Annotated in this window: 50 protein-coding genes and 2 pseudogenes (1 of these 52 running past the window's edge); 23 read left to right on the top strand and 29 right to left on the bottom strand. The window is 65.5% G+C overall.

Annotated elements, in window-relative coordinates; translation table 11 throughout:
• Both R4P95_RS27025 and typA read right to left on the bottom strand, forming a co-directional pair.
• Window positions 1-1,032, bottom strand: partial view of an ABC transporter family substrate-binding protein gene (locus R4P95_RS27025; protein ID WP_317747032.1) — the 5' portion only. 789 nt of this gene lie to the left of the window's left edge; 1,032 of the gene's 1,821 nt are visible here — the first part of the coding sequence; its start codon is at window positions 1,030-1,032; the stop codon falls past the left edge of the window.
• Window positions 1,033-1,154: 122 nt separating this feature from the next.
• Window positions 1,155-3,062: a translational GTPase TypA gene (typA, locus tag R4P95_RS27020; RefSeq protein ID WP_109331922.1), complete on the bottom strand. Its 1,908-nt coding sequence runs from the start codon at window positions 3,060-3,062 to the stop codon at window positions 1,155-1,157.
• A 334-nt stretch (window positions 3,063-3,396) separates the two neighbouring features.
• Here typA and R4P95_RS27015 point away from each other — a divergent pair, with 334 nt between their 5' ends.
• Window positions 3,397-3,573 carry a hypothetical protein gene (locus tag R4P95_RS27015; protein WP_201453443.1) on the top strand — a complete coding sequence of 59 codons (177 nt, stop codon included), beginning with the start codon at window positions 3,397-3,399 and terminating at the stop codon, window positions 3,571-3,573.
• A gap of 26 nt (window positions 3,574-3,599) precedes the next feature.
• On the opposite strand, the gene R4P95_RS27010 is transcribed toward R4P95_RS27015, so the two are convergent.
• On the bottom strand, window positions 3,600-3,980 hold the full coding sequence (locus tag R4P95_RS27010; RefSeq protein ID WP_213577799.1) for a (deoxy)nucleoside triphosphate pyrophosphohydrolase: 381 nt from the start codon (window positions 3,978-3,980) through the stop codon (window positions 3,600-3,602).
• Window positions 3,981-4,038: 58 nt separating this feature from the next.
• Between R4P95_RS27010 and R4P95_RS27005 the strand changes: the two genes are divergently transcribed.
• Entirely contained in the window at window positions 4,039-4,323 is a 285-nt protein-coding gene (locus tag R4P95_RS27005) for a 4a-hydroxytetrahydrobiopterin dehydratase (RefSeq protein ID WP_213577027.1), read from the top strand.
• Here R4P95_RS27005 and R4P95_RS27000 read toward each other — a convergent pair.
• Window positions 4,271-5,590 (bottom strand): mannosyltransferase, encoded by a 1,320-nt coding sequence (locus R4P95_RS27000; RefSeq protein ID WP_317747033.1) that lies wholly within the window; start codon window positions 5,588-5,590, stop codon window positions 4,271-4,273. The two genes, R4P95_RS27005 and R4P95_RS27000, sit on opposite strands and share 53 nt — an antisense overlap.
• 356 nt (window positions 5,591-5,946) lie before the next feature.
• Between R4P95_RS27000 and R4P95_RS26995 the strand changes: the two genes are divergently transcribed.
• Together R4P95_RS26995 and R4P95_RS26990 are read left to right on the top strand one after the other, a co-directional pair.
• The gene (locus tag R4P95_RS26995; protein WP_109331925.1) at window positions 5,947-6,690 is read left to right on the top strand and encodes a hypothetical protein; all 744 of its coding nucleotides are present in this window, start codon (window positions 5,947-5,949) and stop codon (window positions 6,688-6,690) included.
• Between the two features lie 101 nt (window positions 6,691-6,791).
• The gene (locus R4P95_RS26990; protein WP_109331939.1) at window positions 6,792-7,130 is read left to right on the top strand and encodes a hypothetical protein; all 339 of its coding nucleotides are present in this window, start codon (window positions 6,792-6,794) and stop codon (window positions 7,128-7,130) included.
• Window positions 7,131-7,133: 3 nt separating this feature from the next.
• Here R4P95_RS26990 and R4P95_RS26985 read toward each other — a convergent pair whose 3' ends face one another.
• Entirely contained in the window at window positions 7,134-7,616 is a 483-nt protein-coding gene (locus R4P95_RS26985) for a MarR family winged helix-turn-helix transcriptional regulator (protein ID WP_317747034.1), read from the bottom strand.
• A 123-nt stretch (window positions 7,617-7,739) separates the two neighbouring features.
• On the opposite strand from R4P95_RS26985, the gene R4P95_RS26980 reads away from it, so the two are divergent.
• Window positions 7,740-9,341 (top strand): MFS transporter, encoded by a 1,602-nt coding sequence (locus R4P95_RS26980; protein ID WP_317747035.1) that lies wholly within the window; start codon window positions 7,740-7,742, stop codon window positions 9,339-9,341.
• A gap of 59 nt (window positions 9,342-9,400) precedes the next feature.
• A complete protein-coding gene (locus R4P95_RS26975; RefSeq protein ID WP_317747036.1) occupies window positions 9,401-9,904 on the top strand; it encodes a nuclear transport factor 2 family protein in 504 nt (167 codons plus the stop codon).
• A gap of 40 nt (window positions 9,905-9,944) precedes the next feature.
• Here R4P95_RS26975 and R4P95_RS26970 read toward each other — a convergent pair whose 3' ends face one another.
• Entirely contained in the window at window positions 9,945-10,679 is a 735-nt protein-coding gene (locus R4P95_RS26970; RefSeq protein ID WP_317747037.1) for a DUF1906 domain-containing protein, read from the bottom strand.
• Window positions 10,680-10,992: 313 nt separating this feature from the next.
• Here R4P95_RS26970 and R4P95_RS26965 point away from each other — a divergent pair, with 313 nt between their 5' ends.
• Window positions 10,993-11,115, top strand: a complete 123-nt coding sequence (locus R4P95_RS26965) for a hypothetical protein (protein WP_257792430.1) — start codon at window positions 10,993-10,995, stop codon at window positions 11,113-11,115.
• A 9-nt stretch (window positions 11,116-11,124) separates the two neighbouring features.
• Here R4P95_RS26965 and R4P95_RS26960 read toward each other — a convergent pair whose 3' ends face one another.
• From R4P95_RS26960 to R4P95_RS26940, 5 genes are all read right to left on the bottom strand, one after another.
• Complete coding sequence (locus tag R4P95_RS26960) at window positions 11,125-12,333, bottom strand: serine hydrolase domain-containing protein (RefSeq protein WP_213577020.1); 1,209 nt, start codon at window positions 12,331-12,333, stop codon at window positions 11,125-11,127.
• Between the two features lie 160 nt (window positions 12,334-12,493).
• Complete coding sequence (locus R4P95_RS26955) at window positions 12,494-13,393, bottom strand: restriction endonuclease (RefSeq protein ID WP_109331952.1); 900 nt, start codon at window positions 13,391-13,393, stop codon at window positions 12,494-12,496.
• 43 nt (window positions 13,394-13,436) lie between these two features.
• Entirely contained in the window at window positions 13,437-14,849 is a 1,413-nt protein-coding gene (locus R4P95_RS26950; RefSeq protein ID WP_317747038.1) for a chloride channel protein, read from the bottom strand.
• Window positions 14,846-16,477: an amidohydrolase gene (locus tag R4P95_RS26945; RefSeq protein WP_317747039.1), complete on the bottom strand. Its 1,632-nt coding sequence runs from the start codon at window positions 16,475-16,477 to the stop codon at window positions 14,846-14,848. Before R4P95_RS26945 ends, R4P95_RS26950 begins: the two co-directional genes overlap by 4 nt.
• A 280-nt stretch (window positions 16,478-16,757) precedes the next feature.
• Window positions 16,758-17,285, bottom strand: a complete 528-nt coding sequence (locus R4P95_RS26940) for an OmpA family protein (protein WP_249354494.1) — start codon at window positions 17,283-17,285, stop codon at window positions 16,758-16,760.
• 721 nt (window positions 17,286-18,006) lie between these two features.
• Between R4P95_RS26940 and R4P95_RS26935 the strand changes: the two genes are divergently transcribed.
• On the top strand, window positions 18,007-19,308 hold the full coding sequence (locus R4P95_RS26935) for a lipase family alpha/beta hydrolase (RefSeq protein ID WP_317747040.1): 1,302 nt from the start codon (window positions 18,007-18,009) through the stop codon (window positions 19,306-19,308).
• 110 nt (window positions 19,309-19,418) lie between these two features.
• Here the strand turns inward: R4P95_RS26935 and R4P95_RS26930 are convergent, their stop codons facing one another.
• A complete protein-coding gene (locus R4P95_RS26930; RefSeq protein ID WP_397517757.1) occupies window positions 19,419-20,213 on the bottom strand; it encodes a lysostaphin resistance A-like protein in 795 nt (264 codons plus the stop codon).
• A gap of 156 nt (window positions 20,214-20,369) precedes the next feature.
• Here R4P95_RS26930 and R4P95_RS26925 point away from each other — a divergent pair, with 156 nt between their 5' ends.
• Window positions 20,370-22,067, top strand: a complete 1,698-nt coding sequence (locus R4P95_RS26925) for a fumarate hydratase (RefSeq protein ID WP_317747043.1) — start codon at window positions 20,370-20,372, stop codon at window positions 22,065-22,067.
• Between the two features lie 36 nt (window positions 22,068-22,103).
• Here R4P95_RS26925 and R4P95_RS26920 read toward each other — a convergent pair whose 3' ends face one another.
• The gene (locus R4P95_RS26920; RefSeq protein ID WP_317747044.1) at window positions 22,104-23,108 is read right to left on the bottom strand and encodes an NAD-dependent epimerase/dehydratase family protein; all 1,005 of its coding nucleotides are present in this window, start codon (window positions 23,106-23,108) and stop codon (window positions 22,104-22,106) included.
• Window positions 23,109-23,216: 108 nt separating this feature from the next.
• On the opposite strand from R4P95_RS26920, the gene R4P95_RS26915 reads away from it, so the two are divergent.
• A complete protein-coding gene (locus tag R4P95_RS26915; RefSeq protein WP_213577015.1) occupies window positions 23,217-24,611 on the top strand; it encodes an acyl-CoA dehydrogenase family protein in 1,395 nt (464 codons plus the stop codon).
• On the opposite strand, the gene R4P95_RS26910 is transcribed toward R4P95_RS26915, so the two are convergent.
• The 5 genes from R4P95_RS26910 to R4P95_RS26890 form a co-directional block, all read right to left on the bottom strand.
• Window positions 24,612-24,962: a hypothetical protein gene (locus R4P95_RS26910; RefSeq protein ID WP_109331972.1), complete on the bottom strand. Its 351-nt coding sequence runs from the start codon at window positions 24,960-24,962 to the stop codon at window positions 24,612-24,614. It lies immediately after the preceding gene.
• 22 nt (window positions 24,963-24,984) lie between these two features.
• Complete coding sequence (locus R4P95_RS26905; protein ID WP_213577013.1) at window positions 24,985-25,554, bottom strand: mismatch-specific DNA-glycosylase; 570 nt, start codon at window positions 25,552-25,554, stop codon at window positions 24,985-24,987.
• Complete coding sequence (locus R4P95_RS26900; RefSeq protein ID WP_213577012.1) at window positions 25,551-26,540, bottom strand: SDR family NAD(P)-dependent oxidoreductase; 990 nt, start codon at window positions 26,538-26,540, stop codon at window positions 25,551-25,553. Before R4P95_RS26900 ends, R4P95_RS26905 begins: the two co-directional genes overlap by 4 nt.
• A 6-nt stretch (window positions 26,541-26,546) precedes the next feature.
• Window positions 26,547-28,487, bottom strand: a complete 1,941-nt coding sequence (htpG, locus tag R4P95_RS26895; RefSeq protein ID WP_283254092.1) for a molecular chaperone HtpG — start codon at window positions 28,485-28,487, stop codon at window positions 26,547-26,549.
• A 112-nt stretch (window positions 28,488-28,599) separates the two neighbouring features.
• Window positions 28,600-29,511 (bottom strand): SDR family oxidoreductase, encoded by a 912-nt coding sequence (locus R4P95_RS26890; protein WP_317747045.1) that lies wholly within the window; start codon window positions 29,509-29,511, stop codon window positions 28,600-28,602.
• Window positions 29,512-29,658: 147 nt separating this feature from the next.
• Between R4P95_RS26890 and R4P95_RS26885 the strand changes: the two genes are divergently transcribed.
• On the top strand, window positions 29,659-31,338 hold the full coding sequence (locus R4P95_RS26885) for an alkaline phosphatase D family protein (RefSeq protein ID WP_317747046.1): 1,680 nt from the start codon (window positions 29,659-29,661) through the stop codon (window positions 31,336-31,338).
• Here R4P95_RS26885 and R4P95_RS26880 read toward each other — a convergent pair.
• Entirely contained in the window at window positions 31,313-31,789 is a 477-nt protein-coding gene (locus R4P95_RS26880) for an SRPBCC family protein (RefSeq protein WP_249354626.1), read from the bottom strand. The genes R4P95_RS26885 and R4P95_RS26880 overlap by 26 nt on opposite strands.
• Before the next feature lie 163 nt (window positions 31,790-31,952).
• Here R4P95_RS26880 and R4P95_RS26875 point away from each other — a divergent pair, with 163 nt between their 5' ends.
• Window positions 31,953-33,944: an elongation factor G gene (locus R4P95_RS26875; protein ID WP_397517758.1), complete on the top strand. Its 1,992-nt coding sequence runs from the start codon at window positions 31,953-31,955 to the stop codon at window positions 33,942-33,944.
• Between the two features lie 132 nt (window positions 33,945-34,076).
• Here R4P95_RS26875 and R4P95_RS33690 read toward each other — a convergent pair.
• Both R4P95_RS33690 and R4P95_RS26870 read right to left on the bottom strand, forming a co-directional pair.
• Window positions 34,077-34,235: pseudogene (locus R4P95_RS33690) on the bottom strand (cytochrome d ubiquinol oxidase subunit II); the annotation flags it as partial.
• 267 nt (window positions 34,236-34,502) lie between these two features.
• A complete protein-coding gene (locus R4P95_RS26870; protein ID WP_317747047.1) occupies window positions 34,503-35,228 on the bottom strand; it encodes a type 1 glutamine amidotransferase domain-containing protein in 726 nt (241 codons plus the stop codon).
• Window positions 35,229-35,494: 266 nt separating this feature from the next.
• On the opposite strand from R4P95_RS26870, the gene R4P95_RS26865 reads away from it, so the two are divergent.
• The 4 genes from R4P95_RS26865 to R4P95_RS26850 all read left to right on the top strand — a co-directional run bounded on the left by R4P95_RS26865 (window position 35,495) and on the right by R4P95_RS26850 (window position 40,217).
• Window positions 35,495-36,409 (top strand): acetoacetate decarboxylase family protein, encoded by a 915-nt coding sequence (locus R4P95_RS26865; RefSeq protein ID WP_317747048.1) that lies wholly within the window; start codon window positions 35,495-35,497, stop codon window positions 36,407-36,409.
• A 45-nt stretch (window positions 36,410-36,454) separates the two neighbouring features.
• Window positions 36,455-38,047 carry a succinic semialdehyde dehydrogenase gene (locus R4P95_RS26860; protein WP_317747049.1) on the top strand — a complete coding sequence of 531 codons (1,593 nt, stop codon included), beginning with the start codon at window positions 36,455-36,457 and terminating at the stop codon, window positions 38,045-38,047.
• Between the two features lie 76 nt (window positions 38,048-38,123).
• Window positions 38,124-39,095 carry an NAD(P)H-quinone oxidoreductase gene (locus R4P95_RS26855; protein WP_317747069.1) on the top strand — a complete coding sequence of 324 codons (972 nt, stop codon included), beginning with the start codon at window positions 38,124-38,126 and terminating at the stop codon, window positions 39,093-39,095.
• Between the two features lie 168 nt (window positions 39,096-39,263).
• Window positions 39,264-40,217: an alpha/beta hydrolase gene (locus tag R4P95_RS26850; RefSeq protein ID WP_213577004.1), complete on the top strand. Its 954-nt coding sequence runs from the start codon at window positions 39,264-39,266 to the stop codon at window positions 40,215-40,217.
• 62 nt (window positions 40,218-40,279) lie between these two features.
• Here R4P95_RS26850 and R4P95_RS26845 read toward each other — a convergent pair whose 3' ends face one another.
• From R4P95_RS26845 to R4P95_RS26830, 4 genes are all read right to left on the bottom strand, one after another.
• Window positions 40,280-41,488 carry a saccharopine dehydrogenase family protein gene (locus tag R4P95_RS26845; RefSeq protein ID WP_317747050.1) on the bottom strand — a complete coding sequence of 403 codons (1,209 nt, stop codon included), beginning with the start codon at window positions 41,486-41,488 and terminating at the stop codon, window positions 40,280-40,282.
• 178 nt (window positions 41,489-41,666) lie between these two features.
• On the bottom strand, window positions 41,667-42,497 hold the full coding sequence (locus R4P95_RS26840; RefSeq protein WP_317747051.1) for an alpha/beta hydrolase: 831 nt from the start codon (window positions 42,495-42,497) through the stop codon (window positions 41,667-41,669).
• Complete coding sequence (locus R4P95_RS26835; protein WP_317747052.1) at window positions 42,494-44,029, bottom strand: NAD(P)/FAD-dependent oxidoreductase; 1,536 nt, start codon at window positions 44,027-44,029, stop codon at window positions 42,494-42,496. The genes R4P95_RS26840 and R4P95_RS26835 overlap by 4 nt, the downstream gene beginning before the upstream one ends.
• 152 nt (window positions 44,030-44,181) lie before the next feature.
• Window positions 44,182-45,474 carry an NADH:flavin oxidoreductase/NADH oxidase family protein gene (locus tag R4P95_RS26830; protein WP_317747053.1) on the bottom strand — a complete coding sequence of 431 codons (1,293 nt, stop codon included), beginning with the start codon at window positions 45,472-45,474 and terminating at the stop codon, window positions 44,182-44,184.
• Between the two features lie 107 nt (window positions 45,475-45,581).
• Between R4P95_RS26830 and R4P95_RS26825 the strand changes: the two genes are divergently transcribed.
• A complete protein-coding gene (locus R4P95_RS26825; RefSeq protein WP_213576999.1) occupies window positions 45,582-46,190 on the top strand; it encodes a TetR/AcrR family transcriptional regulator in 609 nt (202 codons plus the stop codon).
• A 240-nt stretch (window positions 46,191-46,430) separates the two neighbouring features.
• Here R4P95_RS26825 and R4P95_RS26820 read toward each other — a convergent pair whose 3' ends face one another.
• Window positions 46,431-47,075 carry a maleylpyruvate isomerase family mycothiol-dependent enzyme gene (locus R4P95_RS26820; RefSeq protein ID WP_317747054.1) on the bottom strand — a complete coding sequence of 215 codons (645 nt, stop codon included), beginning with the start codon at window positions 47,073-47,075 and terminating at the stop codon, window positions 46,431-46,433.
• 266 nt (window positions 47,076-47,341) lie between these two features.
• Here R4P95_RS26820 and R4P95_RS26815 point away from each other — a divergent pair, with 266 nt between their 5' ends.
• Window positions 47,342-48,451 (top strand): hypothetical protein, encoded by a 1,110-nt coding sequence (locus R4P95_RS26815; RefSeq protein ID WP_317747055.1) that lies wholly within the window; start codon window positions 47,342-47,344, stop codon window positions 48,449-48,451.
• A gap of 372 nt (window positions 48,452-48,823) precedes the next feature.
• Window positions 48,824-49,114: a hypothetical protein gene (locus R4P95_RS26810; protein ID WP_317747056.1), complete on the top strand. Its 291-nt coding sequence runs from the start codon at window positions 48,824-48,826 to the stop codon at window positions 49,112-49,114.
• A 133-nt stretch (window positions 49,115-49,247) separates the two neighbouring features.
• Here R4P95_RS26810 and R4P95_RS26805 read toward each other — a convergent pair whose 3' ends face one another.
• Complete coding sequence (locus tag R4P95_RS26805) at window positions 49,248-49,943, bottom strand: class F sortase (RefSeq protein ID WP_317747057.1); 696 nt, start codon at window positions 49,941-49,943, stop codon at window positions 49,248-49,250.
• Window positions 49,940-51,478: an ice-binding family protein gene (locus R4P95_RS26800; protein WP_317747058.1), complete on the bottom strand. Its 1,539-nt coding sequence runs from the start codon at window positions 51,476-51,478 to the stop codon at window positions 49,940-49,942. Before R4P95_RS26800 ends, R4P95_RS26805 begins: the two co-directional genes overlap by 4 nt.
• A gap of 674 nt (window positions 51,479-52,152) precedes the next feature.
• On the opposite strand from R4P95_RS26800, the gene R4P95_RS26795 reads away from it, so the two are divergent.
• On the top strand, window positions 52,153-52,404 hold the full coding sequence (locus R4P95_RS26795) for a hypothetical protein (RefSeq protein ID WP_317747059.1): 252 nt from the start codon (window positions 52,153-52,155) through the stop codon (window positions 52,402-52,404).
• Between the two features lie 253 nt (window positions 52,405-52,657).
• A pseudogene (locus tag R4P95_RS26790) lies at window positions 52,658-53,275 on the top strand (transposase); the annotation flags it as partial.
• Window positions 53,276-53,559: 284 nt separating this feature from the next.
• Here R4P95_RS26790 and R4P95_RS26785 read toward each other — a convergent pair.
• Window positions 53,560-54,180, bottom strand: a complete 621-nt coding sequence (locus tag R4P95_RS26785) for a TetR/AcrR family transcriptional regulator (RefSeq protein ID WP_317747070.1) — start codon at window positions 54,178-54,180, stop codon at window positions 53,560-53,562.
• A gap of 122 nt (window positions 54,181-54,302) precedes the next feature.
• Here R4P95_RS26785 and R4P95_RS26780 point away from each other — a divergent pair, with 122 nt between their 5' ends.
• The gene (locus R4P95_RS26780; RefSeq protein WP_317747060.1) at window positions 54,303-55,313 is read left to right on the top strand and encodes a Rieske 2Fe-2S domain-containing protein; all 1,011 of its coding nucleotides are present in this window, start codon (window positions 54,303-54,305) and stop codon (window positions 55,311-55,313) included.
• Window positions 55,314-55,370: 57 nt separating this feature from the next.
• Window positions 55,371-56,462, top strand: a complete 1,092-nt coding sequence (locus R4P95_RS26775) for a dihydrodipicolinate reductase (RefSeq protein WP_317747061.1) — start codon at window positions 55,371-55,373, stop codon at window positions 56,460-56,462.
• Window positions 56,463-57,671: the final 1,209 nt, after the last annotated feature.

The raw sequence follows: 57,671 nt of genomic DNA, 5'->3' as shown, positions 1-57,671 counted from the left end.
GTCGGTATCGAGCAAGTCCAGCAGACTCCGGCGTACCCGGACGTCCGCGAGTTCGGGCACCCGTCCGTTGAGGGTCAGCGACAGCCCTCGCGGCTGGAACGACGCACCCGTGCGCACAGTCGGGATCGCCGCGAGTTGCGCGGAAGTGGCTGTGCCGCCGTGGATCTGCACGATCTGCGTGTCGTTGTTGCGCATCGAGTCGGCGAGCTGCGCGGGGGTTCCGTCACGCCGCATGAGTATCTGGTCCGGGGTCGCCGGCTTGTCCCAGAATCGATCGTTACGTTCGAGCAGAATTTCGTCGCGACCGCGGTCGATGTTTTTGATGTGGAAGTGTGCGCCCGACACCGGAATGTTCTCGGACAGCCCGGTGGCGAATCCCCCCGGCGAATCCTTGATCAGGTGCGACGGCAGGAGGTCGGTGAACAGCTCTCGCCACGCCGGGTACGCGGACTTCATCACCACGTTCACGGTCTTGCCGCCACCCGACGACCGCACGTCCTCGATGAGTTGATAGCCGGCCGGGTCGACGGCTCCCGGGGCGCTGATCATCTGCTGCCACAGGTAGCGGAAATCCTCCGCGGCGATGGGCGCACCGTCGGACCATTGCGCTTCGTTGCGCAACTGATAGGTGATGGTGAACGGTTCCTGCGACGAGACCTCGGCGGACATCACGAGCGAGGTATCGGGGATCCAGTTACTGCCGCCCACACGCTGCGGGTCGGGAACCGGGCGGAACGGACTCGGGAGGACGAGTGCACTGACGGCGGAGTTCGCCGGCGACTGATCCGACAGGAGATGCGGGTTGAATCCACTGCCGACGTCGTCGATGGCCACCACGACGGGCTGCTTCTCCGTGGGTGAGACGGTGGGTTTGGGGCTGTCGGTGCTCTCGACGGGAGGCGGCGGGTCGGCCGTACACGAGCTGAGGACCGTCGTGGACACTGCGAGAAACACCGCGGTGGTCACGAGCCCGTTGCCACGCCTTCGACGCCGAACTCCCCACGCCCTGTCGATCGAACCCCCAGAAACCACCGCGCCGCCTTTCCTCAGAGATACCGGAAGGCTCCGGAAACCCTCGGGCGAATGTACCTTCGGTCGGCGATCGACCGAAGGTACATTCGCCCGGTTGTGTCTTACGTGGTCGGACGCGGGACCTACAGGGCCGCCTTGTCGCGGGCCTTGGAACGCGAACGCTCACGGGCGCGGTCGGTGGCAGACAGGTGCACCTTGCGCACCCGCACGACCTCCGGGGTGACCTCGACGCACTCGTCGCCGGCGCAGAACTCCATCGCGCCCTCGAGTTCGAGCTTGATGGGCTTGGCGAGGGTCTCCATCACGTCGGCGGAGGACTGACGCATGTTGGTCAGCTTCTTCTCGCGGGTGACGTTGATGTCGAGGTCCTCCTGGCGCGGGTTGATACCCACGACCATGCCCTCGTAGGTATCGGCGCCGGGCTCGACGAAGAAGGTGCCGCGATCGGCCAGCTGGATCATCGCGAACGGGGTGACGGTGCCGGTGCGGTCCGAGACGAGCGAACCGGTGTGGCGTGCCCGGATCTCGCCGGCCCACGGTGCATAACCGTGGAACACCGCATTGGCGATGCCGGTGCCGCGGGTCTCGGTGAGGAAGTCGGTGCGGAAACCGATGAGCCCACGCGACGGGACGATGAACTCCATCCGAACCCAGCCTGCGCCGTGGTTCGCCATCTGGACCATCTTGCCCTTGCGGTTGGCCAGCAGCTGGGTGATGGCACCGAGGTACTCCTCGGGGCTGTCGATGGTGAGCTCCTCGAAGGGCTCGTGCACCTTGCCGTCGACCTGACGGGTGACCACCTGCGGCTTGCCGACGGTCAGCTCGAAGCCTTCGCGGCGCATCTGCTCGACGAGAATGGCGAGCGCGAGTTCACCACGGCCCTGCACCTCCCAGGCGTCGGGGCGACCGATGTCGAGGACCTTGAGCGAGACGTTGCCGACGAGCTCCTGGTCGAGGCGGGACTTCACCATGCGGGCGGTGAGCTTGTGCCCACTGACCCGGCCGACGAGCGGCGACGTGTTGGTGCCGATGGTGACCGAGATGGCGGGCTGGTCGACGGTGATCCGAGGCAGCGGGACAGGGTTCTCCAGATCGGCGAGCGTGTCACCGATCATGATGTCGGGGAAACCGGCGACGGCGACGATGTCGCCGGCAACCGCCCTCTCGGCAGGCTGACGCTCGACACCCTTGGTCGCGAGCAATTCGGTGATCTTGGCCTTGGTGACGACGGGCTCGCCGTCCACCTCACGGCACCAGGAGACGGTCTGACCCTTGGTCAGCTCGCCGTTGTGGATGCGCACCAGCGCGAGGCGGCCCAGGAATGCGGACGCGTCGAGGTTGGTGACGTGAGCCTGCAGCGGCGCGTCGACGTTGCCCTTGGGTGCGGGAACGTAGTTCAGAAGCACGTCGAACAGGGCGTCGAGGTTCTCGGCGTCCGGTGCGTGACCGTTCTCGGGTTGACTCTTGGACGCCTTACCCTCACGGCCGGAGGCGTAGAGGACCGGGAGGTCGAGAGCGAGTTCGGCGGCTTCCGCGGCCTCGTCGTCGAGGTCCGAAGCGAGGTCGAGAAGCAGGTCGTGACTCTCGGAGACGACCTCTTCGATGCGGGCATCGGGGCGGTCGGTCTTGTTGACCACGAGGATCACGGGCAGCGAGGCGGCGAGGGCCTTGCGGAGCACGAACCGAGTCTGCGGCAGCGGGCCCTCTGAGGCGTCGACGAGCAGGACGACACCGTCGACCATGGACAGGCCGCGCTCGACCTCACCACCGAAGTCGGCGTGGCCCGGGGTGTCGATCACGTTGATCACGGTGACGCTGCCGTCGGCATGGTGCTTGTGGACGGCAGTGTTCTTCGCGAGGATGGTGATGCCCTTCTCGCGCTCGAGGTCGCCGGAGTCCATGACGCGATCGACCAGCTCGGCGCGCTCCTCGAAAGCCCCCGATTGGCGCAGCATGGCGTCGACGAGAGTGGTCTTGCCGTGGTCGACGTGTGCGACGATGGCAACGTTACGGAAGCTGGTGATGGTCACGCGATGGCTCTCCTGGCTGAGTTGATTCGGCCACGCGAAAGTTCACTCGCACGACCTTCTGGCGGCCGCATTGTCATCCTGATTCAGAAATCCCTCGTCGAGGCGATGGCAAAATCGCTCATACAGGCATCGCGGCCACGTAAATACTACCCGCCCGCGGCCCGGTTCCGCGCATCGCGGACGTCGAGGGGCATCAGGCACCAGCGTAAAGTGATCTGCGCCACGCAGTGCGCGAGCCGGTCCCAGGTCGGCAGCCGACGAAGTCGCGGCCACGCTAGCCTGGGTCGAGCGTCGCATCCGGTGTTCCGTCAGAGCTAGGGAGGCCGAGCCGAGCATGGGCAAGATCAAGGCCACCGAGGTCTCGGGCCTCAAGCCGAAGAAGAAGTGCTGCCGCAGCAAGAAGCGTTGCCTCAAGTGCCCGGTGGTCATCATGCGGATGAAGAAGCTCGAGAACGAAGGCGCCTCCAAGAAGGAACTGAAGAAGGGCCTCGTGAAGGCCCGTAAAACCTGAGCCGGCGGCCCGATCGATCGTTGTTCTCAGTTTCCACTGTCGAGGTACGGACGCAGGTCCGGCACCCATCCCTGATCGTTGCCGACCAGGTCGATCTCCCCGAGCTCGCGGCCGTTCACCCATCGCACCTCGGCATGGTCGAGCGCGGACGGTGTTCCCGACACCAGGTCCACCCGGTAGGCGCGGAGCACGCGCCCGTCGGGAAGGGGCACGTCGTCCCCTACCCTCGTGCCCCCTGCCACCTCGACGCCGAGTTCTTCTCGCAGTTCCCGCCGGAGGGCGTCCTCGGCCGTCTCCCCTGCTTCGGCCTTGCCGCCCGGCAGTTCCCACAGGCCCGCCAGCTCGGGCGGTCGCGTCCGCTGGGCGAGTAGGAGGCGTCCGTCGACGATGATCGCCGCAGCCACCACTTCGCCGTTGTTCGTGGCGGGTCTTGCAGGTTCCGTCGACACCGCACCATCATGGGGTATGGCCGAGTTGCTGTCAGATGGAAGTATCGATGCCGGACTCGCCGGACTGCCCGAGTGGCGGCGCACCGGCGACTCCCTGGTCCGCACCATCGAGTCGCCGAGCTTCATCGACGCGATCGAACTGGTCCGCAAGGTCGCCGCGGCCGCCGAGGCCGCCAACCACCATCCCGACATCGACATCCGGTGGCGCAAGGTCACCTACACCTTGTCGACCCACTCGGCCGGGGGGATCACACAGCTCGATCTGGATCTCGCTGCACAGATCGACGTGCTGGCAGGGTAGGCGTCAGCTTCGCCCGCCTGCCCGCCCACGCAATCCAGGCATACACGGCGAATGCGCCCACAACGTCGACGGTGCCGAGCCACGCGAGCACCGCAGGCCGTGAGATGAGCCAGATCGAGTCCTGAAAGAAGCTCAGGACCCACGGCACCCCGATCAGCGTCGTGACGAGCCAGTACCCCGCGACGACCCGGGTACCGAGCATCGACCCGTAGGGGCCGTGAAGAAGCCAGATCAGCATCGGGATCACCCATACCCAGTGGTGTGACCACGAGATCGGGGACACGAGCAGTCCCAGCAGCTCCACGACGACGAGTGTGCCCAACCTGTCGTCGCGGGCGAGGGCGCGCCACGCGAGCACTGCGAGGACCACGGTGAGCGCGACGCCCACCACCCAGACCGCACCCGTTCCGACGTCGTACCCGAGCAGCCTCGACAATGCCCCGCGCAGAGATTGGTTCCATACCGAACCGACCGGACCGATGCGATCTGCGTCCCCGAGGAGGTGGGTGAAGTACTCGCGGGCCTCGGAACCGACCAAGAGATAACTGAGGCCGACGGTCGCCCCGAAGGCGACGCCCGAGAAGACCGCCGCTTTCCACCTGCGCTGGAGCAGGAAGTACAGCCCCGTGATGGCCGGGGTCAGTTTGATGCCCGCCGCGAAGCCGACGAGCGCACCCGACAGCCACCACCGTGAACTACGTACCGCAGTCATCACGAGCAAGGCGAGGAAGACATTGATCTGCCCGTAGTCGAGTGTGGTGCGCACCGGCTCCAGCCAGACGCCCACCGTCGTCCACAGAAGTGCCACCGTCCGCCAGTAAGGTCGACGGGCCGCCGCGCCGAGCACGAGACTCAAACTCATGCGGGCCAACGCATACAGCGCGAGGATGGTGAGCAACTGCCAACAGACGCCGACCAGGGTGAACGGCAGGAAGTGCAGGGGAAAGAAGACGAGCGCCGCGAAGGGTGGGTATGTGAACGGCAGTGGAAAGTCCGGTGTCACTTCCGAATAGGTGAAGTCGTACAGGTTGCCACCGCCGAGAGCCTCGGAACCGTCGACGTAGACGTGTAAGTCGACGAGGTTCATCCCGTTGGGGCTCAGCAGTGTCCACGCCATCCGTCCGAGCACCGACAACGCGAGAAGCACAGGCGCCCAGCGCAACAGCACCCGACTCCCGGAAACACGTTGTGACGAGGGAGAAGACGGGTCCTCGGAGTCCGCTCCGCCGTCGGACGCTCCTTCGTGGGACGCTGCTTGGTCGGACACAGTGTGGCGCTCTCCCGTGAGGTGTGTAGACGTCTCAGCCGATCCCGAAACGGTCCCGCACAGCGTAGACGCACGGCCACACACGCTCCGCTCTGTCCGTAGCAGCGCGTAACAGTTGCATCACCATCAACACTGATCACACCAGCCACAGGCTATGGTTCCGGGAAGGATCACCGCCGGGGTCACCATGCCATACACTCCCACCGGGGCGCCGCAGCTACCACGGGATGCACTCGTCAGCTGTACAACCCGGGGGCGCTGTACATAGAGTGGCCCCCCGAGCCGTAAGACGTGGATTGGATTGTCGTTCACGCTGTTATGACAAGGATGGGGAGACTGTGCTTCGAACCCGAGGTATGCGCAGGGCATTTACTGCTTTCGCAATTGCCGCAGCAGCAGCGATGGCAGTGCCGGTACAGGTATCCGCGCAGCCGACGCCGCCGCCCGTGCCCGAGGGCATGCCTGTGGAGATGCTCGCATCGTTCGCTCCCGCGATCATCGGCGCAGCCGCTGGTACCGAAGACATCGCTGCAGGCCCGCAGGCCGAGCTTCTCGCGCAGGCACGCAACCTTCTCGAGTCTCCCGGCATTCCTCCCGAGATCAAGTCCACCCTCGAGCGCGTCATCACGTTCCTCGACGGCAGCGGTGGCGGCGGCCCCGAAATTCCGCAGGACAACGCACCCGTCATCGCCCAGTTCCTGTACCCGACGCTCGGTAAGGGCTGCATCGGAGAGGGCGCCGATTCCGTCGGCACCGCACTCGCCGTGCCCGGACCCGCGCAGCTCCCGCCGCCCGGACCTGCGGCCGGACAAGCCGGCTTCGTGTTCACCGCGCTCGGAACCAGTGCGGTCGCTGCCGAGCAGCCCAATCCGCTGACCGTCACGTGGATCAACCTGGACAACCAGCGCCGCGAGACGCAGAACCTCACCAACGAGGCGCGCATCAATCCTGACGGCCCTGCCACCCTGTCCGCGATTGCCGACACCGGCCCCGGTCGCGTCATCGCCGTCATCTCCGGCGGACTCACCACTCAGAAGGAAGGGGCGGCACCCATCACGTGCAGCTTCCTCCCGACCGTGGGTATGTTCCGCGTCGCATAGCAGTTCGACTTCGCGAAAGGCCCCCGGACTTCCGGGGGCCTTTTTCGTCGGTCCGGGCCCGATCACCGTGTGCCGACGACACCAGCGTGGTAGACCGAGGAATGCCCTCCAAGCACTCGTTCCGCCGTTCTCGGCACGCCCACCGATCGATACTGTCGATTCGCTCGGAAGGGTCCATCCTCTCGATCGGGTCGGCCTACTCGGTTCTGTCGATCGGCAGCGTCGGCTCGGTCCTGTCGATCGGGTCGGCTGGCTCGATCGGGTCGGTGCTGAGCACGGGCTCGTTCGCCAGCCTGGGCTCTGCCCTGTCCGGACTCTCGGGCTGGTCCCTGATGTCCTGGCGGGGATGGCACGAGTCACCTCAGGAGCATCCCCAACTCACGGTCATCGCCGAAGAACCGGACCTTGCCCGGGACGCGACCGCGCACGTGCAGTCCTGAGCGCTACGACCCCAGCCGCCCTTCCTTCGACCGGCGGGGCCAGCTCCGGCCTTCCAAATTCTCTACCTCCGCGTTGAACTTCGACAGCAGTCGACGCAACTCTTCACGATCGCCGTCGCTCCATCCGCCGATCACCCGTTCCACGCCGCTACGACTCAGCTGTCGATCACTGCGCAGGTGCTCGAGCCCGAGATCGGTGGCCTGCACCTTCCGCGCCAGTCCCCCGTCGGGATCGGGAACGCGCTCGACCAGTCCTCGCCGCAGCAGTGCCCCGATCTGCCTGTTGATCGTCGAGATGTCGAGGCGGAACGCCTCCGAAAGCTCTTTGAGAGTGACCGGATGCTCCAGTTCGAGGCGGCTGAGCAACAGGTAGGCCGAGCGATCGATCTGCAATCCCGCCCGCTGGGAATGCACGTAGTGCCTCGACAACAAGGTCAGCTCGTTCTCGATGTCGGCCGTCACCGCCTCGCGATCGGACACCGTCACCTCCAGAAGTTTTCTTCATCCTGCCCGATCGACGGCGTTGTGCACCATACACACGATGTGTAGGGTACACATCTCTGGTGTCGTGAACGCGTCGCGCCGAACCTGTACACCCGGGAGGTGTCGATGTCCGTTCCACCGCCGAACGCCGAAATCCGAAGCCGGCGGCACGCACCGCCCCTCATCCTCGCCGTCCTCGGCTCGTGCGGGATCGTGGTGGCGCTCATGCAGACGCTCGTCATACCGATCATTCCCGAGTTGCCCCACCTCCTGGGATCCAGTGCCGCGAATACGTCCTGGGCGGTCACGGCGACCCTGCTCGTCGCCGCCGTCGTCACGCCGATCAGCGGTCGACTGGGTGATATGTTCGGCAAACGCCGCGCCCTGATCGGGAGCCTCACATTGCTGGTGCTCGGATCGGCGGTGTGCGCGATGGCCTCCTCACTGATTCCGATGGTGACGGGTCGTGCGCTCCAAGGGGCGGCCATCGGCGCGATCCCACTCGGAATCGCCATCCTTCGCGACGTGCTCCCGCCGAAAAGGGTCGGCGGCGCGATGGCGGTGATGAGCGCGACCCTGGGAGTCGGGGGCGCCGTGGGATTGCCCATCGCCGCGACCATCGCGTACTACACCGATTGGCACATGCTGTTCGTCGTGTCCGCCGTTCTCGGCTGCGCCTGTATCGCCCTGACCTTGCTCGTCATTCCCGAATCGCCCGTACGGCGGCCCGGCCGCTTCGACTTCCTCGGAGCTGTCGGCCTGAGCGTCGTTCTCGTCACGTTCCTGCTGCCCATCACGAAGGGCGACGACTGGGGATGGGCGAGCGGGCAGACCCTCGGACTCTTCGCGGTGTCATTCGCGAGCCTGCTTCTGTGGGGGTTTTTCGAGCTACGGACCGCCGCACCGTTGATCGATCTCCGCGTGAGCGCGCGACCTCCCGTCCTATTCACCAACCTTGCCTCGGTTGCCGTCGGCTTCGCGATGTACGGCACCTCCCTCTCGTTCCCCCAGTTGCTGATGGCTCCGGAGTCGACCGGTTACGGGTTCGGCCTGTCGATGATCACCGCGGGCCTGGTTCTCGCTCCCGGCGGCCTGGTCATGATGGCGCTGTCCCCGGTGTCGGCGCGCCTCTCCGCCTGGCGGGGACCGAGGGTGACCCTGATGACCGGCGCCGTGGTGATCGGGCTCGGTTACGCGGTGGCGTACGTCGCGGTGTCGGCGGTCTGGCAGGTCCTGCTCGCCGGAATGGTGATCGGCGCGGGCATCGGCCTGTCGTACTCCGCCATGCCTGCCCTGATCATGAGTGCGGTTCCCATCACGGAATCGGCGGCGGCCAACGGATTGAATTCGCTGATGCGGTCGATCGGCACATCCACCTCGGCAGCCGTCGTCAGCGTGATCCTCGCGGGAATGACGGTCACCGTCGGCACGGCGGTCATCCCGTCGCTCGACGCTTTCCGCGCCGGGTTCATCGCCTCGATCATCGCCTCGATGGTCACCCTGGTTCTCGCCTGGCTGATCCCGTCGCCGAGGAAGGACCTACGACCCGTTGACGAAGAACGCGGTGTAGAGGACGGAGGCGATCGTGTAACCGAAATCGATGAGCAGATCCATGGTGGAACTCCCGGTGTCGAAGTGAATGAAGTGACACCTGATGCATCGGCGCCGGCTCGCCGAGCGTTTCACCCAGCATCTCGCCCAGCGGAAACTTTCCCACAAAGCGACTGAAACGTGTTCTTATTTCCGTAGGCGCACCCCTACGGGCGCCACGAGGGAAGGACACGGGCATGTCGTGGAGTCGGGCCGAACTGAACGACGCATTTGCGCACTACCAGCGAACGGTCAGCCGGTGCGTCGAACTCGGGAATTGGAACGGCTTCGCCGATCTGTTCACAGAGGACGCCACCTATGCGGAACACGCGTTCGGGAATTTCGAGGGTCGCGATGCCATCCGCGCATGGGTCACGCGGACCATGTCGACGTTTCCCGGCAGCCGGATGACACAGTTTCCCGCGAACTGGCACGTGCTCGACGAAGAACGCGGGTGGGTGATCTGTGAGATCGACAATCCTATGGAAGATCCCGGAGACGGTTCAGTGCACGCGGCCGCCAATATCACGATCCTCCACTACGCGGGCCACAACCTGTGGTCACGGGAAGAAGACGCGTACAACCCGCTGAATTTTCTCGCCACAGCCAGGAACTGGTGCCGCGCAGCGGAAACGGCGGGAAAACTTCCCGACGACGCTCGCGAGTGGCTCGTTCGGATGGGCGAGAAAATCTCCGGCTAGCCGCCTCGGCACAGGCAAGCGGCGGAGCGAGCCCGAACGCTCACCACTGGCCGTAATCAGGCGCGAGAATGTCATTGAGGTCGATGCCGACGCCGTCGACAGTTCTGGCATCGATTTCGTACTGGTGCAGATGAGCTTTCGGGTGAACGTACCCCTCCGGAGTGCCCCAGTCGTGCTGCCAGTACCACGACCCGAGTCCGGCGAGGATAGCCAGATCCAACGTCGGCGAATTTGCGTAGATACCCGTATTTGCCTTGCCTACCACCGATTCCCAGCCCGCGAGATACGGCGCGATCATGGTGAGGAAGTCTGCCGGCGTCGGATTGTCGTCGATCGATGCATAGATCGGCCGATTCTCGGGACCTCCGGCGGCGAGGTGGAGTTCGAGCCCACGCTCCGCGTGACGCTTTCCGGCTTCGAGCCCACCACGCCAATCCGCCGTCGACCCCTTGCCGAACTGGTAGCACGACACGACAGACAACCCCGCCTCTTGCAGAGCGCTCGCCTCGTCGGCGCGGAGCGGCTTCCCCACCATCCACTCGGCTCCCGGTCGCCGGTCCGACACGTAGCGGATGGCCCCGGCGTATCCGGCTGCGCTGATCGCCTCTGCAGACGGAACGCCACCCGAGTAGTCGATGAGTGTGCCGAGGCTGTCGGCGTGCGCCACTGCGCCCGACGCCAGGGTGGAAGTGAGCGCGGCCACTCCGGCCACGGCCGACCCCGCGGCCGCGTACCGGAACAAGTCCCGTCGAGAAATATGCACTGTGCCCCTCATATCCAATCGGTCGCGCCCCGGCGTGTCGTCGACAAGTGTTTCTGCTCAGTCGCTATGTTGTTCGGTTTGCATTCCACCACACTCACTGGTGCCCCGCCAGCCACTTGGACGACATCAGTCACACTGGACACTCACACGGGCGGGACGCGACATCGCCCTCGTCACTGCGCCACGTCGTTGTGGCGCGCGGCCGCCTGCCGGTCGCCGTGAGGGACCCCACGTTGCACGTTACTTCAACTAACACTTACCTTGGGGCTGTGGGGCATAGATGCCTCGCACGACAGTTCGTTCCATCGCGAAAGGGCGGTGTGTCATGAGCATTGCGGTTGTCTCGATTCTGATCGCCATCGGGCTCACTCCACTCTTCGTGAGCGGCGGCGGAGGTCTCGACTTCCGGGCCCGCCAACTCGGGTACCGGATGCGGGCTCGCCACTGAGGCAGAGAGTTACGCCTTCGCCGCGAGGGCGAGTGCGGTCGATCCAAGTTTAGGCAGACGAAGGTCGGCAATAGGCGTGAGCATGTTGCCCAGCCGATTCGTGACGAAGGCAATCGACAGGCCCGTCTCCGCGTCGGCGAACGCACCCGACCCGCCCAAGCCGTAGTGCCCGAACGTCTTCGACGGCTGGGTGCGTCTCGCCACCATGCCGGCGTGGTAGCCGAGACGCCAATTCATGGGCAGACCCAGCACGTAGTCGCGCCCCGTGGTCTGAACCTCACCGAGTTGCGTCACGACATCGGGTGCGAGGAACTCGACGCCGCCCACCGATCCGCCGTTTGCCAACGCCCCGTACATCTTTGCGAGCGCGCGGGCGCTGAACACTCCGTTCCACCCGGGCATCACGCTGTCGTGAACAGCCGGGTTGCGGACGAGTAGATCGAAACCTGCCGGCATTCCGGCATCAGCGACGTTGCGCAGTCCCGGAAGTCGAGACATCGCAAAGGACGTCGCGGCCCAGGGGACACCGAACGGGTTGATGTGCGGAAAGGTCCGGGCGATCCGCCCGCGTTCGTCGAGCGGAACCGCGTACCAGAAGTCCTTCACCCCGAGCGGTTCGGCGATCTCGGTTTTCACCAGCTCGGTGAAGGGCTGTCCCGACGCCCGCGACGTCACTTCGGCGATCAGCGAGCCGAACGTGACCGCGTGATACCCGGGAGCGCGCAGTCGGCGCCGATCGGGGGTCGCGGCAGCCAGCGCGGCGCTGACGAGGGAATGGTCCATCAGGCTCAGCGGTTCGGGTACCAGGCCGCGAACCCGATGGAGTCCGGCACGGTGCGACAGCAGTTCGCGTACCGTGATCGCCTCCTTGCCCGCCGCTGCGAACTCGGGCCAGTACTGCGCGATAGGGACGTCGTAATCGATGAGGCCGCGACCCGCCAGTCGGTGTAGCACCGTGGATGCGACGCCCTTACCGGTGGAGAAGGTGAGCGTGACAGTGTCGCCGTTCCACTGTGTCTTCCGGCTGGCCCAGCCCGCCCATACGTCGACGACGGGCTCTCCGTGGAGATAGACCGACAGGGCGCCGCCGCCCTGCCTCGTGTCGCGGAACAGCTGAAAGAACTGGTCCACGAGCCTTCCGAAGCGCCGGTCCACCAGCATCCCTGCCGGCGGCCGCGCCGTTCGGCCGATCAACGGCCACGGCGTTGTGGTCGTCATGTCTGTTGTCCTAACAGTCTTTTCCCGTGAGCACTGTGCACACCTACTTCCTCTGTACACATCCCGGAGGCTGCGGGTGGCGGTTGGCGGCCTACGTGACCGGTTCGTGCCCATACCGCAACGGAAAATGCGCCTGAACAGCGCACGAGCACCGGTTTTGCTATTTGGGTTCGAGTGAGCGGAAGTAGTCCGAGCGGACCTCTACGTCCTCGACGAGACGGGTGGTGGTCTGCACTCCCAGCGCGTGCTCCTTGAGCAGGTCACACAGCCGGTCCCCGTCGATGAGATCGATTGGCGGTGCTCCGTCACGCTTCGACTCGGTGCGGGCGTCACCGGTGAAGGTGCCGGTGGTGATGAGTAGCCCCTTCTCGCCGCGACCAGCCATTGCGCCTCGGAAGTCGCGCACGGCGCCGGCGCCGACACTGCCGTTGTGCCGCTTGCACTGGAAGAAGACCGGAAAGCTGAGCAGCGACAACTGGTAGACGCCGAGACCCTCGATGTCGCCCTCTCCCCCACGCCACGTGACGGATGCGCTCGAGAACCCCGCTTCGCGCAGCAATCGCTGTGTGAGGCGTTCGAACGCGGCCGGCGACATCTTCAGAACGGTCTCGAGGAGCACGTCTTTCCAACCGGCATCGGTGTCGACTTCGGTGATGTTCGTTTCCGGTTCGTCGGTCCTGCGAGACGCGGCCTTGGCCGATTTTCGGGCAGCGTTCCTCTTGCGGTTCTCCGCCGAGGACTCGGCATGCAGAGGCCGGATCTGACTTTCGGTGACCTCGCGGCCCTTCTCCGTGACACTCCACACCCCGCGGCGGCTGTTCGTGAGCAGACCCATCCCCTTGAGGTGGGTGCGGGCCCACGCCAGCCGGTATTCGATCTCGGTGCTCGGCCCGTCTCCGTGCAGCACACCCTGAACGTCGGACGACAGTCCTTCACGCTCGATGACCGCGTTGTCGAGTTCTTCGTTGGACGCCGAACCACCGAGCGCAATCACGGCCTGAAGTGCTGGCCACAGGAGGTCGACGTACCGAGGAACCTGAACAGTCATGGCGACAAGCATGCCGGAATCGACCGGGCCCCCCACACACCGGACCCCGATCCGTTCACCCGGGCGAATTCTGCAACTGCCGAGCCTCCTCGCGGTTCTCGAGCTGTGCCCGGTAGATCGTCTTTCCGGATCGCCGCACGATGAGATATGCGAGGGCGACGGCAACCATTCCCGGGGCCAGCACACCGATGCTGCCTGTCATCTCGGCCACCATCAACATCACCGCGAGCGGGGCCCGGGCGATGCTGCCGAAGCAGGCCATCATGCCGACGATGACGAACGGCGCCGGACTGTCGGGGACGCCGGGAACGATCGGTTCGAGCAGGCGCCACACCGCGGCACCGGTGAATGCCCCGATCACCATGCCGGGGCCGAAGATACCGCCGGAACCACCGGACCCGATGGACAACGAGGTGGCGAGAATCTTCGCGAACGGCAGCAACAGCACCACCCACAGAGGAATGGCCGCGAGGTCGACGCGGGTCATCGATTGCTGGATCCAGCCGTATCCGCTGCCGAGCACCTCGGGAAGTGCCAGCGCCATCAGCCCGACGAGAAGCCCCCCGACCGCCGGCTTGACCATGCGACTGCCCGGCAGCCGGTGACTCAGGTCGACGAACGCATAGAACGTCCCGCTGTACAGCAGTCCGATCAGTCCGGCCAGGATTCCGATGATCGCGAACCACACCAGCTGTATGGGGGATTCGAACGTGTACTCCGACGCGGCCGCACCGAACAACGGCCCGAAACCGAGGATGCTGCCGAACACCGAGTAGCTGACGATCGAGGCGACCATGCCCGGCACGAGTACGTCGTATGCGAAGTCGTCCTTGTAGGGAATCGCGCAACACAGCACCGCCCCTCCGAGCGGCGCACCGAAGATGGCGCCGATGCCGGACCCGATGCCCACCGCGACAGCGATTCTGCCGTCGCGGTCGGACAGGTCGAGCTTGCGGGCGAGCAGCGAGCCGAAACCTGCCGAGATTTGCGCCGTCGGGCCCTCCCGGCCGCCCGACCCGCCCGACCCGATGGTGATCGCGGAGGCGACCAGCTTGACCAGGACGACGCGGATCCGGATCGTCCGCGGATTGCGGTGAAACGCCTCGATCGCCGCATCGGTGCCGTGCCCTTCAGCCTCCGGCGCCAGGGTGAACACGATCACTCCCGAGACAAGCCCGCCCAGTGCCACCACGAGTGGGACCGCCCAGGGGCGGGTGAATTCTCCGCTCCCGGCTGCACCGCCGTCTCCTGCCGCAGTCGGCGGCTGATACCCGGCGAGTTCACCGAGGAGCAGATGCGTAGCCCCCGCGAGGGCGACGGAGAACACCACCGCCCCCAGCCCTGCGATTGCGCCGATGACAATTCCCAGCACGAGCCACTTCGGTAGGTAGCTCGCATTCCGGACCCACGTTGCCACCGACGTCGGGATCGACCGCACGGCCTTCGCCAGGTGCGCCACGCGGGTCACTCCAGCTTTCCGAAGACCGTCCGGCCCTCCAGAATCGTGGCGAGCACCTCGAGACCCGCAATGTCGTCGGGGTCCACGCGCATCGGATTGGCCGACAGCACCACGAGGTCGGCGTGCTTGCCGGGTGTGATCGATCCGATGGCATCCTCACTTCGCAGGTGCCATGCCGAGTTGATCGTTTCCGCTCGCAGCGCCTCCAGGATGGGAATTCGTTCCTCGGGTGCGAGGACGCGGCCCGACCGCGTGCGGCGTGTGACCGCGTCGGTGATGTTGCGTAACGGGTTCGTGGGAGTGACCGGACCATCGTTGTGGAACGAAATACGCTGACCGGCCGCGATGGCCGAAGCGGCTGCCGCCCAACGAGACCCGCGCTCTGCTCCGAACAGGTCGTCGACGAGGACGTCGCCCCAGTAGTAGAGATGGTCGACGAACATGCTGCAGGTGACACCCAGTTCCGTGGCTCTGCGGAATTGCTCCGGTCGCATGGCGCCTACGTGCTCGAGGCGCAGACGGTGGTCTTCGCGCGGTACCTCGGTGAGCATTCTCTCCCACGCGTCGAGGACCAAGGTGACCGCGTCGTCGCCGTTGGCGTGACACGAAATCTGCCAGCCCTTCTCGAAATACGGCCGGCTGATGTCGTGAACCTCCTCGGCCGTGTAGTTCGCCTTGCCACGTGTTCCGGCGAGCCCCAGCGCCCGGGTGACCTCCGAGTCGATGTACGGAAAACTGGTGGCGGCGTTGCCGACCCACGGAGACCCGTCCGACCAGATCTTGATACCCACCTGCCGGAGAAGGTCGTTCCCGACACCCGGCGACACCGCAGTGGCTCGTTGAGGATTCGACATCTCGTAGAGACGCAGCCGAGTGGTGAGCGCACCGGACCGTGCGATCGCCGTCAACGTCGCGCTGAATCGAGGGTCGAACGCCATCTCACTCACAGTGGTGATTCCCACAGCGTTCATTCGCGCGCATTCAGCCGCGAGAAGGTCTGGCAGACGGGCGGTAGCGCCGGCAAGCACATTGGCAGCCACCGCCATGACGGCGGGCGCTTCGAACGCCGACCCGTCGAGTTCGCCCGACGGGTCCCTGCCGTAACTCCCCCCTTCGGGGTCGGGAGTCTCGCGGGTGAGCCCGGCGTCGCGCGCTGCGACATCATTGAAGTAGGCGACGTGCCCGGTGTTGTGCAGGATCACCATCGACGTCTCGGGCGCAACCGAATTGAGCCATTCCCGCGTCGGAACGGGCAACCCCTTCTGCAGCAGCGGATCCCATCCGTTGAAGACGACACCCTCCGGGTGCTCGCCGACGGCCCGGCGGACGATGTCGACCACCGTGTCGGCATCGGCGATGGTGACGGGGCGGATGTCCACCACAGGCTCGCCGAGCAGGACGGCCGAGTTCAGCGGATGCCCGTGGGCCTCGACGAACCCCGGCATGATGCACGCGCGGTGCACGTCCACCGTTGCGGTGGTGGGTCCGATCAACGGGAACACCGCCGCGTCATTCCCGACAGCGGCTATCCGCCCGTCGCGCACAGCAACGGCCTGCGCTCGCGGCCGCGTGTCGTCCATGGTGACCACGTCACCGAACAGCACCAGATCCGCTGCCTTCTCGTCGTTCGTGCCCATCAGTGCACCCTCCCGTCAGACCGGGCGCGGGCGAGTGCCCGCACGCCGGCAGCGAGCGTCGACTGGAACTTCAGATTACAACCCGGGATGCAGGCCATAGGGAGAAATAGGCAGCAAGAAGTTCCCGTCTCGGACAGCGATGATCCGAGCACTACCCGATGGGGTTGGCGCCGACGACGCAGCGGGGTGCTAGACGGCGCAGCGGGGTACTACCGGAGTCGGGGCACCGTCGGAGTGGGGCTCGGCCACACCGTCATGCACTGAGCTCCGGTAACGCCGGTTAGTTGCCCTCGACGGTGATGTCGGCCTGGTCGACGTTCACTCCCTCGCCGGGGTTCGCCGTACCGTTCACGGAGATCCGGCCTTTGTCGACGCCCTGCGCGGCGAGCGCGTCGGCGACCGCATTGGCGCGTTGCTCGGCGAGTGCCTCCGCCGCAGCCTCATCGGAGTTGGCGGCGTACGCCGTGATTTCGACCTTGTTGTCACTGGCTTTCAGCGCGGCGGCCACCGCGTTGATGGTCACACCGGAGACGGCATTGAGTTCGGCGGACCCCGACTCGAATCCAATGGGGACCGCCGAGATCGCCGAATTGATGGCGTTCTGCGTGGCCTCGCGGGCCGTGTTCACCGCTGAGGACGCGGTGGCCTGCACGCTGCTCATCGCCCCTTCCATACGGTCCGACATGGACGCCGACGTCGTCGTCGTTGCTATCGGGGCCTGATCGGAGCTGTCGTCGGTGCAGCCGGCAGCGCCTACGACGGCGAGGGCCGCCACTGCGATGCCGCTGACGAGGGTCTTGCGCATCATGGATCCCCTATACGTGTGTATTGCCGGAAGCCTTCTCGTGAGGATAGCCGCGGTGCGAGCCCTCGACGGTGGTATTCGCACGAGTCCGTGTAGATCCGCCAGATACGTGTAGAGCTGCCATCGACGCCGCCACCGTTTATTTACTTTGCGTTCCCCGCAATTCAATCTCTCGAATTGCGATCCCCATTCGATCACGGTAAGAAGGTGGACGGCGCCCGCTCAGCGCCACAAATTCCCACGACCGAGCAAGGAGTTATCAGCATGGATCTGTCCTTCCTTTCCGAGTTCTTCACCGCAGTCTCCGACCTCGTCGGTGCCCTCGATTTCTTCTCGGGCTCCGCTGAGGCACTGAGCGGTACGGAAGAAGCCGCATAGGCATCCGCTCTGCTTGGCTGGCCATTTGCGCTGGTAGCTAGCTCGACAGCACGCGACGGTGCTCGCCCGTTCCTTGGGAGAGCACCGTCGCTTTGTCATTTCCTTGGCAATTATCGGTGCACGTAAAAGCAAATCACAAGCATGTAACGAAACCGCACGCGCGCATCAACACTCGTGATCGTCGAGACTTTAATTGCCATTTTGGTCGAACGACCAGTTGCATAATTCCCAAGATCAACTTTCTTCGCCGAGGATTAATTCACTCAATCCCCCGCCTTTACGCATGTCGCATGCCGACCGGCAGTTCACCCGGCAGATTGAGTGCACATCTGTACACTCAACCCTCATGATTCAATCCGAGCTGCGGCGTCGAGCCGAAATACAGGCACTCGCCCGGCTGGCCTTCGACGAGATCGGAGGTGCAGCGGAAGGCATCGGGTCGATGCACCGCGCCATCGCGACCCGCATCTTCGTCGGCATCCGCGCAGGCCTCGGGCCTTCGGTGCAACCAGTGCGATTGCTCCACGACGCTCTCTCCGACGCGATCTACACCGCTGTCGCGAGCAGCGCCCGCCTCGGCAGCGCTCTGGCCGGACATCTGCTCGACTTTCCGACTTCCGACAACATCCCGCCGTCGCAGACCAAAACCGGCGCTCAGGTGATCGCGATCATCTCGGGCCTGATCGGCGACGTGCTGGAAACGGAGGGCTCCCCCCTCGCGGAACCGATGGCGGTGCGTGTCGACGGGGCAGCTGTCCCCTTGGACAGCGGCGCGCTGGCAGCGGCATTTCCCGAGGCGAGCCCACGTATCGCCGTCTTCCTCCATGGCCTCGTGGAAACCGAGAGTGCGTGGACGCTCGGCGGAAGACCGACCTACGGCGAACGCCTCGAAACCGATGCAGGGGTCACAGCACTCCAGATCCGGTACAACTCAGGACGCCACATCTCCGACAACGGCAAGTCCCTGTCCGAACTTCTCGACACACTGACCGCGCGGTGGCCGGTCGAGATCGAGTCGATTGCCCTGGTCGGGCATTCGATGGGCGGACTGATCGCCCGTAGCGCCTGCTATGTGGCCGCCCAGGACGATCGACCGTGGGTACAGCAGGTACGGCAGGTCGTGAGCCTCGGATCCCCACACCTCGGGGCGCCGCTCGAGCAGGCGGTGCACTACGTGAGCGCAGCGTTGGCGGCACTGCCCGAGACGCGTGCGGTATCGGGATTGCTCCGTCGGCGGAGCGCGGGTATCCGCGACCTCAATCAGGGGTCGCTGGTCGACGAGGAGTGGCGCGACCGCGACCCGGACGCGCTACGTGCGGCTGCCTGCAACGAGGTGCCCCTGCTCGATGGCGTAATGTACTTCTTCGTCTCCGCCACCATCACGCGAAGTCCCAGGCATCCCCTGGGCCGTCTGCTCGGTGACGGCATGGTTCTCGTGCCGAGCGCATCGGGCCGCAATAGAACTCGGATGATCGGGTTCCGCGAAGAGGACGGGATGCACCTGGCCCCCGCGAACCATTTCACGATGCTCAACCACGAGTCGGTGTACGAGAAACTTCTCGGCTGGCTGACGTCCGCGACACCGGAGTCGGCCGGGAAGCCCCCGAACCCCCCGGCCGACCCTGGTCGTCACGAACTGGAGTCGTGATCGCATCAGGTTAACGCGACTCGGGCCGGCCGTCGGCTGTCTGTTTTCCCAGACTCCGCGGAGCGCCGGTTGTGTTGCCTCACAGGCTTCGGAAGCCAATCGAATGATATTCAGGCCATCGTCGTCTGCCACACGATGGCGGCCGCAAGCGCGCCTGCGCCGTTCAACGACCAGTGCAGCGCAATCGGCGCGATGAGGCTACCGCTTCGGCGGCGCAACCACGTGAAGACGACGCCCGCCGCGGCGGTGGCCACCACCGCGGCGAGAACGCCGAGTATCTGACCGAGCAACCCACCTCCGAGGAACCCCGACAGCCCCTTGTTCCCCGAAGTCAACCCGAGCGAAGACGCGATGTGCCAGAGGCCGAACAGAAGCGACCCCGCCGCGAAGACTCCGCGCGCGCCGTAGACGCGCTCCAACGTTCCGTGCAGGACACCGCGGAACGCGAGTTCTTCCGGGATGACGGTTTGCAACGGGATCACGATCATCGAGGCGATGAGTGCCCCGGAGAGCGTGGCATACCGGTCGGCCATGAAGAACGGGCGAGTGATAGGTAACGCTGCGCCGATCGCCACGACACCGATGACGATGGCCATCGCGGCCAGGGCGTACACCGAGCCACGCCGCAAGTGGCGCGGTGAGAGTCCTAGTTCGGCCCAGCCGAGCCCCCGGCGACGCGTGAGAACGAGGAGGACAACGGCGGAGATGGGGACGGTCGCGATACTCGCCCACACGGTGGTGAAGTGCGCGATCAGGTTGGTGGCCGCGAGGACGATCACCACGATCGCGATGTCGAGGTAGGCGTGCAGCACAGGTTTGCCCGCGCGCTCGTCGCCGATTCCGGGTTCGATGGCAGTCACGCAGCCAGCTGGTGAGGTCAGCCGCAGTCGTTCGTGTCGTCGCATCAATTCAAGTGTACGGATTTGTCTGCGAGAACCGTGTGACAGCTTTGTGAGAACCCTGTGACAGGGGCCACAACGTCGGCCCCGGCCTCTGCCGCCTCACGCAGCCGCGTCTAGCCTGAGTACGAACTTCACACCCCTCGCTGTCCAGGAGATAGAATGGCCGACTTCCTCTACGAGGACTTGCTGCCGATCGGTGACGACCCCACCGAATATCGGTTGCTGACCACCGAGGGGGTGTCGACCGTCGAAGGACCGGACGGCCGCACCTTCCTGTCCGTCGAGCCCGAGGCCCTTCGCCTCCTGACCGAGACCGCTCTCCACGACATCTCGCATTACCTGCGCAGCGACCACCTGACACAGCTGGCGAGCATCCTGAACGACCCGGAAGCCTCCGGCAACGACAAGTTCGTCGCCTTGGACCTGCTCAAGAACGCGAACATCTCCGCAGCGGGCGTCCTCCCGATGTGCCAGGACACCGGCACGGCGATCGTCATGGGCAAGCGCGGTCAGCACGTCCTCACCCCGGGTGACGACGAGAAGGCCATCGCGCGGGGTGTGTACGACGCGTACACCCGGCTGAATCTGCGCTACTCACAGAACGCTCCGATCACCATGTGGGAGGAGAAGAACACGGGCAGTAACCTTCCCGCGCAGATCGAGTTGTACGCCGACACCGCGGCAGGTCACGAGAACTCCTACAAGTTCCTGTACATGGCCAAGGGCGGCGGCAGCGCCAACAAGTCGTATCTGTTCCAGGAGACCAAGGCGATCCTGAACCCGGACGGCATGATGCGGTTCCTCGAGGAGAAGATCCGAGCGCTCGGCACCGCCGCCTGCCCGCCGTATCACCTCGCGATCGTCGTCGGCGGCACCTCGGCCGAGTTCGCACTGAAGACCGCGAAGTACGCGTCCGCGCACTACCTCGACGAGCTTCCGAACGAGGGGGCGATCACCGGTCGCGGCTTCCGGGACCTCGACCTCGAGGAGAAGGTGCTCGAGCTGACCCGCCAGATCGGTATCGGTGCGCAGTTCGGCGGGAAGTACTTCTGCCACGACGTCCGCGTCATCCGTCTTCCGCGGCACGGTGCGTCGCTGCCTGTCGCACTCGCCGTGTCCTGCTCCGCGGACCGCCAGGCCAAGGCGAAGATCACCCCCGAGGGCGTCTTCCTCGAGCAGCTCGAATTCAATCCCGGCCGGTTCCTCCCCGAGGTCACCGACGCCCAGCTCGACGCCGAGACCGACGGGGTGTCCGGCACCGGCAAGGGTGCCGCGGTCAAAATCGACCTCACCAGGCCGATGCCGGAGATCCTGGCCGAGCTGTCGAAGCACCCGGTGAAGACCCGCTTGTCGCTCACCGGCCCGCTCGTCGTCGCCCGCGACATCGCGCACGCCAAGATCAAGGAGCGACTCGACGCCGGCGAGGACATGCCGCAGTACCTCAAGGACCACCCGGTGTACTACGCCGGCCCTGCCAAGACCCCCGACGGCATGGCGTCCGGTTCCTTCGGACCCACCACCGCCGGTCGCATGGACTCCTACGTCGAGCAGTTTCAGGCGGCGGGCGGCTCGATGGTCATGCTCGCGAAGGGCAACCGCTCCAAGCAGGTCACCGATGCGTGCAAGAGCTACGGCGGCTTCTACCTCGGGTCGATCGGCGGTCCCGCGGCGCGTCTGGCCCTCGACTGCATCAAGAAGGTCGAGATAGTCGAGTACGAAGAGCTCGGCATGGAAGCGGTGTGGAAGATCGAGGTGGAGGACTTCCCCGCGTTCATCGTCGTCGACGACAAGGGCGAGGATTTCTTCGCCGGTGTCTCGACTCCCACCCTCACCATCGGCAAGCGCCCGGGGCTATAGGCGCTCCGCGCTCGTGCGCCCTTCTGGTAGCTGGGACTACCGATAAGGCGCACGGGCGGAAGCCAGGGCAGTCAGCGTTTCGGCGCTGTTATAGCGGGGCTGCCAGCCGAGGTTCTTCTTCGCCTTCGAGGTGTCCATCACCACCGACGTACGTCCGGTGTGCAGCCATTCCACCATGGCCGGCACAGCCGGGAGCCATTCGAGGGCTGCCGAGGTGGCCTGCGCAAGGGCCAAGGGGATTCGGACGGGCCTCGCACCCAGCGCTGTCGCCACCTCGGACAGCGACACGGTTCCGTCTCCGGCGATGTTGTAGGCGCCGGGCGGTGCGTCCGTCGTGACCGCCGCGTCGATCGCCGCGGCCACGTCGTCGTGGTGGACCAGTTGCAGCGGGATGCCGGGGTCGGGAAAGAGCGGGCGCGGAAGGGGCAGCGCACCGACGACCTTCGTCACGACTCCGGGGAGGCGATCGGCGACCTGACGCCACGGCATGGCGTCGGCCAGCGCGGTGGCCTTCGGCCCGGCGACGATGCACGGCCGGAGCACGAACACCTCGAGCCCGTTGCCGTCGGTGATTTCTGCCAGCACCGTCTCGAGTTCAGCCTTCTGTTCCGAGTAGTAGTGCTGCCGGGATCCTCGGGTGGGCACGTCCTCGGTGAGCGGGGTCGGATTGTCGGGATGATACCCGTAGGCCGCCACCGAGGAGGTGTACACCAACCGGGTGGGGCGGGCGGCCGCGACAGTTGCTTCGAAGACGTTTCGCGTTCCGGTGAGGTTGATCCGATTGCTGTCGGCTCGCGATCCCATGATGAGGAAGGCGAGGTGAACAACCACATCGGCTTCACCGACGAATTGCTCGACCGCGGCGCGGTCGAGGATGTCACCTTGCCGATATTCCGTCTTGGTCCATCCGCGCTCGCCTGGGTCGAACGGCCGTCGCGCCATGCCGAGAATCCGGTCGACGGTGGGGTCGTTCTCGAGCGCGGCAACTGCGGCGAGGCCGATCTCGCCCGTGGGGCCGGTGACAGCAACGGTGATGCCCATGAGTTCCACATTTCCCCGCGGAGGCCGTATCGAAACTTCCGCCTCGCTGCGGCCGAGCACGCTGTTAGCGTGGTCTGCAGACTCTGCACGGCAACCGAGGGGACAGCCATGACGTTCAGTCTTGCTCTCACGCCAGCTCAGAAGGATCTCGTCCAGCGGACGCACAGTTTCGCCGAAGACGTGATCCGGCCGGTCGCCGCCGAGTACGACCGCAAGCAGGAGTTCCCGTGGGATGTCCTCGAGAAGGCGGCAGCAGAGGGCTTCTACAGTCCACTTTTCTACCGCGACCTGATCGGTGATCCGACGGGATTGTCGTTGCCGTTGTTCATGGAGGAACTGTTCTGGGGTTGTGCGGGAATAGGACTCGCGGTCGTGATGCCGGCGCTCGCCTTGTCGTCGATCGGCCAGGCCGCGACTCCGGAGCAGATGCTCCGGTGGGCGCCCGAGTGCTTCGGGCAGCCGGGAAACCTGAAACTCGCGGCCCTGTGCATCTCGGAACCGGAGGGCGGAAGCGACGTGCGGAACTTGCGGACCACCGCGACGCGGGACGGTGACGAATGGGTCATCGAAGGTCACAAGATGTGGATCGGGAACGGCGGCATCGCGGATGTGCACGTCGTCAATGCGACGGTCGATCCCGACCTCGGTCATCGCGGACAGGCACTGTTCGTCGTGCCCGGCGGCACGCCGGGTATCGAGCTGGTGCGCAAACTCGACAAGCTGGGGTGCCGCGCGTCCCACACCGCCGAGCTGAAATTCCATCAGGTGCGGGTGCCGGCTGATCATCTCCTCGGCGGTGACGACAAGCTGCAGAGCCGCATGAAGAAGGCTCGCGCAGTGCAGGAGGAGGTCGCGACAGGTGCACCGCGCCGGAAGTCGGCGACACTCGGCACGTTCGAGCAGACGCGCCCCATGGTTGCCGCGCAGGCGCTGGGAATCGCCAGGGCAGCACTCGAATACGCAACCGAGTACGCGAACCGTCGCGAGGCCTTCGGTGGTCCGATCATCGACAACCAAGGCATTTCGTTCCCTCTTGCCGAACTCGCCACCGAGATCGATGCGGCGCGGCTGCTGACGTGGCGGGCGTCATGGATGGCTGCGGCGGGCGTCGAATTCCGGCACGGCGAGGGCTCGATGGCCAAGCTCGCGGCCTCGGAGGTCGCGGTGAAGACGACGGAACGCGCGCTGCAGACGATGGGCGGCTGGGGTTACATCAGCGACCACCCGGTGGAGAAGTGGTACCGGGATGCCAAGCTGTACACCATCTTCGAGGGCACCAGCGAGGTTCAGCGAATGGTGATCGGGCGGGCACTGGGAGCGGCAGACGGCGCCCCTCCCCTGCATTTCGATCAGGCGACCGAGGGAACCGCTTTCAATCGGCGCTTCGGCCGGGGCACGTCGGTGCGCACCAAGGCAGGCGAATTCGCGATGTCCATGAAGGATCGGATGCCCGAGTCGGCGCAGCGACTGGCGATGCGCGTGCTGGCGCCGCCGAAGAAGTGATCAGGTCCAGAGTGCGGCCACCAGAACGGTGACGACGGCCAGCCCACCGACCACGTGCACCAGTCCCGGCTTCTCCTGCCCGCGTTTCTGCCTGCCGCGCAGAATTTCGGCGAGCGCCACCACCACGAGGGACAGCAGAAGTTTCACACCGATCTTGACGTGGTTGTACTCCTTGTCGAGTGCCCCTTCACCGAGTCCGACGAGGATCAGTCCGGTGACGAACTGGAGCCGGGCACCCCACACGATCACCTCGGAGATCCGCGGAGCCGACAACACAGCGAAGTAGCCACCCACGAGTGCAGCCATGCCGAGTAGGTGGCCTACGAAGACGATGTTGTACACGACAGACATATGCGGAAGCCTAGCGGCCGAATCAGACCTTCACGATGCCCGCCTCGATCGCGGCCTCCCGGTACGACGCGGCGAGAGTAGTGACGGTTTCGTGCGCATTGAGCCCACTGGGATTGGGCACCAGCCACAGGGCAGCCCCCTCCAAATCACCGGGCTGCCTTCCCTTCTTCGCCGCACGCTCGCGGAACGCCGTCCGGTACGCCGTGATTCCGGCAACCGCTACGACGTGCGGGCGGGTGCCGCGCACCACCGTGCGAAGTCGCTCGGCGCCGACCGCCAACTCGTCGGCGGTCAGCTCGTCGGCCTTGGCGGTGGCGCGCACCGCGAGATTGGTGATGCCGACTCCCCGCTCGATCAGGTGGTCCCGGTCGGCGTCCGACATCCCGGCGGTGGGGTCGATAGACCGGTCGATGATTCCGGCAGCCAGCAGAGCCGGGTAGAACCGGTTACCCGGTCTCGCGAAGTGCGCCCCGGTGGCAGCGGTCCACAGTCCCGGGTTGATCCCGACGAAAAGCAACCGGCAGCCGGGTCCGATCAGGTCTGGGACTTCTGCGTCGCGGTACGACTCCAGCTCGGCACGGGTGAATCTCACAGTCGCCCGGCACCCCGGAGACCAGCAACGGTGTCGGCGAGCGTCTCCGCCGAATCGCGGTACTCGACACCGAGTTCCATCTCACTGGGCCGGTCGTCCGTGTCCGGCATCCGCGTGTAGTACTCCATCGCCGCTTCGGACACCGGCGTGTCGAAGGGAACGAATCGGTCGACCACATCGACGACGCGTCCGGCGAGCCGCAGCGCGCTGTCGGGAACCGGCAGGACACCCATCCGCCGTCCGGTGACGGAGGCGAGCATGTCTGCCACTGCGCTGATCGGGACCCTGGGACCGCCGAGCATGAACCGTCGGGGGCCGTGCCCCGGCTCGAGCAGGGCGGCGTGTGCTGCCGCCACGTCCCGCACGTCGACCATCGTCCACGCCGCACTCCGCCCGGGCAGAAACCGCAGTCGGACGGCGGCCTCGACTCCTTGCGCCGCCTCACCGAACTGGTCGCCCGCGGGCGGGCCGATCACCATCCCCGGGTAGGTGATGGCGATCGGCGCACCGCCTGCCTGCAGGTCACGGGCATACTCCTCCACTCGGGCCTTGCTCTGCCCATAGGCGTCCGAGGGACCGCACACGGGCAGGTCCGGGGTGAGCAGGTCGACGCCGGGCTGGAACAGCGCGGCGATACTCGAGACGTAGACGACGGGATCGCAGCCCACGTCGATCGCCGTTCCGAGCACGTTCCGAGCACCGGCGAGGTTGGTCTGCTTCATCTCCTCGGCCCGGCGAGGGTCGACCGCGACGACGGCGGCGGCATGGACCACCGCGTCGCAGCCCTCCAACGCACGCCGCACCGAATCCGCGTCGGTGATGTCTCCGACCACGTGATCCGAGGTGTCGAGACCGAGCTTCGCCGCGCTGCTCTCGAGTCGAGCAGGATTCCGGACGAGGAAACGCACGTGGTGACCGGCGTCCACCACCGCCTTCGCGCTCCATGCCCCGATGAATCCTGTTCCCCCCGTGACCAGAACTCGCAAGGTGTGTTACACCGTCCCGGCGAGGCGATTGGCGAGGAGACTCGTGAAGTGCGCGGGATCGTCGAGTTCGCCACCCTCCGCCAACAACGCCATCCCGTAGAGAATTTCGGCCGTCTCCTTCAGGCCCGGATCCTCGCTACGCTCGGCGTGCGCCGTCCGCAGAGCCGTCACCAGCGGGTGCTCCGGATTCAGCTCGAGAATGCGCTTGCTGGTCGGCACCGGCTGCCCGGAGGCGCGATACATGCGTTCGAGCGCCGGTGACATGCTGAAGGCATCGCCGACCATGCAGGCCGGGGAGGTGGTCAGTCGCGTCGACAACCGCACCTGCTTGACATGCTCGTCGAGGGCTTCGGTCATCCAGGTGAGCAGGTCGGCGAAGTCCTTTTCCTTCTCCTCCCGCTCGGACTCGTGAGCCTTCTTGTCGTCCTCGGTGTCGAGATCGACTTCTCCCTTGGCGATCGACTGGAACGACTTGCCGTCGAACTCCGGAACCGCGCCTACCCACATTTCGTCGATGGGGTCGGTGAGCAGCAGCACCTCGATGCCCTTTGCACGGAAGGCTTCCATGTGGGGCGAACTTTCGAGCAGCTGGCGCGACTCGCCGGTCGCGTAGTAGATCTGCTCCTGACCTTCCTTCATCCGCGATACGTAATCCTCGAGCGACGTCAACTCTTCGTCGCTGTGGGTCGACGCGAAAGACGAGATGGCCAGCAACGTCTCACGGTTGTCGGTGTCGGACAGCAGGCCTTCCTTGATCGCCCGGCCGAATTCGTTCCAGAAGGTGCGGTACTCCTCGGGGCGCTCGTTCTTGATGTCCTTGATCGTCGACAGAACCTTCTTCGTGAGCCGACGGCGGATGGCCCGGATCTGCCTGTCCTGCTGGAGGATCTCGCGAGAGACGTTGAGCGACAAGTCCTGGGCGTCCACGACGCCCTTGACGAAGCGCAGGTACTCCGGCATGAGCTGGTCGCAGTCGTCCATGATGAAGACGCGCTTGACGTAAAGCTGCACACCGACCTTGGCGTCCCGCATGAACAGGTCGAACGGGGCGTGGGACGGGATGAACAGCAGCGCCTGGTACTCGAATGTGCCCTCCGCCTTCATCGGAATGACTTCGAGGGGATCGTCCCAGGCGTGGGCGACGTGCTTGTAGAACTCTTTGTACTCGTCCTCCGAGACCTCGTCCTTCGAGCGGGCCCACAGGGCCTTCATGGAATTGATCGTCTCGTCCGAGATGGTGACCTGTTCCTCGCCGCCTTCCTCGGCGGGCGGGGTCTTGCGCTCCACCTGCATCCGGATCGGCCACGCGATGAAGTCGGAATAGCGCTTGACGAGTTCCTTGATCTTCCATTCCGACGTGTAGTCGTGGAGGTGATCCTCGGTGTCCTCAGGCTTGAGGTGCAGCATCACGGAGGTGCCCTGCGGCGCGTCGTCGAGCGTCTCGATCGTGTAGGTGGCCTCGCCGGCGGATTCCCAGCGCGTGGCCGAACTCTCCCCCGCCTTCCGGGTCACCAGCGTGACCTTGTCGGCGACCATGAACGAGGAATAGAACCCGATGCCGAACTGACCGATCAACTCTTCGGAGGCGGCGGCGTCCCGCGCCTCACGCAACTTGCTGCGCAGTTCCGCGGTGCCGGACTTGGCCAGCGTGCCGATGAGGTCGATCACCTCGTCGTGCGACATACCGATGCCGTTGTCGCGGATGGTGAGTGTGCGCGCTTCTTTGTCCGTCTCGATCTCGATGTGCAGATCGGAGGTGTCGACGTCGAGGTCCTTGTTGCGGTAGGCCTCGAGACGGAGTTTGTCCAACGCGTCGGACGCATTGGAGATCAGCTCGCGCAGGAACGAGTCCTTGTTGGAGTAGATCGAGTGGACCATGAGGTCGAGCAGCTGACGAGCCTCCGCCTGGAACTCGAGCTGCTCGCGGCGCGGTGCGCCGCTCTCCACCGTTTGTGCGTTCACTTCGATTCCCTTCGACAGCAGAACCCTGGACACAGAGTCATTTTCCGAATGATATCCCGCCGGGATACGGCGATTTCATGGTGTCGGCGCGGCGGGTTCAGCGGTATCCGGTGACGTCGGCGGGCATGCCGGCGTCCTGTACTTCGTCCATGTATCGCCAGCAGTCGGGCCGACTACCGTCGAGGTCGTCGAAGTCGTACACCTTCGCCAGTTGGCCGCTCGACAGCGACTGCCCGTTCCACCTCGACACGTCCGGATCCTGGGCGAGCGCCGCCACCGCCCGTCCGACGAAGGCGGGACTCTCGGAGATCGCGAAATGCGGGATACGCTCGGTGGCGTCACGCCAGTTCGCCTCGGTGACGCCGAACGCCTCGAGCATCATTTCCGAACGCAACCATCCCGGCGTGAGCGACACCGCCGTCGCCCCGTGGGACGGGAGCTCGTGCGCCAGCGCGAAGGCCATTCTGTTCACCGAGGCCTTCGCCAGGTCGTAGAAGAAGGACACCCGGTAATGGGCGGAGTTGTAGTCGTCGGTTCCGTCGGTGACCTCGACCACCAGCCCGCCCGGAGTCTCGATCAGCAGCGGAAGAGCGAAGTGACTGGTAACCGCGTGGGTCTCCACGCCGTGGCGCAGATAGTGGAGGCCGATGTCGAGGGAAGACTCCCAGACCGTCTTGTCCCACTCCATGGTGGTGGCGCCCCAGATGTCGTTGACGAGCACGTGCAGGGCGCCCTGTTCGTCGCGGATGCGGTCGACGAGGGCGCGCACCTCGCCCGGCACCAAGTGATCGACCCGGACAGCGATGCCGCGTCCACCTGCCTCGTCGACGAGTTCGGCGGTCTCCTCGATCGTCTCCGGCCGGTTCATCTCGGACGGCTGGGTGCGAGTGGTACGCCCGGTGACGTAGACGGTGGCTCCCGCGGCACCCAGTTGCACCGCAATGCCACGGCCCGCTCCCCTGGTCCCTCCGGCCACCAGGGCAACCTTGCCCGTCAACGGCTTCTCCATGTCTCGAACCTAACGCCGTCGAGGCCGTCCGCGGAGGCTAATCGAATACGACTCGACGAACTGCCGACCCGGTCGCGGAAACGTAATCTACTTCTGTGTAAGCCCGTAGGCTTGCGAGATGGAACGAACTTCGGCGAGGTGACGGTCGTGACCGAACTGATCCTGGGACCACTTCTGCGGCACGTGGGCAGGTGTGACGCGACGGTGTGGGTAGAGACTTCCGGACCGTGCACGGTCGGCGTACTCGGGCACACCGAGCACACATGGGAGGTCGCCGGCCACCACTATGCGCTGGTTGTGGTGGAGGGGCTGGAAGCGGGGTCGAGCACGCCCTACGAGGTCACCCTCGACGACCGCCGGGTCTGGCCGCTGCCCGACGCGAAACCGTCGACCATCCGCACACTCGCCGACGACGGTTCGCTGGTTCTCGTCTTCGGTTCGTGCCGTTTCGCGACCATGTCCACCACCGAGGACAACAACCACCTCGGCACCGACGCTCTCGATGCCTTCGCGTTGAGGATGACGGAACAACCGGAGAGCCGGTGGCCTGATGCTCTCCTCCTCCTCGGCGACCAGGTGTATGCCGACGAACTATCCGCGGAAACCGAGCGCAGGCTCGCCGAGATCCACGACCTGAGCGAGCCGCCGGGACCGCAGGTCCGTAACTACGAGGAATACACCTGGTTGTATGCGGAATCGTGGTCCGACCCGCAGGTGCGCTGGCTGATGTCGACCGTGCCGACATCGATGATCTTCGACGACCACGACGTTCGTGACGATTGGAACACCTCGCAGTCGTGGCGGGACGAACTCGAGGCCACCTCGTGGTGGGAGGAGCGGATCGTCGGCGCGTTGTCGTCGTACTGGGTCTACCAGCACCTGGGCAATCTGGAACCCGCGCAACTCGCCGAAAACGAACTGTATCAACGTGTTCGGAACCATGGCGGTGACGTGGAACCGATGCTCCGCGAGTTCGCATCCGCCGCCGACGAGGAAGCCGACGGCGCCAAGGGTGCGCAATGGTCCTATCGCCGCGACCTCGGGCCGGCGCGGCTCCTCGTCATCGATTCGCGCTGTGGACGCGTCCTCACCGACGGCCGGCGTGAGATGGTGTCCGATCCGGAGTTCACCTGGATCGAGCGCCAAACTCAAGGAGACTACGACCACCTCCTCGTAGGGACGTCGTTACCGTGGCTGCTGCCGCGCGCGCTGCACGACCTCGAATCGTGGGACGAGCATCTGGCCGAGGGCAGCCGGGGACCACGCCTGGCCGCCCTGGCCGAGAAGATCCGGCGGGGGGCCGATCTCGAACACTGGGCGGCCTTCCGCAATTCGTTCGATCGACTCACCAGATTGTTCGGCGACGTCGGCCGCGGCCAGTGCACCGGCCCAGGCGGGCGGGCGCCGTCCACCATTTCCGTGCTGTCCGGGGACGTGCACCACGCGTACGTCGCGGAGGCACACTATCCGGAGCCGACTCAGTCGCACGTCTACCAACTGACATGTTCGCCGCTGCACAACTACGTGCCTGCCGCGATGAAGGTGGCCTTCCGCATATCGTGGCGGCGCGCCACCGAACGGACGACCCGCTTCATTCTGGGCCGGGTCTCGAAGGTTCCGCCGGTGCCGATCGAGTGGAGCAAGGTCACGGGACCGTTCTTCGGCGATCAGGTGGCCACCCTCCGACTGCAGGGCAGGGCAGCTCACCTCGTCATGGAACAAGCGACCACTGACAGTGCGGGCACCCCGCAGTTCACCACGATGGCCGACCTCGTGCTGTCGACGGCGGACGATTCGGTACCTAGCGCTTCTCGGCCTCCGCTTTGAGCTGTGTCAGGCCCTTGTCGAAGTCCTTGCCTACGAGCTTGTCCATGTTCACGATGAAGCCGAACAGTTTCAGCATCCGATTCTTTCGACCGGTCATCTGCCAGCGGACCGTCGTCCCGGCGCTGTTCGGCTCGAGGAGGAACGTCGTGACGTTCTGCGCCGGAAACGGCTTCTGGAACTCGAGGTCGAGGACAACCTCGGTATCGGGTACCGATTTCGTGATCGACATCGAGCCTTTGCCCGCCTTGCGGTTGCCTTCCCAGCTGTAGGTGGCGCCCACCCCGGAATCAGGACCTGTGTAAGTCCGCCGCAGATTCGGGTCGACTCCTTCCCATGGCGACCACGCCGTCCATCGGTGGAAGTTGTCGATGAAGGGAAACACGGTTCCCGGGCTTGCATCGATCACGATGGATCGCTCGACGCTGAACTCGTCGGAAGTCTTCGGTGCCAACACTGTCTCCGATTCGTCACTCGAGAAGCCAGGTCGCTCGAACCGACCCTGCCGGTACCGCCCGAAGTCGGGGCGTTGCGCGGTATCGTCGAGGACGACCCGTACGACATGCTGTGGTAGGGGGTGCGACATCGCTAGCGACTCGATCCGCAATATCGCTCTGGTGGGACATCAGGGTAACGGTAAGACGAGCCTCGCGGAGGCAATGCTGTTTCGCGCTGGTGTCGTCACCCGTCCGGGGCGCGTCGAGAACGGCAACACTGTGCTCGACACCCAACCGGAAGAGCACGACCGTACCCAGTCGCTGACCCTCGGCCTGGCGTCGTTCGAGTGGGCCGATTGCCGGATCAACCTCCTCGATGCGCCCGGTTACGCCGATTTCGTCGGTGATGCGATGACGGCGCTGCATGTCGCCGACGTGGCCGTATTCGTCGTCGACGGCGTCAGCGGTCTGCAGGTCAACGACGAATTGCTCTGGCAGGCGGCGGCGGAACGCTCGATTCCCCGGATCGTGTTCATCAACAAGATGGACAAGGAGAGGGCATCGTTCGATCAGACGCTGGCAGGTCTCCGAGACCATTTCGGCGCCGGGGTGGAACCGCTCGATCTGCCGGTCGGTGAGGCGTCGGAGTTCACGGGCGTCGCGGATCTTCTCAGCGAGCACGTCATTCTCTACGACACCGGCTCCGCAACGACCAGCGACGAACTCCCCGCGGACATCGCCGACCGCGAGCACGAGCAGCACGAACACCTCGTGGAAGACGTCGTCGAGATCGAGGACGATCTACTGGCCCGATACCTCGACGGTGATGCCATCAGTGTTCCCGAACTCGAGCACGCACTGCGTCGGGGATTTGCCGGCGGATCCCTGTGGCCGGTGCTGTGCGGATCGGCGACCGAGGCGATCGCGATCGACCGGCTGCTGGACTTCTTGTGTCACATCGCGCCGGCGCCTTCGGAGGTGCCCGGTGTCGAGTTGCGCAACGGGAACGGAACCGACGCGGTGACGTGTGATCCGTCCGGCGATCCGCTGGCGTTCGTCTTCAAGACGCAGACCGACGAATACGTGGGTCAGGTTGCGTTGATGAAAGTCCTCTCCGGCACGCTCCACGCCGATGATGTTCTCGTCGACCAGCGAACCGGCACCAAGGAACGCCTCCACAACTTGCTCCGGGTTCTGGGCAGCAAACACACCCCGATCGACACCGCAGTTGCCGGCGACATCGTGGGGGCGATCAAACTCACCGACGTCACCACCGGTGACACCCTCGCGCCGATCGGGTCCTCGCTCACGGTCACACCGGTCGAACACAAACGCCCGGTCTACGGAATCGCCGTCGCCGCCGACAGCGCGGGTGACGAAGACAAGTTGTCGACCGCCTTGGCCGAGCTGGTGGGTGACGATCCGACTCTGGAAGTGGTCCGCGACAGCGAAACCCATCAGACCGTGCTGCGGGGGGCGGGTGACGTCCACGTCCAGGTGGCCCTCACCCGTCTGCAGCGGCGATACGGCATCACCGTCCGCACCGAACCCGTGAAAATCGCCTACCGGGAAACACTGCTCGCCCCGGTCGAGACGGAAGGCAGGCACAAGAAGCAGAGCGGCGGTCACGGGCAGTTCGGTGTCGCGACCGTCCGGTTCGAACCTCTCCCCCGCAACGGTGGCTACGAATTCGTCGACGCCACGCGGGGCGGCGTGATCCCCAAGTCACTCATCCCCGCGGTGGGCAAAGGTGTCGCCGAATCAATGGAACGCGGCGGGCGACACGGATTCCCGCTCGTCGACCTGCGGGCGACGGTTCTGGACGGCAAACACCATTCCGTCGACTCGGACGATTTCAGCTTCCGGATGGCCGGGGCACTCGCTCTGCGCGCCGCCATCGACAAAGTGGGCACGCTGATCCTCGAACCCGTCGACCGTGTGGAGGTCACGGTGCCCTCCTCCCTTCAGGGTGATGTGATGGCAGACCTCGGGCGGCGGCGCGGCCAGATCGAGGGCACCGAGCCCGCCGGAGACGGAGAAGTCACCGTGATCGCCTCGGTGCCCACCAGCGAGGTCGTCGACTACCCCGTCGCCTTGCGCTCGATGACGCATGGACGGGGCCGCCTCGCGCTGTCGTTCGAGCGCTATCAGGAGCGCCCCGACCCCCGGTAGCCGCCACGCCCTTCCCCGTAATGGAGCTCCGTGCGGCGCAGCTTCGTCGCGGCTCCAGGTGTCCGTCTGGGTAAGCCAGAAGAGGTAAGCCAGCGCCGGCACTACCGTCACCGCGGCGAGGCCGACGACCACAAGCAGCCCGATGAGCGTTGCTCTCGCTCCCGCGGCGTCGGCGATGAGAACCTGGTCGACGAGAATCCAGGGTGTCTGGGCGACGCCCCAGCCGATTACGATCGCTGCCACGGCGACGAGCGCCGTGATCCGGTCTGCACCGAAGCTGCTCCGCCACAACAAGATCAGTAAGGCGACACCGGCAAGCGCAGAGACAACGATCAACGGCAACGCGCTGCCGAGGAGACCTTCACCGCGAGGAGCGAGTCGCGGCGCATGGGTTCGATCGCGGCCAGTGCTATGGCGCCGACGACGACTCCGACGACAAGCGTGCGCGGTCGCAGGTACGCGGCCAGCGTGCCGTCGCCGGAGTCTCGGTCAACGCCCCGGTTCCGGAGATGTGCCGATCAACGTTCCGCATAAGGGCAACGCCCGAATGCAAGTCCTCTACCCCTTCTCGGATCCTGTCGCGGAGCCGACGAGGACGTCGACAAGCTGGGTGGCTAGTTTTTCGGAGGACTGCGGATTCTGCCCGGTGTAAAGGTTGCGGTCGACGACCACATGCGGGCGCAGCGGGATCAGCCCTTTGGAGTAGTCGATGCCGGCTTCTTTCAACCTGTCCTCCAACAGCCACGGCGCCTTCTTCGCGAACCGGTTCAGCAGTTCTTCGCGGTTGGACAGTCCGGTCATCCGGTACCCGGCGAAGGCCGAGGTGCCATCAGGGTTGGTTGCAGCCAGGACCGCGGCCGGTGCGTGGCACAGCAGAGCCAGCGGTTTACCCGATGCCAGACGATGGGTCAGCAGATCACCCGAGATCTTGTCGTAGGCAAGGTCTTCCATCGGGCCGTGACCACCGGGATAGAACACGAGGTCGTATTCGTCCGAGTCCACCGTATCCAACGAGGCCGGGCGGGAGAGTACGTCGGCGATGCTGTCGAGGTAACTCTTGATGTCACGGCGCTTCCACGGCATCCCTCCGGAGATACCGAGGCTGAGTTGATCGAGGGTCGGCGCTTTGCCGCCCGGGGTGGCCACGGCGATGTCCCATCCCGCTTCGGAGAAGATGCGGTAGGGCACCGCAAGCTCTTCGGCCCAGTACCCCGAGGGATGCACGGTGCCGTCGTTGAGTGTCCAACGGTCGGCTGCGGTAACTACGAACAGGACCTTCGTCATGATGGTTCCTCCGAAACGGCGCCCACGGGCCACTTGTGATGGATTCCTCGGGCGCAAAGCCCGAATGTGCACAGTGCTTACATTAGGCGGGTGGCATGCGCTCGTCAACTGGATGCCCGCGGTGCCGTCGCGACGTGCATCCACTCTGCCGGCTCGCGTTCAAGTCGCCCACCCGAAAGGATCCTGAAAGTGTTGACATTGCTTACATTGCTGCCTAACCTTCATGTGAACAGTGCACACATATCGATTGGTGAAGGACCAGATACATGACTTCAACCGAGCAGAGCGCCATCGAGGTCGACCTGGGGGGACATTTCGTCACAGTCCCCGCGGGCGGGCTGTTCGAGCGTTTCCGGATGGACACCGACCTGGACGAGGTGGCGCGCGATCCGCGGGTCAGCGGAGTCGACTTCTTCCGGAACCTTCCCAAGACCCGGGTCGAGTCCCGGATCGGGCCTACCTTGACTCCGAATTTCTATTACGCGATGTCGTCGGCACGTCTGACGATGATCGCGCCCAGCAAGGCGATCCGGAACCGGATTCCGCGCGAGCTCGCCCCCTTGGAGATCGCCCCTGGTCTCGGTCTGGTGTCGGTGATGTTCTTCCGTTACGACGTCTGCGACATCGACTTCTACACCGAGGCTGCGGTGGGGGTTGCGGTGCGCCCCGCCCGTCACGGCAAACTCCCGGTTGCGGACGTCGCGTCCGCGCTGGCGAACGATCACCTCCACTCGTACGTGCTCTCCCTGCCGGTGAACACCGATATCGCCCAGGTGCGTGGCCATCACGGCTACGGCTTCCCGAAATGGGTCACCGAGCTGGAGGTGAACATCGACGAGCGCCGGACCACCGCCCGCGTCGCCGACGCCGACGGCGGCGTCGACCTCGCCTTGTCCGCGCCGACACCGACTCAGAAGCGCATCCGGAGCGGCGAGAAGGTATCCACCCTGACCTCGTACACGAAGGTCGACGGCGCCTGGCACTCCACCCTGAACCAGACCCACGTGCTGGCCAGCGGGACCTCGAGGTTCCCGCGCGGTGTCGACCTGACCGTCGGTGAGGGACGCATGGCCGACGACCTGCGGGCACTGCGGCCGATCCGCACCATCGCGTTCGACGTCAGCACCGAGGCGCAGGCCGCGCTGCACATGCCGGTTCCGTTCTCGGTCCGCAGCCGGTAATCGGCCCTCGCCTCCACTCCGACACCCTCGACGGAAGTCCCCACCATGTCCATCTACACCCCCGAAAAAGTTGCGACGACCGCCGGCCTCCCCGCCTCGCTGACCGCCGCACTACTGAATCGTCTGACCGGTCAGGTCGCCGCCGGTGCTGACGCCACCCGCGTCGCCACCACCGCCCCCTACACCGGCGGGCTACTCGCCGACTTGCCGGTCTCCACCCCCGGGGACGTCGAGGACGCCTTCGTCCGGGCTCGCCGGGCGCAGACCAGATGGGCGGCCACCCCGATCGGCGAGCGCCGCAGGGTGCTGCTGCGGTTCCACGACCTGGTCCTCGCCCGCCAGGACGAAGGCCTGGACCTGATGCAGGCGGAGAACGGCAAGACCCGTCGCGACGCATTCCTGGAGATCACCGACACCGCCATCACCTCCCGGTACTACGCGCGCAGCGCCGAAAAGCTGCTGGCCCCCCGGCGCCGGCGCGGAGCGATCCCGCTCCTGACCCATACCACTGAGCTGCATCATCCCAAGGGCGTGGTCGCGATCATTTCGCCGTGGAACTACCCCCTGTCGATGGCCGCCGGTGATGCGATTCCCGCCCTGATGGCCGGTAACGCCGTGGTCCAGAAGCCCGACACCCAGACCGCGCTGACCGCGTTGTGGGCCATGGATCTGATGTACGAGGCGGGGCTGCCCGCCGACGTGTGGCAGATGGTGGTCGGCCGTGGCAGCTCGATAGGGGAGCCGCTGATGGATAACGCCGACTACGTGATGTTCACCGGGTCCACCGCCACCGGCCGCCGAATCGCCCGCGACGCCGGTGAGCGTCTGATCGGAGCCTCATTGGAGCTGGGCGGCAAGAACGCGATGCTGGTACTCGACGATGCCGACCTCGATCGTGCCGCCGACGGTGCCGTCGCCGCCGCGTTCCCGTCGGCCGGGCAACTGTGCGTATCGATCGAACGCATCTACGTCGCCGAGTCGGTGCGCGAGGAGTTCGTGACCAAGTTCGTGGAGCGGACCAAGCAACTGAAGCTCGGCGCGGCCTACGACTACAGCACCGACGTCGGTAGCCTGACCACTCAGTCCCAGCTGGACACCGTCACCACGCACGTTGCCGATGCAGTCGGCAAGGGCGCCACGGTGCTGGCAGGCGGTTCCGCCCGCCCCGATCTCGGTCCACTGTTCTACGAGCCGACCATCCTCGCCGACGTCACTCCGGAGATGACCCTCCACGGGCACGAAACCTTCGGTCCGGTGGTCTCGATCTACGGCTTCCACGACGTCGAGGAGGGCATCGCGCAGGCGAACGCCACCTCGTACGGGCTCAACGCCAGCGTGTGGAGCCGCAACGGCGCCCACGGACGTGCGGTGGCTGCCCGGGTGCACGCCGGCACCGTCAACGTCAACGAGGCGTTCGCGGCGGCGTGGGGCAGCATCGACTCTCCGATGGGCGGAATGGGTGACTCGGGCGTGGGACGCCGCCATGGCAAGGACGGCCTCCTCAAATACACCGAACCGCAGACCGTCGCCCATCAGCGCGCCCTCGGCTTCACCCCGCCCGCGCACATCCCGTGGACCACATGGGCGCCGGCGCTGAGCGCGGCACTGCGCGTCTGGAAGCGGATCGGCGCCCGCTGACCGGCCGCCGCACCCTCCGCACTTCGGATGCAGGAAAGGCACTGACATGACCATCCCCGAGATCGTTCCCGCCACCATGCGGGCCATCGTCGTCGACGATGACAAGAACATGAACATCGCGCAGGTTTCCACTCCTACCCCGGCCGCCGGCGAGGTCCTGCTCCGGGTTGCTGCGGCCGGCATCAACCGCGCCGACCTGATGCAGCGCCAGGGCCTCTACCCGCCACCGCCCGGAATCACCGACATCATGGGCATGGAGGCCTCCGGCACCGTCGTCGCGGTCGGCACGGCAGTCGACGATTTCCGCCCGGGCGATCAGGTGTGCGCCCTCGTCGCGGGCGGGGCCTACGCCGAGTACGTCGTCGTCCCGGCGGCCCAGCTGTTACCGATTCCGAACGGGCTCTCCCTCGTCGACGCGGCCGCGCTGCCCGAGGTGGCGAGCACCGTGTGGTCGACCATCGTCATGGACGCCGGCCTGAAGGCGGGGGAAACATTGCTGGTGCACGGCGGCGGCAGCGGCATCGGCACCCACGCCATCCAAGTCGGCAAGGCACTCGGCGCCACCGTGGCGGTGACCGTCGGCTCGGAGGCCAAAGCGCAACGCTGCCGCGAACTCGGGGCCGACATCGTGATCAACTACCGCGAGCAGAACTTCGCCACCGAGCTCGCCGGACAGGCCGACGTCATCCTCGACATCATGGGCGGCCAGTACCTGCCCGGCAACGTCGACGCGCTCGCGGTCGGCGGACGGCTGGTAATCATCGGAATGCAGGGTGGGTTCACCGGCGAACTGAACGTCGGAGCACTCATCGGCAAACGCGCCCGGGTGATCGGCCTCAACGTCCGGAACCGGCCCCTTACCGGTCCCGGCTCCAAGGCCGAGATCGTCGCGGCGGTCGCCGAGAACGAATGGCCGCTCGTCGCCCAGGGGCTCGTACGGCCGGTCATCTCGGCCAAACTGCCACTGGCCGACGCCGAACGAGGACAGGCGATGCTCGATTCGCAGGACTCGGTCGGCAAGGTGCTCCTGCTGCCCACCGAACCCTGACCCCAGATGAATGGACCTCTCGCGAGGAAAGGAGCAGGAAACTCGTTCCGGCGTTCCCAGAATCTCGGGTCGACACCGGAAACAGGCGACACCGACGTTGGGGCCGTATCCCAATTCGCCCACCGGGACTGCACACCGCAGCGCCGGAACCAGCGACAGGAGAGTGACATGACCGACATCAAGCCCGTCCTAGAACCCGAGGCCGCCGAATTCGCGAAGGCGACCGACACGCCCCCCTTCCTGTTCCAGCTTCCACCGGCCGAGGGACGCACAACGGTCGACGAAGTCCAATCCGGGGAGATCGACAAACCGGCGATCGACGAAGAGTGGATCACCATCGAGGGCGGTCCGACCGGATCGGTGAAGGTACGCATCGTGAAACCGGCAGGTGCCACCGGCACCCTTCCGGTCCTGTTCTTCATCCACGGGGCCGGGTGGGTGTTCGGCAACGCGCACACCCACGACCGACTGGTCCGCGAGCTCGCCGTCGGCGCCGACGCCGCGGTGGTCTTCCCCGACTACGACCTGTCCCCGGAAGCGAAGTACCCGACCGCGATCGAGCAGAACTACGCCGCCGCCCAGTGGGTGTTCGCACACGGCGCCGAGAAGGGACTCGATGCCACCCGATTCGCCGTCGCCGGCGACTCGGTCGGCGGCAACATGAGCGCCGTCCTGACGCTGATGGCCAAGGAACGCGGCGACGTGCACATCACCCAGCAGGTGCTGCTGTACCCGGTGACCAACGGCGCATTCGACACCCCCTCGTACCACCAGTTCGCCGAGCACTACTTCCTCGCCCGGGAAGGCATGCAGTGGTTCTGGGACCAGTACACCAGCAACGAGTCCCAGCGTGCCGAGATCTACGCCTCGCCGCTGCGCGCGTCCGTCGACCAACTGCGTGGATTGCCCCCCGCCCTGGTGATCACCGCCGAGGCCGACGTGCTGCGCGACGAAGGCGAGGCCTACGCCGCCAAGCTCCGCGAGGCCGAGGTCCCCGTCACCCACGTGCGTGTCGGGGGCGTCATCCACGACTTCATGATGCTCAACGCGCTCCGCTCGACCCAGGGTGCGTCCGTCGCCATCAAGCTGGCGCAGGACACCCTCCGAACCGCCCTGCATTAACGAGTTACGGGTTACGGGTTACCGGTGGTCGCTCGGCGTCTGTCGAGCGACCATGGCACACCTCAGGTCGCGGGCGGGGTGACCGGATCGACCACGGTGAACGATATGCCGGCGTCGATGAGTCGCGTCAACAGATTCTCGCCCATCGCGGTGGCGGTAGTGACCTGGCCGGACGTGTGCGGGTTGTCGTCGTATGCAAGGGACATGGCGGCCTGCGCGAGCATCTTCGCGGTCTCACCGTAGCCGGGGTCGCCGCCGCGGACCTGGGTGTGGACCTGCCGGCCGCCGCCGTCGCCGATGAAATCGACGGTGAACCATGAGCGGGCACGTCGCTCCTGCGACGGGCCGTCACCTCGCGGGATCCGCGCTGCGAGGAGACGACGCAACGGCGGCACCTGAGCGGCAGCGACAAGTCCCGCGGCGGCGGCTCCGGCGCCGGCCAGCGTGACGGTCTTCCGGATCCCGGCGTAGTGGGAGTAGGTGAAGTCGGGGCCGTAGTCGGGACAGGCGACGGCGGATCGCTGGACGATCTGGGGATCGACGGTCGGCAGCGGCAGCAGCCAGAGGTCGAGTGCGGCGTCACGGTGCGGACGACGGGCCCGGACGCGTGCTCGCCGGCCATCCGGCCGCGGCTCGGCCTGTGTGCGTTCCGCCCCGGCCTGCCGCATCTGACGCAGGCGCGCCATCTGCCCCAGCCCGGAGTGCAGGGTCCCGCCCGAGATCATCGCGTTGCTGCGCACGACACCGCGGATAGTCAGCGGAACCCCATGGGGCAGTTGCTGGACGGTGAAGAAGGCGCCGAGGTCGTGCGGGATGGAGTCGAATCCGCACGCGTGGACCAGTCGGGCACCGGACTCGACCGCGGTGGCGTGGTGGGCCAGGTACATCCGATCGATGAACTCCGGCTCCCCGGTGAGGTCGACGTAGTCGGTGCCCGCGGCAGCACATGCCGCGACCAGCGGCTCGCCGTGCTCGAGATATGGGCCGACCGTCGTGGCCACGACCCGCGCGGACCCAGCCACGGCGCGGAGCGATTCCGGCTCGCAGGTGTCGGCAACGAGGAGCTCCGGGCCGGTCGCTGCAGGGTTGAGATGGGCGAGTCGCTCTTTCACCGCTTCGAGCTTGGCGAGGCTCCGGCCGGCGAGGGCCCAACGGGCGTCGGCCGGGAGGTGGGCAACGAGGTAGTCGGCGGTCAGTCCGCCGGCAAAGCCGGTGGCGCCGAAGAGCACCAGGTCGAAGGGGCGGTGGGGTGTTCGGTCTGAGGTGCTCATGGTCCACTCCAATTGTCGGCGGGTAGGGCAGGTCATGGGCTGCGGGCTTGGCAGCCGGGTGTTGTCGCGACCGAAAGGACGCGCGGCGATGCAAGAGGAGGTGCCCACCGGGTGGTGGACTCGATCGGTAACCCGGTTCGGCGTCGGCGGTAGCCACCCCCGGGTTCCCCGCATGCGGTCACCCGACGTCGCCGCTACCGCCGGATCGTCGGCGCCCACGCCGCGGCGTGCGCCGACCCGGGCCCGGGTCGGTCGCGGTGGCCGCGGTGGTGGACCGCAGGGTTCGGCCGATCACGTCCGCGACCACATCCGGGGCTTCCCAGGGCGGGGTGTGCCCCACCCCAGGGAGCGTTCTCACGGTGGCATGACGAAGTTCGGCGAATTCGACTGCGGGCGAGGCCACGCGCGCATCGAGTTCGCCGAAGACAAGCTCGGTGGGGACCGGCAGGCTGGTCAACCGGTCGGCGAGGGTGCGGGCACCGAGATAGGTGTCGATGGCCCGCGTGCTGCGGACGACGTTGCGCCGACCTCGGGCCCGTAGATCGGCCACGAACTGGTCGGGCACGGTGACACCAGGGCCGAACGCGCTCTGCGCAGCGGCGCGTTGCCGCTCCCGGGAGGCCATTGCCCACATCAGCTCACCCACGCCGGGCACGGCCAGGACCCGTTCGCTCGGGGTGCGCGCGCTCAGCCTGCTGGCCTGCGACCAGGGCGGGCACAACAGCAGCAGCGCCGAGACGAGGACGGGGTGGCGTTCGGCGAGCGCGGTGGCGACCAATCCGCCGCGAGAGTGCCCGACGATCACGGCTGGGGATCGGAGCAACGCCGCCACGTCGTCGGCGTCACGTTCGATCGAGTGATCCGATTCCAGCTGCGCTGCAACGATGTTCGCTTCCGTCTCGATCTTCGGCACGACCCGGTCCCAGACCCGGTGGGAGCTGGCCAGACCGTGGATCAGCATGACAGTCGGGGCGCCGGGGATTCCGGCGATCAGTGCGCCGGCGTTCACGAGGCGGCTGCCTCGGCGGCAGGGGTCCGACGGCGCAGCAGGTGCCGGGTCGGGTCGAACTGCTGGGTGCGGCGGCGGAAGTCGAGGGTCGACCCGGGCCAGATGTTGGTGTTGCGGCCATCTGCGTTCAGATACCAGCTGGTGCACCCGCCGGTAGTCCAGACGGTGCCCTCGCCGAGACGCTCGACGTCATCGGTGAACGCTTGCTGCGCCGCCGGGGTCGGTTCGACGGCGGCCAGGTCGTGGTCGCGGGCGTAGCCGAGGGCACCTGCGATGTAGTTGGCCTGGGATTCGAACATGTGGATCACCGAGGTGTGTCCCAGGCCGATGTTCGGCCCGTGCATGAGGTAGAGGTTGGGAAATCCCGTGACGGAGGTCCCCAGGTATGCGGTCGGGCTGGTGCCCCACACCTCGGCCAGGCTGCGTCCGTCGCGACCGTAGGTGCGGTCGGTCAGCGGCAGCCGTGAGGTCTGGAATCCGGTGCCGAAGATGATGGCATCGACCCGGTGGTGGGTGCCGGTGTCGTCGATCAGGCCGGTGGCCGTGATCTCCCGGATCCCGTCGGTGGCCAGGGTGACGTTGTGCTGGTCCAGTGACCGCAGATACTCATCGGAGATGAGGACTCGCTTGCAGCCGAAGCGGAAATCGGGCACCAGCTTCGCCCGCAACCGCGGATCGCTGACTTGCGCCTCGAGGTGTCGGCGGGCACCGCGCTGCGGCAGTGCCATCAGTGCCGGATTGCGGAAGGCGACCACCTGCCACTCCCGCCGCAGATACAGACGCAGCCGCTCGAGCCGTTGAAACAGCGGGTACCTGCGATACAGGGCCCGGCTCAGGGAGCCGACCGGCCGGTCGTGGCGGGGCACCACCCACGCCGGTGTGCGCTGGAAGACGGTCAGGTGCGCCACATCGGGCTGGATGGCCGGAACGAACTGGACCGCAGAGGGGCCGGTGCCGATCACCGCGACCCGCTTTCCGGTGAGATCGTAGTCGTGGTGCCAGCGTGCCGAGTGGAAGCTGACCCCGTCGAATCGATGGAGTCCCGGTATCGCCGGGATCAGCGGATCGGCGAGCGCGCCGGTCGCCAGCACGACGTGGGTGGCGGTGCGCGGCCCGCGTACGGTGTCCAGGCGCCACAGTTGCGCGGCCGGGTCCCAGTCCAATCGCTCGACCGCGCAGCCGAGTACCACTCGCGTGCGGAGATCCTGGGTGTCGGCGACGTCTTTGAGGTAGGCGAACAGCTCTGGTTGTGTGGCGTAGGTGTTGCGCCAGTGTGGGTTCGGGGCGAAGGAGAACGAGTAGAGGTTGCTCTGGACGTCGACCGCGGCGCCGGGGTAGTCGTTGTCGCGCCAGACGCCGCCGACCTCGCCGGCGCGTTCGAGGATCACGAAGTCGGAAAACCCCGCCTGACGAAGGCGCACCGCGGCCGCGATGCCACCGAAGCCGGTGCCGATGATCGCGACATGGTTGTGGACGGTGGTGGCGCTACCCGGTTCGGTGAGTTCGTGGGACTGTGCGCTGGTCGTGGACATCAATTCTCTTCAGGTGTTGTCGGCGAGGCACCCTCGTCCGAGATCGGCAGGGTCGGTAGGAATGCGATGGGATGGTGACGACCCGTCGTGTCGAGACGACGTGGTGGGTGCGGCCACCGATCGGGGAGGTGGAGACGAACCCGATCACGGGTTCAGCGCGCCGGCGTGCTCGGAACCGGCGTCGCGGCCGGTTCACGCCTGGTGGCGGTGAGCCATCGTGAGTAGCGACGGCGGGCCCGCCGCTGTACGCGCTGGTCGGCGACCATTGCCAGCGCCGGGTGCACACCGAGTGCCGGGTTCTTACCGGCCGCCATCCGGCGCATCTGGTAGCGCACCATGGCCATCTCGGTGGCCGCGGCGAGCGCCTTGTCCGACCAGGTCACCGGTTTCATCGCCTTGTCCGCCTCCCGTCCTTCGCGCCAACGGTCGGGCAGATCCGGGGTGACCGCCAACGCGGTTGCCATGCCGATCAGCTCGACGTTGTTGGCCAATACGCGTTCGGCGGTCTCCCGGCGCGAGATTCCGCCGGTGAGCATCAGTGGCAGCGTGCTGGTCTTGGCCATCTGCGCGGCCAGCTCGAGGAAGTACGCCTCGCGGGCAGCGGTGCGGCCATCGGCCGGGCGCCCGGACATGGCGGGGCTTTCGTAACTACCTCCCGAGACCTCGACCAGGTCGACACCTGCCGATGCGAGCATGCCGATCACCGCATGCGCGTCGTCGGCGTCGAAGCCACCCCGCTGGAAGTCCGCCGAGTTCAGTTTCACCGCGACGGCGAACGTCGGCGCCACCACCGCGCGGATTCCCCGCACGATCTCGAGCAGTAGCCGGGCACGGTTTTCGAGTGAACCTCCCCACTCGTCGGTGCGGTTGTTGACCAGCGGGGACAGGAACTGTGAGAGCAGGTAGCCGTGCGCGGCGTGGACCTCGACCCCGTCGAATCCGGCCGCCTCGGCGCGTTGGGCGGTGGTGATGAACCGGGCGATGGTCGCCTCGATCTGTTCGGAGGTCATCGCGACCGGCTGACCGAACCGCTTGGAGTGCCGGCCGAGTTCGACCGCGATATCCGAGGGCCCCCACACCACGCCGGGCATGTTCGACTCAATCTGCCGGCCGGGGTGGCTGATCTGCATCCACATCGCCGCGCCGGCGGCCTTACCGGCCTGCGCCCACGCCGCGAACGGTGCCAGCGGTGCCGCGGCATCGAGGACGATGCCGCCGGGACCGGTCAGCGCTTCGGCGTGCACCATCACGTTTCCGGTGATCAGTAGCCCGGCAACGCCGGCACCCCACCGGCGGTACAACTCGATCAGCCTTTCGTCGGGCAACTGCGCACTGCCGGCCATGCCCTCTTCCATCGCCGCTTTCGCGATCCTGTTGCGCAATGTCTGACCGGACCGTAGGTGAAGCGGGGAGAACAACCCGTCCGAGACCCAACCACTCGACATCTACAGACCTTCCCTCGTGAGCAATGTTTACGATGATCACATCATGTGTGCGCCGCTAACATTATGGGGCGATGTAAGCATTGTCAACACTTTGCTAGATTGGGGCCATGGCAACGACGACCCAGCCGTATCACCACGGGAATCTGCACAACGCGCTGGTGTGCGCGGCCGTGGAACTTCTCGAGGAAGACGGAGCCGCCGAACTCTCGCTCCGCGCCGCCGCGCGCCGCGCCGGTGTGTCCGCTGCCGCGCCCTACCGGCATTTCTCCGACCGCGATGCGCTGCTGTCCGCTGTCGCCGCGGTGGGTTACCAAGACCTGGGCGACCGGTTGGCTGCGGCGCATCCGGCTCCGACCACCGCCGACGATCTCGCCGCGATCGCCATCGCCTACGTTCAGTTCGCACTCGCACGCCCCGGGCTGTTCCGTGTCATGTTCGCCGAACCCTGCGATCCGACCAACCCCGAACGGGTGGCCGCGACAACGGCGATTCACGAGTACGTCAAAGCCATTGTGCAGCAAGCATTTCCTACTGCAGACCCGGACGCGATGGCAGATGCGGTGTGGGCGCTGGTGCACGGCCTGGCGTTCTTGCACCTCGACGGCAAGTTCGATGCCATCTCCACCGGGGCCGTCGCCGACCGGGTCCGCGCCGCGGTCCACGCCATCCTCGGTGCATCGGGCTCCTTCGCGGCCCCGCCCGACACACAGCCCTGAAACCCGTCTACATCCGATGGAGTCGACGATCAGTTGTCGGTGTCGCCACTGACGAATAATTCTCAACCTGCGAACGTCCCGCAGGAACCTCGCGACAGATCTGCTGGCCTCCACAGTGACGCCTATCGGAACGCCGGATGACGATCCGCTTACGGAAAGAGGGGCGGCCTGCCGCCGGCATGCGCTGGGTCGCCACTTCGTCCCGGTACGGGTCCGTCAGCGGAGGCTTCCTATGCGCAGTCAAGTTGTGCAGCGGTCCCGCAGTGTCGGCACGCCCGGCCCGGTGAGGTCGTCACAGTAGGCACCACGACCGGCCATGGCCATAGTGAGTGCCAGTGTCGTGCCGCTGACCATCGGTCCGGCTCCCGTCGTGAAGGGCCCGTCGGTCGCTTCGAGGCGAAGACCTTCGATGGTGCTCCGGCCGGCCACGGTGAAGTCCCGCCGGGCGTAGAAGCGGGCAACCTCGGTGACCGTCTCGACGGCGGGCGTGCGCACGAGCCCGAGCGGCCGCCGGATGTCCTGGGCATGCACCACCACCTCACCGAGCCACGCCGCGGTGGGCCCCGGCGCTGAGGTCGTGCTGGTGACGACCCGTTGGAACCCCTCGAGAGTTTCGGCGGGGGTCGCGCCTCGGTACTCGGCCAGGCGCCGGTCGTTGTGCAGGTCGAAGTCGAACCGTGCACCCAGGACACTGCCAAACCAACGAAGCGCGCCGATACTCGCCGCTGCCGTGAGGTGAGCAACGACCTCCTCGACCACCCACCGTCCGCACAGCGACTGCTGCGCCCACTGCGCCTCGTTAAGACCAGCGAGGTCATCGGCCAGTGCAACACGTTCGGTTGCGGCGGCAGACCACAGGGTGGCGCGAGTGAGGGCATTACGCACGGCGACCTCCAGGTTGGAACGGCTGATACCAATGAAGACTGCGCGTGAGCGCGAGAATCATCGGTCAATCGGTACCAAGGTAGCGAGTGCATGCGCCGCCGTTGCCGGACTGACCCCGGTATCCGGCTACCGATCCGCTTACGGAACGAGGGCGGTCTGCCGCCGGCAAGCGCTGGGTCGCCACTTCGTCCCGGTACGGGTTCCGCTTCCGGACGGTGATGATCGCCGGATTCTGTTCGGCTCAGGGACTCTATGGTGGTCAGCAAATGACTACAGCAGAAACCTTGTTGGCCGGCCCACGTGGGCGTCGGATGCTGCTCGCCTACGCGAGGGACGCCGAACGAACTCTGCAACCCGAGTTCCGCAGCGACTCGTTCGATTACGCGGTATCCCTGGCCTCGTATCACCTCGAGTCGGGTCGAGAAGGCGCACGCGTGCTGTTCGGGCCCGGCGCTGAAGAGGCTCGGCGGACCGTCCTCACTCCCGACGATGTGGCGCACCGCCTGTCCCAGGTGCCGCTTCCCGAGGTGACCGCAGTTGCACTCCGTTCGGCCCTCGCCGACGCGGTGGACGCGGCGCGCTACTGGCAGGACCCGGACGGTGAAGACATCCTCGTCGACGCCGAGCCCGTGAGGCGGGAACTTCGACGGGTCGCCGAGCACATCGCACGATCCCCGCATGCGCAGTGGTGGACAACGCCCGCCGCGACCGGTCAGTGGTTGGTGGGCGGGGGTGAGGACGGCACGGATTCCGTTGACACCACTACCGCAGAACTGTTGCGTGACTACCGTGATCGGACTGCCGCGGAGGAAGTGCGAGCCGAACGCGATCGACCGGCGGATCCGTCGGCGAACTGGTCCGGCTGGTGGTGGTCGACTCCACCTACACGGTGCTCGACCCGGCTGCTGTTCGACGGGACCCCAGCCGGCTTGTGGTTCGTCGAGGACAGCATGGGATGGGAGCGCGCCAACACGCGACGAGTGAATATCCCCGCGGGCGCCCGCGTGTACGAGGTCGACGGTGCGCAGGCGTGGGCGGAATTGTGCAGACTGTTTCCCGTCGAGGTCACCGCGCAGAAGCGCCACGATTGGTACCGCACCACCGGGCGATCAGGACGATGGTTCATTCCCGACTGGCCGCGGCTCTCCGAACAGTATGACGGCGTGCACCTCACCGTGGCGGGATACCTCGCCGCGGCGGGCACCGCGATCGCCGTCGACACCGACACCGACACCGCGAGTGTCATTGCGGGATGGGCGCCCGACGAGACCTATTGGCTCACCGATACCGTCACCCTCGACCGCGACGATTCCCGGACCTGGGTGTGCGACAGCAGTGGGAGGCATCCTGCCTGGGTCGAAGAAGCACACCACTGAGGACCGACCGGTATGAGATGGATGACCGGTCACCGATCCGCTTACGGGATAGGCATGAACGGCCGGCTTTTGTACGCCGCTCGGCGCCGATCTCGTCTCGGTGATGATCCCCAACCGGTAGTTGCCGGTGATCCACCGCGAGTAACTACTGCCGGGCAGCGTCCACAGGACGGCCGTGGACGATCAGCAGCGACGCCTGACCCGCCGCTCAGGATGACGTCATGCGCGTGGGTAGATCGTGGGAGTTGCGTCTGGAATTCCCCGCCGACCCGAGCCTTATGGCAGCGTTTACCTCAGTCTTGAATGCCCTGGCTGACGATATAGCTAGCGCCCCTGAGATGCGGAAATGCGACTCCCTCGGATGGACCATTCATGAGAAACCCGATCCCGGATGATGACGCGTCCGTCTATGGCCTGGAAGTGATGATGTCGCGATCCGGGCGGGATTTCTATGGGTTCGGGATGCCAGTCGATTTGGACAGTAAGGTCGTCGAGTTCACTGTCGCGGACGAGTTCCACACACAGGTGCTCGATGACCGTGTTCTGTGGCCGGGCGTCGACGGGAAAATTCTGTCACCCGGATTGATCGCTGGTGGGGTTGTTTGGCAGCATCGCGGACATGAGTACGCCAAGCTCGGTGAGCTCCGCTCAATCCTGGGTTAATTCGAGATCCCAGTTCTGACCGGCTCTGATCGGGTGAGTCCCGGCCAGGGATCCATCAGCGGCGCGTTCCTGTCCTGATGGCCCACCTCACGCGGTGTCGACGACCCCTCGAAGGATCTGGAGAGCCTGCTGGTCATTTCTGGGTGGCGACGGCCGGAGTGATGTCGACCAGTGAGGTGTAGGCCACGACGTTGGACAGGTAGCTACGGGCATGGGGGTCGAATTCCCCTCCGCAGGTGACCAGTTGCAGTGTTTCGTCGCCGTGTGAGCCGTAGACCTGCTCGGCCGGAAACTCGGTCTTCGGATATGTCTCCACCTTGGTGACGGAGAAATGCGCGGTGCTGCCGTCGGCGAGACTCACCTCGACCGAATCTCCCGCCTGCAGATTCCTCAACTGGTAGAACACCGCCGGGCCCTCGTGTGAGTCGACATGCCCGAGGATCACCGCCGATCCCAGCTGCCCCGGAGCGGGCCCGAATTTGTACCATCCCGGCTTGTCGAAATCGGTGGGCACCTCCACTGTTTCGTCGGGGTTGAGGCCGAGCGTGATGAGGGATTCGTCCACTCCCAGCTCGGGGATCCGCAGGGCGACCGGCGCCGGGCCGGACACCCCCTCGGAGGGTGCCGGCACGGTGTCGGTCACCGTTGGCGGTGTCAGCTGCGGATCACCCGAATTCTGATAGCTGCGCAGGGCGAGGACTGCCGTCGCGATGAGCAGCAGGACTGCGGCCAGCACCCACCAACGTTTCGCCCTACCCATCGTCGCCTCTGTCCCTGGCCACTCCGGGCCCGGGACTTGCTCTGGCCAATCGGGGTTCGGCTCGCTCATCGCTGCCGCCTGCGCAGGCGAAGACTCTGGCCAGCCGCGACACCCGACCCGGCCAGGGTAAGGCCTGCGAGGTAGAGGAGTAGCACGCCGTCATCGGAGTGGGCAGTCGTGCCGCCTGCCCCTGTTTCGGGGTGCCCCTTGGGGATGATGTACCCGTTGCCGCCAGGGCCGCCCTTGCCGCCTCCGCCGGGTCCACCCTGCTCACCGGGTCCGCCCTGCTCACCGGGTCCACCCTGCTCACCGGGTCCACCCTGCTCACCGGGGCCACCCTGCTCACCGGGTCCACCCTGCTCACCGGGTCCACCCTGCTCACCGGGGCCACCCTGCTCACCGGGGCCGGGGCCGGGGCCGGGGCCAGGACCGGGACCAGGACCGGGACCAGGACCGGGACCAGGACCGGGACCAGGACCAGGACCGGGGCCCTGATCTGGGCCGGGCACACCGGGAATGCCGGGCACACCGGGCACACCGGGCACACCGGGCACACCGGGCACACCGGGAACGCCGGGCACACCGGGAACGCCGGGCACACCGGGAACACCGGGAACACCGGGAACACCGGGGGGAATCGGGATGGGAATGGGGATCGGGATCGGAATCGGGATGACGGGACCGTTGGTGACGGTGGTCAGCGTCGGTGCCGTGGTCGTGGTGGTGGTCACCGGCGGTGTCGTGGTCGTCGTCGTCGTCGTCGGCGCCGTGGTTGTCGTTGTGGTTGTCGTCGTCGTGGTGGTCGGCGGTGCCGTCGTGGTGGTTGTCGTGGTCGGCGGCGGTGTCGTCGTGGACGTCGGCGGCGGTGTGTCGCAGTCGGGTCGGGTGATGGTGTTGTTGTCCAGGCTGACCTGGCCGTTGCGTGCCAGTACGCGTCCGGTCACGGTGGTGCCGGTCTGGACCGAAATCGAGGTCAACGCCATGATGGTGCCGACGAAGGTGGTGTTGGTGCCCAGAGTCGCCGAGCTACCCACCTGCCAGAACACGTTGCACGGAGAGGCCCCGTTGATGAGGGCGACCGTGCTGCCCGACGCGGTGATCAACGTGGATCCGGCCTGGAAGATGAAGACCGCGTTGGGATCACCCTGCGCATCGAGAGTGACGGTGCCGGTCAGGCCCATCGGGCCGGCCGTGTTGTAGGTGCCGTCGACCAGGGTCAGGCCGCCGAGATCGGGGGGCGCCGCCGCGGTGGCCGGTCGGCCGGCCGCGTCGTTGTATGCCGTGGTCAGATCGGATTGGGCTTGTAGTGCAACGGCATCGGCGACGTGTTGGGTGCCGTTGATCACCGTTCCCGGTGGAAAACCGGTGACTGCGGTGCCCGGGCTCACCCCCAGGTCTCCGGAGACGACGGTGGGGCCGGTGTTGGTGACCGCTTGGCCCGCCAGTACCGCGAAGGAGGCGGCGGTCCCCAGCCCGACCGGGGGATGTGCCGCGGACGCCACCCCACCGAAGATCATCAGGGCCGCGGCGGTCGCCGCCGCGATCACAGCGACGAACCAGCGGCGCGGAGAACGCACCTGCGTCGAATTGTGCACAGATGTCACGAAATTTCCCCTCACCGTGGAGCGGTTGATAGCGGGAATGATTCGCAAACCAGCCGGTCCAAGTCAACGACCCGGTCGGCGTGTCGCTCGACTGGACAATTCTCATCCCGGATAGCGAGCGTGCTCGTCGCGGTAATTCCCAAAACGGAGAGCGGATCGGAGAATGAATGGACTCACTGACGCTGGAGAATGCATGTGATTGCTTTCCATAGGGATGTAGCTCGTGCGTCCGACAAAGAGGCAGATGCTCGCATCGTGCCTGGTGGACGGCTTTTACGTTTTGGTTGGACGTCCAGTACAATGAATTGCATGCTTGCTACCAAGCTACATTGCATTGCTATTTCAGACTTCTAGTCTTTTTTTTGCCGATCACACCTTTTATTCGGTCGGTAAATGAGCCACTTACCAGTCGACGGTGAGGTTTCACGCCATTCTTTTGTGGTAACAATGTACATTGTCTGCAAGTGTGCTATTTTCCTACGCGTCAGCTTCAAGTTTCGGTCCCGGCTCGGTCGTGAATGTGTGTTCCACAAGCATTTTTGTTACTCGGCGTAACCCTTAAGGCGGTGTCTGCATGCCGGTCCTTGCGATTGCTGGGATGGGTAAATGGGTACGGAACGTCGGAAGGGTCTCGCCGATCTCGTCGACAGCTACCTCATCGGTTCGCCAAGGAGATGAAGATGTCCAAGGACCAACCCGCGGAAACATGCGAAAGCCCGTTGTCGAATGCGGCCCCCGATGGCGACTCGGATTCACTCGTGCCACAGTTCGCTGCATCGTCCGGGGGCGCTACCAGGCTCCCGCAGTTCTCCGCCCGCCTGGACCCCGACTTACTGCGGCAGGTGAAGATCGAAGTAGCCACCCGGGGTACGACTTTGCAGGCAGCGACGGCCGAAGCATTCAAGCTGTGGCTGTCCGCGAAGTAGCCCATCGAGGAGACCTCTGTCCGCGGTTCGGCGACCCGCAGGAGCGGGTGCCGTTCCGGATCGATTACCTTGCAATTGGTCTGCAGCGGACCCATCCGAGGCCGTGAGGTGCGTCGTTTCTCGGTGACTGCGCACTCCTCTATCGCTTCTTCACTGCCCGGTCCTGCCCCCGAAGAACGGCTCCGGATGACCACACCTGAGCCGAAAAACAGCGGACGCACTGCTCGACACCTACTGCGACTCGATCGACGACGACAACGTCTGGACACCCATCGAATACACCAACGCTATCAACGACGAGGACACCGCCACCTGGATCTCGCGTGCGGAGGTCGCCGAGGTACCGTTCACCGCGTTCGCCTCCCAGAGAAGAGCCCGCCGGATCCCCGGGCGGCTGGTCGTGCGCCGCATCCCCGACCTGCGACCGAAGAAAGACCAGGACCAAGGCACGTTGTTCGACATCTGGCGGTTCCACGCATTCTTCACCACCACCGACCCCGACGACCTCGATACCGTCGCCGCCGACAAGCTCCACCGTCAGCACGCGATCATCGAGCAGGTGCACGCGGACCTGAAGAACTCCGCGCTCGCGCATCTGCCCTCGGGCCGGTTCACCGCGAACGCGGCCTGGCTCGTCTGCGCCGTGATGGCGTTCAATCTGACCCGTACGGCCGGCACCCTCACCGGTGATCGGCGGTTGGCGAAGGCGACCACCGGCACCATCCGGCGCACCATCGTCTCGGTCCCCGCACGGATCGCCTCCTCCGCCCGGAGGTTGGCGCTGCACCTACCCACACATTGGCCCTGGGAAACAGGATGGATAACTCTGTTCGACACCGCATTCGGGCGCTCCGATCCGATCATCGTCTAACGCCCGCGATACCTGCCCAGCCTCGACGCGAAAGAGCCAGTGGAACAACCCGACATGACAGGTCGGACGATCACCCACGCCCGTAACCTACTCGCTGCCGCACAACGAAACTCAGCACGGACACATCAGTCGATCGGCGCATTCGGGCTTAGAGTCTGCGACGCCTGCTTCGATGTTGATCCGCCTCGGTGGGCTGGGCCTAGACGTCGTCTGGCAGGTCAAGGGGTGCGCAAGCTCAACGCCTCGCAATGGGGACTTAAAAGGATGCAGTGCCACAGCGGGTTTCACTGCTGTTGCAAGTAGGAAACGACTGCGTTGGTGAAACCTCGTCGTACTAGGTCGAGGTCGACATAGGAACCGAGTTGCTTTTCGGAGACGATGCCTCGCATCGCGCCCGGGATGAAGGCGGCGACCTCGGCAACCCGTTCCGGGTCCACATCAAGTCCGGTAAAAGCGCGCCGGCAGGTGTCTAGCCATGATTCTCTCCACGAAGCGAATTCCGCTGCAGTGAGGGGAAATAGGCGCTCAAACTCTTCGCGGTCGCTAGGCATGGCCGCGCGCAGTGTTTCGATCGCGCGAGAATCGGTTCCGGCCAGACCGTCGTACAGGTTGTCCACTATTGCGGTCACCCGTTCTCGCAGCGGCGCACTCAGTGGTGCGCTGGCGGGCATGTCTCCACGCCGCTCCGCCGTGCGCCGCAGCACCGCCGACCACAGACCGTCGATGTCGCCGAACTGGTACTTGATTGTCCCCCAGGTCGCGCCGATATCTTTCGCGATGCGGTTTCCTGACACTGCGCCTGGATCTCCCGACGCCAACGACCGAATTGCAGCGTCGAGCAGACTCTCGCGGGTCGCCAATCCTCGCTTGTTCGCCCGCCTCGCTGCAACGTCCGACTCGGTCATCTGAACCATGTTAGTGGTGTTGACGCCGCCTAGGGGCGTCGGCACAACCGAAGTCGTAGAGGTCTCTTCCATTTTTTCAAAGAAGCCACTATGTTTGTGTGAACTCGTGACAGGAGAACGTGATGGCGCAGACACCGTTGCCCATGACACCGACCGGGTGGTTCCAGGTGGCATGGTCCGCAGAGGTGGTCACCGGAGAGGTCCGGCGGATGAAGTACTTCGACACCGAGATGATCGCGTGGCGCACGGCGACCGGACAGGTCACCGTGATGGATGCCTACTGTGAACATCTCGGTGCGCATCTGGGTTATGGAGGCACAGTCGATGGTGAAGTCCTCCGCTGCCCGTTTCACGGTTGGGAGTGGAACACCGAGGGACGCAACGTGTGTGTCCCGTATGAGAAGCGCCCGAACAAGGCCCGCAGAATACGCACTTACCCTGTCGCAGAGCACAGCGAGTCGGTGTTCATCTGGTATGACGCCGACCGCCGAGACCCCTATTTTGAGGTCACGGACGTTCTGTCAGGTTTCGACGACGGCCGCAGCGCCGAGAACTACTATCCGGCGTTCGGTCACAGCACTCTGTTCGAGCACGCCCTTGAGATTCACCCGCAGTACGTGATGGAGAACGGTGTGGACTTCGCCCACTTCAAATATGTTCACAACACTCCGCTGGTTCCCGAGTTCACCCGCCACGATTTCGATCAACCCGTCTCGTACGTCGACTTCACGATTGCGTTCGACGATGTACCCGCCGACCAGGTCAACAGCGGTGTCCAAGCCATCAACAGTGGCATCGGCGTGGCAGCCACCAAGAGTTGGGGCATGATCGACAACCGCACACTGACCGCAGTCACCCCGATCGACAAGACGACCTCCGACGTCCGGTTCACCGTATGGATTGGACGCACCCCCGGCGACGCCAGCGATCAACCCACACCTCGGGCGTTACGCCACGCGGCGGGTGTCATCGAGCAGTTCCAGAACGACATCCACATTTGGAAGCATCAGAGGTACTCCGACCCGCCGGCGCTTTCGCCCGCAGAGTTCGAGGGCTTCACCGCACTTCGCGAGTGGGCCACGCAGTTCTATCCCGCAGACTTCGACCCGCGCGCGGCTACCTCGCGCGGATAGCCACACATAGGCGCAGCGATCCATCCCCACTAGATGGCAAGAAGGGCCACTACACCGATGACCAGTACCCAGCCCACACCCATTCGTGTCTTCCAAGTCGCCACCGGCAACGTCGGGTCGGAGATGATCAAACGGATCGGCACCCACCGCGATCTCGAACTCATCGGCTTGCACTGTTACACCCCAGAGAAAATCGGTCGTGACGCAGGCGAACTCGCGGGTCTGGCACCCATCGGAGTGACCGCCACCGGCACCATCGACGAGATCATTGCCGCCAAACCCGACGTGCTGACTTTCCTCGGCGTCTTCCCGGACGAGGAACTGTACGAGAAGGTACTCGAGGCTGGCATCAATATCGTCACCACCGCTGACTTCATCACCGGGCATCACCGTGACGAAAACCATCCACATCCCTCAGGCAAGAAGGTGACCGAGGTCCTCGAAGCGGCCTGCCAGCGCGGCGGATCGACGTTTTACGGGACCGGAATGAATCCGGGCCTTAATCAAATCCTCGGCGTGGCAGTCTCTGCTGACGTCGCCGAGATAGAGAACATCATTACCCTCGAATCGGTCGACGTCTCCTGCCACCATTCCAAAGACACCTGGATCGAGGTCGGCTACGGGTTGCCTGTGGGCGACCCGAGCATCCCCGGGAAACTCGAGAAATACACTCGGGTCTTCGCCGACAGCGTTTTGATGATGGCCGACTGCTTCGACCTCGAACTCGATGAGGTCAAGTTCACCTACGAACTCGGTGCCTGCACCAAAGATGTCGATCTCGGCTGGTACCAGATGCCCAAAGGATCATTGGGAGCGAACTACATCAAGTATCAGGGCATCGTCAACGGCGTGCCGCGCATCGAAACGCACCTCGAGTGGCAAATGACCCCTCACACAGAGCCAAGTTGGGATATCAAGGGCTGCTACATCACTCAGATCACGGGCGACCCCAACATCTACAACAAGCACATGATCTTCCCCAAAGCCGGAGTCGATCTGTCCAACCCGGACAACTTCGCGTCCATCGGGATGACAGTGACCGGCCTACCTGCACTGAACTCCATCCGCAGCGTCATCGCCGCGCCACCCGGCATTCTCACCAGCGCCGACCTTCCGCTGCGTGGCTTCGCCGGCCGGTTCAAGAAGTAACGGCACCCGCTGCGGTCGCCGACCCCTCACACAGGTGTCGGCCACCGTACACGACTGGACCTGTCAAATGGTCTCGGCCTCGTGCACGAGATAGCGAGCGAACGCTTCGACAAACAGGTCAATGTCCATTTGATCGGTCCACAACGACTAGCCCGTAGGGTGCTGCCGACATGATCGAGGTGGCCAGGGCGACTTCATCTTCATCAGCTCCGACTGCGCCGGGACGCCGGCCACACTCTGGTGCATATAGTGCCGCAAAGTCCGGACTCGAAGCGATGGCCGGGCAGATGCGGATGGAACTCGAAGGCTCCGGCGTACGCGTGAGCCTGGCCGGGACCAACCAACACAGGTTTCGGCTGGTCCGCGCCTGCCGAGGTACTGGAACCCCTCCTCGAAGACTGGACCAAGTGGGGGCTGGCCCGCCACCCTTATATTCTGCGCTCCATCGACATGGCCGCCGCAATCACCACCGCCATTACCACCCCACCGGGCAGCCACCTCGTACTAATCGAAGTACAACCAGGCGTACCCAAACGCGAAGAATCCGCCATCCCTGCTCTAGCAACTGATAAATCGCCTCGGCGGCAGCAAGCACGTGACGAGCGGGAACCGGACCGTCGGACTGACGCAGCGTAGCCGTGAGCATATATTGCCGATGTCATCATGCGCCGTCACGCATTTCGTCACCCGGGACGTATACAACCTTGGTTAGAGGCTGTTCGACCGGAGTCACACCTCAGAGGTAAACACCGGCCGCCGCGCCCGTTTGCCATCACAGCTTCCGCAAGCCCGCCAACCAAATCGTACACAAAGTGCAGCATTGTCTAGTCCATCGCGCCGTCGGCAGACCCTGCCCAGGGTAGGTCTGGCCCCTCGCCACCTGCCGTCGGTAGGCGACTGGTGTACAAACTGCTGTTAGCAAGCGTGATTGGCGCCCTGGCGCGGCGACATTCGAGAACTTGTCTCAATCCATGAGAGCACTTTTCCCAATTCACCACCGGCCCCTTGACCGCCGTGCAATCATACAGTCGGCTAGAAAGTGTTCTATAGATGGTCTGTGGTCGTATACAAGCGCAGATCCAGGGATAGCGACAGGAGACGGTATATGCCGCGAGGGTGGCAGGGGAATCCTCCTAAGAACGTCGACGAAGCGCGTTCACGCATCGTCGACGCCGCGATGGGGTGCGTCGCCCGCAAGGGCCCCGCCAA

Origin of the sequence: Rhodococcus sp. IEGM 27, assembly GCF_033142305.1 — a bacterium.
Lineage (GTDB): Bacteria > Actinomycetota > Actinomycetes > Mycobacteriales > Mycobacteriaceae > Rhodococcus_F > Rhodococcus_F oxybenzonivorans.
Note: the sequence above shows the minus strand (reverse complement) of the source record. Positions and strands in the feature narration are given on the sequence as shown.

Excerpts from the sequence above, each read along its gene's own strand:
- R4P95_RS26940 (WP_249354494.1), bottom strand. The coding sequence starts at position 17,285 with ATGATGCGCAAGACCCTCGTCAGCGGCATCGCAGTGGCGGCCCTCGCC.
- R4P95_RS26910 (WP_109331972.1), bottom strand. The coding sequence starts at position 24,962 with ATGTCTGTCGTGTACAACATCGTCTTCGTAGGCCACCTACTCGGCATG.
- R4P95_RS26890 (WP_317747045.1), bottom strand. The coding sequence starts at position 29,511 with ATGGAGAAGCCGTTGACGGGCAAGGTTGCCCTGGTGGCCGGAGGGACC.
- R4P95_RS26960 (WP_213577020.1), bottom strand. The coding sequence starts at position 12,333 with ATGACGACCACAACGCCGTGGCCGTTGATCGGCCGAACGGCGCGGCCG.
- R4P95_RS26915 (WP_213577015.1), top strand. The coding sequence starts at position 23,217 with ATGACGTTCAGTCTTGCTCTCACGCCAGCTCAGAAGGATCTCGTCCAG.
- R4P95_RS26965 (WP_257792430.1), top strand. The coding sequence starts at position 10,993 with ATGAGCATTGCGGTTGTCTCGATTCTGATCGCCATCGGGCTCACTCCA.
- R4P95_RS26920 (WP_317747044.1), bottom strand. The coding sequence starts at position 23,108 with ATGGGCATCACCGTTGCTGTCACCGGCCCCACGGGCGAGATCGGCCTC.
- R4P95_RS26925 (WP_317747043.1), top strand. The coding sequence starts at position 20,370 with ATGGCCGACTTCCTCTACGAGGACTTGCTGCCGATCGGTGACGACCCC.
- R4P95_RS27015 (WP_201453443.1), top strand. The coding sequence starts at position 3,397 with ATGGGCAAGATCAAGGCCACCGAGGTCTCGGGCCTCAAGCCGAAGAAG.
- R4P95_RS26785 (WP_317747070.1), bottom strand. The coding sequence starts at position 54,180 with ATGACCGAGTCGGACGTTGCAGCGAGGCGGGCGAACAAGCGAGGATTG.
- R4P95_RS26815 (WP_317747055.1), top strand. The coding sequence starts at position 47,342 with ATGACTACAGCAGAAACCTTGTTGGCCGGCCCACGTGGGCGTCGGATG.
- R4P95_RS26930 (WP_397517757.1), bottom strand. The coding sequence starts at position 20,213 with ATGCGACGACACGAACGACTGCGGCTGACCTCACCAGCTGGCTGCGTG.
- R4P95_RS26945 (WP_317747039.1), bottom strand. The coding sequence starts at position 16,477 with ATGGGCACGAACGACGAGAAGGCAGCGGATCTGGTGCTGTTCGGTGAC.
- R4P95_RS26780 (WP_317747060.1), top strand. The coding sequence starts at position 54,303 with ATGGCGCAGACACCGTTGCCCATGACACCGACCGGGTGGTTCCAGGTG.
- R4P95_RS26850 (WP_213577004.1), top strand. The coding sequence starts at position 39,264 with ATGACCGACATCAAGCCCGTCCTAGAACCCGAGGCCGCCGAATTCGCG.
- R4P95_RS26935 (WP_317747040.1), top strand. The coding sequence starts at position 18,007 with ATGATTCAATCCGAGCTGCGGCGTCGAGCCGAAATACAGGCACTCGCC.
- R4P95_RS26970 (WP_317747037.1), bottom strand. The coding sequence starts at position 10,679 with ATGAGGGGCACAGTGCATATTTCTCGACGGGACTTGTTCCGGTACGCG.
- R4P95_RS26845 (WP_317747050.1), bottom strand. The coding sequence starts at position 41,488 with ATGAGCACCTCAGACCGAACACCCCACCGCCCCTTCGACCTGGTGCTC.
- R4P95_RS26865 (WP_317747048.1), top strand. The coding sequence starts at position 35,495 with ATGACTTCAACCGAGCAGAGCGCCATCGAGGTCGACCTGGGGGGACAT.
- R4P95_RS26975 (WP_317747036.1), top strand. The coding sequence starts at position 9,401 with ATGTCGTGGAGTCGGGCCGAACTGAACGACGCATTTGCGCACTACCAG.
- R4P95_RS26980 (WP_317747035.1), top strand. The coding sequence starts at position 7,740 with ATGTCCGTTCCACCGCCGAACGCCGAAATCCGAAGCCGGCGGCACGCA.
- R4P95_RS26825 (WP_213576999.1), top strand. The coding sequence starts at position 45,582 with ATGGCAACGACGACCCAGCCGTATCACCACGGGAATCTGCACAACGCG.
- R4P95_RS26860 (WP_317747049.1), top strand. The coding sequence starts at position 36,455 with ATGTCCATCTACACCCCCGAAAAAGTTGCGACGACCGCCGGCCTCCCC.
- R4P95_RS26955 (WP_109331952.1), bottom strand. The coding sequence starts at position 13,393 with ATGCTTGTCGCCATGACTGTTCAGGTTCCTCGGTACGTCGACCTCCTG.
- R4P95_RS26835 (WP_317747052.1), bottom strand. The coding sequence starts at position 44,029 with ATGTCCACGACCAGCGCACAGTCCCACGAACTCACCGAACCGGGTAGC.
- R4P95_RS26795 (WP_317747059.1), top strand. The coding sequence starts at position 52,153 with ATGAAGATGTCCAAGGACCAACCCGCGGAAACATGCGAAAGCCCGTTG.
- R4P95_RS26990 (WP_109331939.1), top strand. The coding sequence starts at position 6,792 with ATGCCCTCCAAGCACTCGTTCCGCCGTTCTCGGCACGCCCACCGATCG.
- R4P95_RS26810 (WP_317747056.1), top strand. The coding sequence starts at position 48,824 with ATGAGAAACCCGATCCCGGATGATGACGCGTCCGTCTATGGCCTGGAA.
- R4P95_RS26995 (WP_109331925.1), top strand. The coding sequence starts at position 5,947 with ATGCGCAGGGCATTTACTGCTTTCGCAATTGCCGCAGCAGCAGCGATG.
- R4P95_RS26855 (WP_317747069.1), top strand. The coding sequence starts at position 38,124 with ATGCGGGCCATCGTCGTCGACGATGACAAGAACATGAACATCGCGCAG.
- R4P95_RS26870 (WP_317747047.1), bottom strand. The coding sequence starts at position 35,228 with ATGACGAAGGTCCTGTTCGTAGTTACCGCAGCCGACCGTTGGACACTC.
- R4P95_RS27005 (WP_213577027.1), top strand. The coding sequence starts at position 4,039 with ATGGCCGAGTTGCTGTCAGATGGAAGTATCGATGCCGGACTCGCCGGA.
- R4P95_RS26775 (WP_317747061.1), top strand. The coding sequence starts at position 55,371 with ATGACCAGTACCCAGCCCACACCCATTCGTGTCTTCCAAGTCGCCACC.
- R4P95_RS26830 (WP_317747053.1), bottom strand. The coding sequence starts at position 45,474 with ATGTCGAGTGGTTGGGTCTCGGACGGGTTGTTCTCCCCGCTTCACCTA.
- R4P95_RS26805 (WP_317747057.1), bottom strand. The coding sequence starts at position 49,943 with ATGAGCGAGCCGAACCCCGATTGGCCAGAGCAAGTCCCGGGCCCGGAG.